The 57,671-nt window shown below is 66.3% G+C and carries 44 protein-coding genes (1 of these 44 running past the window's edge); 14 read left to right on the top strand and 30 right to left on the bottom strand.

The genetic code is table 11. The annotated features are described in order from the left end of the window. Window positions 1-1,825, top strand: the 3' portion of a protein-coding gene (locus tag G8760_RS27640) for a 2-oxoacid:acceptor oxidoreductase subunit alpha (protein WP_166356073.1). Its footprint begins 77 nt before the window's first position; the window shows 1,825 of its 1,902 coding nt (coding positions 78-1,902); the start codon falls outside the window, past its left edge; its stop codon occupies window positions 1,823-1,825. 17 nt (window positions 1,826-1,842) lie between these two features. Beyond that, window positions 1,843-2,877 carry a thiamine pyrophosphate-dependent enzyme gene (locus G8760_RS27635; RefSeq protein ID WP_166356098.1) on the top strand — a complete coding sequence of 345 codons (1,035 nt, stop codon included), beginning with the start codon at window positions 1,843-1,845 and terminating at the stop codon, window positions 2,875-2,877. A 38-nt stretch (window positions 2,878-2,915) separates the two neighbouring features. On the opposite strand, the gene G8760_RS27630 is transcribed toward G8760_RS27635, so the two are convergent. From G8760_RS27630 to G8760_RS27615, 4 genes are all read right to left on the bottom strand, one after another. Continuing rightward, on the bottom strand, window positions 2,916-3,113 hold the full coding sequence (locus G8760_RS27630) for a hypothetical protein (RefSeq protein WP_166356072.1): 198 nt from the start codon (window positions 3,111-3,113) through the stop codon (window positions 2,916-2,918). A gap of 209 nt (window positions 3,114-3,322) precedes the next feature. Continuing rightward, window positions 3,323-4,303 carry a hypothetical protein gene (locus G8760_RS27625; RefSeq protein WP_166356071.1) on the bottom strand — a complete coding sequence of 327 codons (981 nt, stop codon included), beginning with the start codon at window positions 4,301-4,303 and terminating at the stop codon, window positions 3,323-3,325. A 71-nt stretch (window positions 4,304-4,374) separates the two neighbouring features. Then, entirely contained in the window at window positions 4,375-8,022 is a 3,648-nt protein-coding gene (locus tag G8760_RS27620) for a hydantoinase B/oxoprolinase family protein (RefSeq protein ID WP_166356070.1), read from the bottom strand. 103 nt (window positions 8,023-8,125) lie between these two features. Further along, complete coding sequence (locus G8760_RS27615) at window positions 8,126-14,239, bottom strand: gamma-glutamyltransferase (RefSeq protein ID WP_166356069.1); 6,114 nt, start codon at window positions 14,237-14,239, stop codon at window positions 8,126-8,128. 319 nt (window positions 14,240-14,558) lie between these two features. On the opposite strand from G8760_RS27615, the gene rarD reads away from it, so the two are divergent. From rarD to G8760_RS27595, 4 genes are all read left to right on the top strand, one after another. Next, window positions 14,559-15,482 carry an EamA family transporter RarD gene (rarD, locus tag G8760_RS27610; protein WP_166356068.1) on the top strand — a complete coding sequence of 308 codons (924 nt, stop codon included), beginning with the start codon at window positions 14,559-14,561 and terminating at the stop codon, window positions 15,480-15,482. A 258-nt stretch (window positions 15,483-15,740) separates the two neighbouring features. Beyond that, window positions 15,741-16,541 (top strand): BtpA/SgcQ family protein, encoded by an 801-nt coding sequence (locus G8760_RS27605; protein WP_281355189.1) that lies wholly within the window; start codon window positions 15,741-15,743, stop codon window positions 16,539-16,541. Further along, window positions 16,538-18,070 carry an FGGY-family carbohydrate kinase gene (locus G8760_RS27600; RefSeq protein ID WP_166356066.1) on the top strand — a complete coding sequence of 511 codons (1,533 nt, stop codon included), beginning with the start codon at window positions 16,538-16,540 and terminating at the stop codon, window positions 18,068-18,070. Before G8760_RS27605 ends, G8760_RS27600 begins: the two co-directional genes overlap by 4 nt. A 5-nt stretch (window positions 18,071-18,075) precedes the next feature. Then, the gene (locus tag G8760_RS27595; protein ID WP_246222710.1) at window positions 18,076-19,170 is read left to right on the top strand and encodes an aminopeptidase; all 1,095 of its coding nucleotides are present in this window, start codon (window positions 18,076-18,078) and stop codon (window positions 19,168-19,170) included. 479 nt (window positions 19,171-19,649) lie between these two features. Here the strand turns inward: G8760_RS27595 and G8760_RS27590 are convergent, their stop codons facing one another. Beyond that, window positions 19,650-20,435: a DeoR/GlpR family DNA-binding transcription regulator gene (locus tag G8760_RS27590; RefSeq protein WP_207782806.1), complete on the bottom strand. Its 786-nt coding sequence runs from the start codon at window positions 20,433-20,435 to the stop codon at window positions 19,650-19,652. A 156-nt stretch (window positions 20,436-20,591) separates the two neighbouring features. Between G8760_RS27590 and G8760_RS27585 the strand changes: the two genes are divergently transcribed. From G8760_RS27585 to G8760_RS27570, 4 genes are read left to right on the top strand one after another with little or no spacing between them, the layout of a single operon-like run. Next, window positions 20,592-21,653 (top strand): autoinducer 2 ABC transporter substrate-binding protein, encoded by a 1,062-nt coding sequence (locus tag G8760_RS27585; RefSeq protein WP_166356064.1) that lies wholly within the window; start codon window positions 20,592-20,594, stop codon window positions 21,651-21,653. Window positions 21,654-21,661: 8 nt separating this feature from the next. Beyond that, window positions 21,662-23,170 (top strand): sugar ABC transporter ATP-binding protein, encoded by a 1,509-nt coding sequence (locus G8760_RS27580; RefSeq protein ID WP_166356063.1) that lies wholly within the window; start codon window positions 21,662-21,664, stop codon window positions 23,168-23,170. Then, a complete protein-coding gene (locus G8760_RS27575; protein WP_166356062.1) occupies window positions 23,158-24,171 on the top strand; it encodes an ABC transporter permease in 1,014 nt (337 codons plus the stop codon). Before G8760_RS27580 ends, G8760_RS27575 begins: the two co-directional genes overlap by 13 nt. Next, the gene (locus tag G8760_RS27570) at window positions 24,168-25,220 is read left to right on the top strand and encodes an ABC transporter permease (RefSeq protein WP_166356061.1); all 1,053 of its coding nucleotides are present in this window, start codon (window positions 24,168-24,170) and stop codon (window positions 25,218-25,220) included. The genes G8760_RS27575 and G8760_RS27570 overlap by 4 nt, the downstream gene beginning before the upstream one ends. 46 nt (window positions 25,221-25,266) lie before the next feature. On the opposite strand, the gene G8760_RS27565 is transcribed toward G8760_RS27570, so the two are convergent. From G8760_RS27565 to G8760_RS27475, 19 genes are all read right to left on the bottom strand, one after another. Continuing rightward, window positions 25,267-26,265: a polyprenyl synthetase family protein gene (locus G8760_RS27565; protein WP_425502408.1), complete on the bottom strand. Its 999-nt coding sequence runs from the start codon at window positions 26,263-26,265 to the stop codon at window positions 25,267-25,269. 81 nt (window positions 26,266-26,346) lie between these two features. Then, window positions 26,347-27,834, bottom strand: coding sequence for an NADH-quinone oxidoreductase subunit NuoN (gene nuoN, locus G8760_RS27560; protein WP_166356096.1), 1,488 nt, complete (start codon window positions 27,832-27,834; stop codon window positions 26,347-26,349). Window positions 27,835-27,869: 35 nt separating this feature from the next. Continuing rightward, complete coding sequence (locus G8760_RS27555) at window positions 27,870-29,408, bottom strand: NADH-quinone oxidoreductase subunit M (protein ID WP_166356059.1); 1,539 nt, start codon at window positions 29,406-29,408, stop codon at window positions 27,870-27,872. Further along, window positions 29,405-31,297 carry an NADH-quinone oxidoreductase subunit L gene (gene nuoL, locus G8760_RS27550; RefSeq protein ID WP_425502407.1) on the bottom strand — a complete coding sequence of 631 codons (1,893 nt, stop codon included), beginning with the start codon at window positions 31,295-31,297 and terminating at the stop codon, window positions 29,405-29,407. Before nuoL ends, G8760_RS27555 begins: the two co-directional genes overlap by 4 nt. 88 nt (window positions 31,298-31,385) lie before the next feature. Then, on the bottom strand, window positions 31,386-31,685 hold the full coding sequence (nuoK, locus tag G8760_RS27545) for an NADH-quinone oxidoreductase subunit NuoK (RefSeq protein ID WP_166356058.1): 300 nt from the start codon (window positions 31,683-31,685) through the stop codon (window positions 31,386-31,388). After that, complete coding sequence (locus G8760_RS27540; RefSeq protein ID WP_166356057.1) at window positions 31,682-32,650, bottom strand: NADH-quinone oxidoreductase subunit J; 969 nt, start codon at window positions 32,648-32,650, stop codon at window positions 31,682-31,684. Before G8760_RS27540 ends, nuoK begins: the two co-directional genes overlap by 4 nt. Next, complete coding sequence (gene nuoI / locus G8760_RS27535) at window positions 32,647-33,222, bottom strand: NADH-quinone oxidoreductase subunit NuoI (RefSeq protein ID WP_166356056.1); 576 nt, start codon at window positions 33,220-33,222, stop codon at window positions 32,647-32,649. The genes G8760_RS27540 and nuoI overlap by 4 nt, the downstream gene beginning before the upstream one ends. Beyond that, window positions 33,215-34,564 (bottom strand): NADH-quinone oxidoreductase subunit NuoH, encoded by a 1,350-nt coding sequence (gene nuoH / locus G8760_RS27530; protein ID WP_246222705.1) that lies wholly within the window; start codon window positions 34,562-34,564, stop codon window positions 33,215-33,217. Before nuoH ends, nuoI begins: the two co-directional genes overlap by 8 nt. Further along, window positions 34,561-37,020: an NADH-quinone oxidoreductase subunit G gene (locus tag G8760_RS27525; RefSeq protein ID WP_166356055.1), complete on the bottom strand. Its 2,460-nt coding sequence runs from the start codon at window positions 37,018-37,020 to the stop codon at window positions 34,561-34,563. Before G8760_RS27525 ends, nuoH begins: the two co-directional genes overlap by 4 nt. Next, entirely contained in the window at window positions 37,020-38,378 is a 1,359-nt protein-coding gene (gene nuoF / locus G8760_RS27520) for an NADH-quinone oxidoreductase subunit NuoF (RefSeq protein ID WP_166356054.1), read from the bottom strand. The genes G8760_RS27525 and nuoF overlap by 1 nt, the downstream gene beginning before the upstream one ends. After that, window positions 38,375-39,028 (bottom strand): NADH-quinone oxidoreductase subunit NuoE, encoded by a 654-nt coding sequence (gene nuoE / locus G8760_RS27515; RefSeq protein WP_343074467.1) that lies wholly within the window; start codon window positions 39,026-39,028, stop codon window positions 38,375-38,377. Before nuoE ends, nuoF begins: the two co-directional genes overlap by 4 nt. A 146-nt stretch (window positions 39,029-39,174) precedes the next feature. Beyond that, window positions 39,175-40,527, bottom strand: a complete 1,353-nt coding sequence (locus tag G8760_RS27510) for an NADH-quinone oxidoreductase subunit D (RefSeq protein ID WP_166356053.1) — start codon at window positions 40,525-40,527, stop codon at window positions 39,175-39,177. 27 nt (window positions 40,528-40,554) lie between these two features. Next, entirely contained in the window at window positions 40,555-41,265 is a 711-nt protein-coding gene (locus tag G8760_RS27505) for an NADH-quinone oxidoreductase subunit C (protein ID WP_166356092.1), read from the bottom strand. A gap of 38 nt (window positions 41,266-41,303) precedes the next feature. Beyond that, the gene (locus tag G8760_RS27500) at window positions 41,304-41,858 is read right to left on the bottom strand and encodes a NuoB/complex I 20 kDa subunit family protein (RefSeq protein WP_166356052.1); all 555 of its coding nucleotides are present in this window, start codon (window positions 41,856-41,858) and stop codon (window positions 41,304-41,306) included. Between the two features lie 63 nt (window positions 41,859-41,921). Beyond that, window positions 41,922-42,281 carry an NADH-quinone oxidoreductase subunit A gene (locus tag G8760_RS27495; RefSeq protein WP_166356051.1) on the bottom strand — a complete coding sequence of 120 codons (360 nt, stop codon included), beginning with the start codon at window positions 42,279-42,281 and terminating at the stop codon, window positions 41,922-41,924. Window positions 42,282-42,376: 95 nt separating this feature from the next. Continuing rightward, window positions 42,377-43,669, bottom strand: coding sequence for a geranylgeranyl reductase family protein (locus G8760_RS27490; protein ID WP_166356050.1), 1,293 nt, complete (start codon window positions 43,667-43,669; stop codon window positions 42,377-42,379). 289 nt (window positions 43,670-43,958) lie between these two features. Continuing rightward, window positions 43,959-44,651 carry a demethylmenaquinone methyltransferase gene (locus tag G8760_RS27485; protein ID WP_166356049.1) on the bottom strand — a complete coding sequence of 231 codons (693 nt, stop codon included), beginning with the start codon at window positions 44,649-44,651 and terminating at the stop codon, window positions 43,959-43,961. Window positions 44,652-44,766: 115 nt separating this feature from the next. After that, complete coding sequence (locus G8760_RS27480; RefSeq protein ID WP_166356048.1) at window positions 44,767-45,648, bottom strand: DUF1707 SHOCT-like domain-containing protein; 882 nt, start codon at window positions 45,646-45,648, stop codon at window positions 44,767-44,769. A 2-nt stretch (window positions 45,649-45,650) separates the two neighbouring features. After that, entirely contained in the window at window positions 45,651-46,295 is a 645-nt protein-coding gene (locus G8760_RS27475; protein ID WP_166356047.1) for a hypothetical protein, read from the bottom strand. A 107-nt stretch (window positions 46,296-46,402) separates the two neighbouring features. Here G8760_RS27475 and G8760_RS27470 point away from each other — a divergent pair, with 107 nt between their 5' ends. Beyond that, window positions 46,403-47,674 carry an isochorismate synthase gene (locus G8760_RS27470; protein ID WP_425502404.1) on the top strand — a complete coding sequence of 424 codons (1,272 nt, stop codon included), beginning with the start codon at window positions 46,403-46,405 and terminating at the stop codon, window positions 47,672-47,674. 38 nt (window positions 47,675-47,712) lie between these two features. Here the strand turns inward: G8760_RS27470 and menD are convergent, their stop codons facing one another. Both menD and G8760_RS27460 read right to left on the bottom strand, forming a co-directional pair. Beyond that, a complete protein-coding gene (gene menD, locus G8760_RS27465; RefSeq protein WP_166356045.1) occupies window positions 47,713-49,437 on the bottom strand; it encodes a 2-succinyl-5-enolpyruvyl-6-hydroxy-3-cyclohexene-1-carboxylic-acid synthase in 1,725 nt (574 codons plus the stop codon). Between the two features lie 45 nt (window positions 49,438-49,482). After that, the gene (locus tag G8760_RS27460) at window positions 49,483-50,619 is read right to left on the bottom strand and encodes a hypothetical protein (protein ID WP_166356044.1); all 1,137 of its coding nucleotides are present in this window, start codon (window positions 50,617-50,619) and stop codon (window positions 49,483-49,485) included. 211 nt (window positions 50,620-50,830) lie between these two features. On the opposite strand from G8760_RS27460, the gene G8760_RS27455 reads away from it, so the two are divergent. The 3 genes from G8760_RS27455 (at window position 50,831) to G8760_RS27445 (ending at window position 54,027) form a co-directional block, all read left to right on the top strand. Next, window positions 50,831-51,793, top strand: coding sequence for a 1,4-dihydroxy-2-naphthoyl-CoA synthase (locus tag G8760_RS27455; protein WP_166356043.1), 963 nt, complete (start codon window positions 50,831-50,833; stop codon window positions 51,791-51,793). A 141-nt stretch (window positions 51,794-51,934) separates the two neighbouring features. Next, window positions 51,935-53,152 (top strand): o-succinylbenzoate--CoA ligase, encoded by a 1,218-nt coding sequence (gene menE / locus G8760_RS27450; protein ID WP_207782804.1) that lies wholly within the window; start codon window positions 51,935-51,937, stop codon window positions 53,150-53,152. Next, window positions 53,152-54,027 (top strand): 1,4-dihydroxy-2-naphthoate polyprenyltransferase, encoded by an 876-nt coding sequence (locus G8760_RS27445; protein WP_166356042.1) that lies wholly within the window; start codon window positions 53,152-53,154, stop codon window positions 54,025-54,027. Before menE ends, G8760_RS27445 begins: the two co-directional genes overlap by 1 nt. A gap of 763 nt (window positions 54,028-54,790) precedes the next feature. Here G8760_RS27445 and G8760_RS27440 read toward each other — a convergent pair. The 4 genes from G8760_RS27440 to G8760_RS30060 all read right to left on the bottom strand — a co-directional run. Then, complete coding sequence (locus G8760_RS27440; RefSeq protein ID WP_166356041.1) at window positions 54,791-55,282, bottom strand: hypothetical protein; 492 nt, start codon at window positions 55,280-55,282, stop codon at window positions 54,791-54,793. 40 nt (window positions 55,283-55,322) lie between these two features. Beyond that, window positions 55,323-56,444 carry an HTTM domain-containing protein gene (locus G8760_RS27435; protein ID WP_166356040.1) on the bottom strand — a complete coding sequence of 374 codons (1,122 nt, stop codon included), beginning with the start codon at window positions 56,442-56,444 and terminating at the stop codon, window positions 55,323-55,325. Further along, window positions 56,441-57,169, bottom strand: coding sequence for a DUF5819 family protein (locus G8760_RS27430; RefSeq protein WP_166356039.1), 729 nt, complete (start codon window positions 57,167-57,169; stop codon window positions 56,441-56,443). Before G8760_RS27430 ends, G8760_RS27435 begins: the two co-directional genes overlap by 4 nt. Before the next feature lie 125 nt (window positions 57,170-57,294). Beyond that, on the bottom strand, window positions 57,295-57,671 hold a 377-nt coding region (locus tag G8760_RS30060), incomplete at its 5' end, for an LPXTG cell wall anchor domain-containing protein (RefSeq protein ID WP_207782803.1).

Here is a 57,671-nt window from a genome sequence, read left to right as displayed (position 1 = left end):
CCGGTTCGCCGGCGATTCCGGTGACGGCATGCAGCTCACTGGCGACAGATTCACGGCCGAAGCGGCAACGTTCGGCAATGATCTCTCCACTCTCCCCAACTTCCCAGCAGAGATCCGTGCTCCTGCGGGGACCTTGCCGGGTGTGTCGAGCTTCCAGCTGCATTTCGCCGACCATGACATCCTTACCCCGGGGGACGCGCCAGACGTCCTGGTGGCTATGAACCCGGCGGCACTCAAGGCCAATCTGGCCGATGTTCCCCACGGCGCGATCCTCATCATCGACTCTGGTGAGTTCACCGCCCGCGCTTTGAAGAAGATCGGCTACGCCACCAGCCCGCTGGACGACGGCTCGCTCACCGCGTACCAGGTGCACGCCGTCGACCTCACGGGTATGACGATGAAGGCGCTCGAGCCGTTCGGCTTGACCCGCAAAGAAGCGTCGCGGTCGAAGAACATGTTCGCGCTCGGGCTGCTGTCCTGGATGTACGGACGCCCCGTCGACGGTACGGTCCGTTTCTTGGAGAACAAGTTCGCCACCCGCGCGAACATCCGCGATGCCAACGTCACCGCGTTGAAGGCCGGCTGGAACTACGGCGAGACGACGGAAGACTTCGCGGTATCCTACGAGGTCCGCCCGGCTCCGATGCCAGCGGGACGGTACCGCAACATCACTGGCAACATCGCGTTGAGCTACGGGCTGATCGCTGCGGCGCGCCAGTCCAACCTGCCGTTGTTCCTCGGCTCCTACCCCATTACTCCGGCGTCCGACGTGCTCCACGAGATCTCCAAACACAAACGTTTCGGGGTCCGCACCTTCCAAGCCGAAGACGAGATCGCCGCCATAGGTGCCGCTCTGGGCGCGTCGTTTGGCGGCTCGTTGGGTATCACCACGACGTCCGGGCCGGGTGTGGCGTTGAAGTCGGAGACGATCGGCTTGGCGGTGGCGCTCGAGCTGCCACTCGTCATCGTGGACATCCAGCGTGGTGGGCCGTCGACGGGTCTGCCGACCAAAACCGAACAGTCCGATCTGCTGCAGGTGATGTTCGGCCGCAACGGCGAGTCGCCGGTGCCCGTCGTCGCCGCGGCGTCCCCGGCCGACTGCTTCGACGCTGCCGTCGAGGCGGTCCGGATAGCGGTCACCTATCGCACGCCGGTGTTCCTGCTCTCCGATGGCTACCTCGCCAACGGTTCCGAGCCCTGGCCCATCCCGGATCTGGGCACGCTGCCGCACATCGATCCTGACTTCGCCACCGAACCCAATCATCGAGGTGACGACCCCGAAGCCGCGGAGTTCTGGCCCTATCTACGCGACCCGCAGACCCTGGCCCGCCCGTGGGCGACCCCCGGCACCGCAGGGCTGGAACACCGCATCGGTGGGTTGGAGAAGGCCGACGGGTCCGGGGCCATCTCCTACGATCCCACCAACCATGACTACATGGTCCGCACCCGCCAAGCGAAGATCGACAATATCGCCGGCGTCGCCGATCTCGAGGTCGACGACCCCACCGGCCAGGCTCGACTACTGGTCCTGGGCTGGGGTTCCACTTACGGTCCCATCGGCGCCGCGATCCGCAGGGCCCGACGGGCCGGGCACCACGTCGCCCAGGCCCACCTGCGGCACCTGAACCCGTTCCCGGCGAACACCGGCGAGGTCTTACGCCGATACGACCGCGTGCTGCTGCCTGAGATGAACCTCGGTCAACTCGCGCTGCTGCTCCGCGCTCGGTATCTGGTGGATGTCGTGAGCTACAACCAGGTCCGCGGCCTGCCGTTCAAAGCCGAAGAGCTCGCCGAGGTCATCATGAAAGAGGTGGACCAGCTGTGACCGCCACCGAACTGGGGATGCCCGGGCTCACCGGCGTGCCCACCACGGACGCACCGCAGACGAAGAAGGACTACACCAGCGACCAAGAGGTGCGCTGGTGCCCCGGCTGCGGCGACTACGCCGTACTCGCTACCGTGCAGGGGTTCATGCCGGAGCTCGGCCTGGCTCGGGAGAACGTCGTCTTCGTCTCCGGCATTGGCTGCTCGTCGCGTTTCCCGTACTACATGAATACCTACGGGATGCACTCGATCCACGGGCGAGCACCGGCGATCGCCACCGGCCTTGCCACGTCGCGTCCTGACCTATCGGTCTGGGTGGTCACTGGTGACGGCGACGCGCTGTCTATCGGCGGCAACCACCTGATCCACGTACTGCGTCGCAACGTCAACGTGACCATTCTGCTGTTCAACAACCGCATCTACGGTCTGACGAAGGGCCAGTACTCTCCCACCAGTGAGCAGGGCAAAATCACCAAGTCGACGCCGATGGGCTCGCTGGACGCACCGTTCAACCCGGTCTCTCTGGCCCTGGGTTCCGAGGCAACGTTCGTCGCGCGCACCATCGACTCCGACCGCGCCCACCTGACGTCGGTGCTTCGGGCCGCCGCCGCTCACCGCGGCACGTCGCTCGTCGAGATCTACCAGAACTGCAATATCTTCAACGACGGCGCCTTCGAGATTCTCAAGAATCGCGAGACCCGCGACGAAGTGCTCATCCGCCTCGAACACGGCGAACCGGTACGGTTTGGCCCGAACGGCGAGCACGGTATCCGGCGCAACCCTGCCACCTCGGGGCTGGAGATCTGCTCCGGCGACGACCCCAACGTGATCGTCCACGACGCCAACGCCCCGGACCCGAGCCGAGCGTTCGCGTTGTCCCGGCTAGCCGACCCCGGCACCCTGGCGCGCACTCCGATCGGCATCTTCCGGCAGGTTGACCGGCCTACCTACGGTGACCTCATGAACGATCAAGTCGACCATGCGGTCGACACACAAGGTTCAGGTGACCTCAACGCACTGATTGCTGGCCGCGACACCTGGACCGTTGAGTGATCTAAACGGGCACGCTGGCGGATAAGCGTGTTGACGGGCTACGTGCCTTCAACAGTCGATGATCTTCGCCGAATTCTCCGTACGACGTAGAATTCAATAACTCCTACACCAATGACGATTCCTGCCAACTGCGGCGTGCCTACGCCGCCACCGAGGCCACCAATAACAAGCGCGACGAAATACGCCGCGGCAACGAAGGCGACAGCCGCCACCAGGCCAAACACCATCACCCTCATTGACTAGCTCTTTCTACGCTGCGGCACCCCGGTGGTTAGCCACCGGTGCCATAGACCGCCCTCTTGCTGCACGCTCGGCTATTCTGGCGAGCGCTGATCTGATCCTTGCGTCGGCTTCTTCGGCATCGGCAGGGGAAGCGCTCGCGGCGACGTGTGCCCCCGCCATCGCTAGAGCTAGCACAATATTCGTTCGCACATCACTTTACCCTTCACGCTCCCAGTGGGATACCCGCGGCACGGCGGACTCGCAGCACTAGCAACAGGGTCAGGCCAGCGAGCACCCCGGCGACCAATCCGGACAGGTTGACGGCGGCTAGCGCAAACGGGTGTTCGGGTGTCTCCGGTGGGACAAGGGCGGTGAAGATCCCTTTCCATGCGCCCCATGCACTCAACGATCCGGAGGCAACCCAGGCCGCCAGCATGGGGATCCAGATGGGCAACCGGCCACGCCGGCGCGTCAGCGTCCATACTCCCCATGCCGCGATGAGTGCCCAGAGCCCGGAGTTGGCGGTGAAGACATGCCACCGCGCATCGCGCAGCTGAAGCTCGGCGAACTCGAGGCCAGCGGTGCCGCCCAAAGCCCAATACAGCTGGCCCACCCCCAGCGCCACACATAGCGCCATCGCGGCCCGAGCCAGGACCACTGGACGGGGCCGGGCCGCCGCGGTGGCGGAGGTCTCCTGCTCGCCAGCCATACCGGCCATACCCGCCATACCAACAAATGCTTCCGGCCACCTGCGCCGCGCATACAGCGGAAATGCAATCGCCAACCCCAGACCAGTGCCGGCGAAGGAGATCGTTATCAGCACCATCTCCCACAATGGCAGCTCACCGGCGACCTCGGTAGTCGCCTCCTCCACCGACTCGGTGAACGGCACCGCCACCACGGCCAAGAGGGGCGTCAAGAAGCCCATACCGACCCAGGCGGGAAGGGCTATCACCCACGTAGGAACCCGCCGGCCCCAGTCCTGGGCCAGCATGAGCCCAAGGATGACAGCCACCGCCGCCATCGCCACCGTCAGGGCGTTTACCTGAGTCCAGTCGAGCTCTTCCCATACTCCGTCGTCGAGACCGCCACCACGCAGGCCGTCGACTGTCCAGACAATTTTGATCAAGAGATACGGCAGCATGGCCATGGCGGCGCCATAGCCGGCCAACTTCTGAATGCGCAGGTGACGAGGGTTGTCCACACGCCCGAAGGTATGCCGGGTCCGCGGTGTGTCACCTCCCTCTGGGGAGGGAGCCCGCTCCCCCGGACGGGTCAGCCGTAGCCGCCGCCACCCGGTGTTTCGACGACAAGCGCGTCGCCGGTGAGCACGTCCACCGAGTCGCTGCCGCCCATCGGGACAGTTGTGCCGTCGGCCCGCTCGACACGGTTGTGACCGAGGGCGCCCGGCTGGCCGCCGGCCATGCCGTACGGCGGCACCCGGCGGTGTCCGGACAACGTGCTGAGCGTCATCGGCTCGCGAAACACCAACCGCCGGATCACACCGTCGCCACCGGTCCATCTGCCTCCTCCGCCACTCCCCCGGCGGATCACGAAGCTGTCGACGAGCACCGGGTAGCGCCATTCGAGCACTTCCGGGTCGGTGAGGCGGGAGTTGGTCATATGGGTCTGCACGGCCGACGCGCCGTCGAAACCATTGCCCGCCCCGGAGCCGGAACCGATCGTTTCGTAGTACTGGTACCTGGTGTTGCCGAAGGTGACGTTGTTCATCGTGCCGGACCCTTCGGCCTGAACCCGCAGCGCCGCGTAGAGCGCGGCGGTGACGGCCTGCGACGTTTCGACGTTGCCGGCGACGACGGCCGCCGGGTACTCCGGCGAGAGCATGGTGTGGTCGGGGACGACGACGTGTAGCGGCCGCAGGCAGCCATCGTTCAACGGGATGTCGTCGGCCACCAGCGTGCGGAACACGTAGAGCACGGCCGCCGTCGCCACGGACGTCGGCGCATTGAAGTTGTTCTCCAGCTGAGCAGACGTGCCACTGAAATCGATCGTGGCCGAGCGAGCGACCCGGTCCACCGTCACCGCAACCTTGATGACCGCCCCTTGATCCATCTCATACGTGTGCTCACCGTCGTCGAGCGCGTCGATAACCCGTCGGACCGCTTCCTCCGCGTTGTCCTGGACGTGTCGCATGTAGGCCTGGACCACCTCGAGTCCGAAATGGTCGATCATCCGGTTGACCTCAGCCACACCCTTCTCATTCGCCGCGATCTGGGCTCGAAGATCGGCGATATTGGTATCCGGACTTCTGGACGGGTATAGCGCCTCTGTCAGCAGCCGGATCGTCTCCTCCTCGAGGAAACAGCCGTCTCGCACCAGCAGCCAATTGTCGAACAGCACACCTTCTTCGTGGATGTCGCGGCTGAATGCCGGCATCGACCCCGGTGTCAGGCCTCCAACCTCGGCGTGATGCCCACGGGACGCGACGTAGAACAACACGTCAGTTCCAGCCTCGTCGAATACCGGAGTGATCACCGTGATATCCGGCAGGTGAGTACCACCGTGATAGGGATCGTTCACCGCATAAACATCACCCTGACGCAACTCGCCAGTGCGGGTACGCCGCTCGATGACCTCCTGAACGCTGGAGCCCATCGATCCCAGATGCACCGGCATATGCGGCGCGTTGGCGATCAGGTTGCCGTCCGGGTCGAACAGTGCGCACGAGAAGTCCAGCCGTTCCTTGATGTTGACCGACTGCGCCGTCGACTCCAGCCGAGCACCCATCTGCTCGGCGATCGACATGAACAGGTTGTTGAAGATCTCCAGCATCACCGGGTCGGCGTCAGTGCTCACACCGCTGACCTCGCCGCGATCCCGGACCCGGTCGATCTGGATATGCCCGTACTCGGTGATCATCGCTCGCCAACCGTCCTCGACGACGGTTGTCGCGTTCGCCTCGGTGATGATCGCCGGCCCGTCGACCGTCGTCCCCGGCAGCAACTGCTCTCGCTGCACCAACGGCGCCTGCCGCCAGCTGCCCCCGGAGTAGATCCGTACGGAGCTGGTGGCCGGCGTTGGTGTGGTCTGGGGTTGGGGGACCCCCTCCTCGCCCGCGACTCGCTCGTTCCTCGCTCGCCGATGCCCGTCCGCACCCTGTCGGGGATCCCCCAACCCCAGGCCAGCCAGCGACGCCTCAGAGACCCCCACGGCTTCGACCGACACCGCTTCGACGACGAGCGGCCGGTCCATCAGGAACGAGTACAGCCGACGGTAGCTCCGCTCGAAGTCGGAGATCATCTCCTCCGGTTCGGCGAAGACGACGGGCACGGAAGTGTCGGTGCCGTCGTAGCGCAGGTGGACCTGGGCGGCGACGCGGACCCGCTCGTCGGGAACGTCTTCGGCAGTCAGCTCGGCCCGGGCGGACTCTTCGAGCGACGACGCGACAGTACGTAGCCGACTCATTACATCGTGGTCGAGTCGCATTTCGACGGACTGCTCGCGCATGGCTGTTGTGTCGGCCAGGCCAATCCCCAAGGCAGACAACACACCGGCCATCGGCGGTACGAGCACCGTGCGGATGCCGAGTGAATCGGCGACGGCGCACGCGTGCTGACCGCCCGCCCCGCCGAACGTGGTCAGCACATACTCGGTGACGTCTTTGCCTTTCTGCACGGAGATCTTCTTCACCGCGTTCGCCATGTTCGCTACGGCGATGGCCAGGTAACCTTCGGCAATGGCCTCGGGGCTCCGGTCGGTGTTGGTTGCGCCGCTGATCTCGGTGGCTAGCTGGGTGAACTTCGCCCAGACGACCTGCTGGTCGAGGGGTTCGTCGCCGTTGGGGCCGAAGACGGCTGGGAAGTAGTCCGGCTGGATCCGGCCGAGCATCACGTTGGCGTCGGTCACCGTGAGTGGACCGCCATTGCGGTAACACGCTGGACCGGGGTTGGCACCGGCAGATTCCGGGCCGACCCGCTGCCGGGAGCCGTCGAAGTGCAGGATCGATCCGCCACCTGCTGCCACCGTGGTGATGTCGAGCATCGGGGCGCGCAACCGAACCCCGGCGACCTGTGTGTCGAACGTTCGCTCATATTCGCCGGCGTAGTGTGAGACGTCGGTTGAGGTGCCCCCCATGTCGAACCCGATCACCTGGTCGAAGCCGGCCAGACTCGACATCCTCGCCATCCCGACGATGCCACCGGCCGGGCCGGAGAGGATCGCATCCTTGCCACGGAAATGCCCAGCCTCGACGAGACCGCCGTTCGACTGCATGAACATCAGCCGTACTCCCGGTAGTTCGTCGGCGACCTGCCGGACGTACCGACGGAGGATGGGCGAGAGGTAGCTGTCCACCACGGTGGTGTCGCCCCGCGGGATCAGCTTCATCAGCGGGCTGACCTGGCTGGACAACGACACCTGAGGGAATCCGATCCGATCGGCCAGCTCGCCGATGGCCTGCTCATGTGCTGGATACAGATGGCTGTGCAGGCACACGACGGCGACCGCCCGGTACCCGTCGTCGTATGCCGTTCTCAGTTCGGGTTCCAGTTGTGTCAGGTCTGGAGCGCGCCGCACCTGACCCTCAGCGGTGACGCGCTCGTCGACCTCGATGACGCGCTCGTGCAGGAACTCGGGGAGGACGATGTGCCGGTCGAAGATCCGTGGCCGGGCCTGGTAGCCGATCCGCAGCGCGTCGGCGAACCCACGGGTGATCACCAGTACGGTCGGCTCACCGCGCCGCTCCAGCAACGCGTTCGTCGCGACCGTCGTGCCCATCCGGACCGCCTCGATCTCGGCACCGGGCTCGAGCAACGCCTGGACTCCGGCCACCGCGGCATCGTGGTAGCTGCCGGGGTTCTCCGACAACAGCTTGTGCGTCATCAGGGAGCCATCCGGCCGACGGGCCACGATGTCGGTGAAGGTTCCGCCGCGATCGATCCAGAACTGCCAGCGTCCAGCCATAGTCAGACCCTAAAGCCCCTCCCCATGATCATTGGCTTTTGACTACCGGATCCGGTAGTCAAAAGCCAATGATCATGGGGAGGGGGTGGGAGTGGGGTGGGGGTTAGGGGAGGCGGGCGGCCTGGCCCTCCCTTCGGGGGTCGGCCACCCCGGTGAAGACACCGGTGTCGGCGTCGTAATGGAGTCCGTGTACCCGTCCGTAGTTCTGACCGCCCTCGAACACGAGCGAGTATCCGAGGTCGCCAAGGCCGTCCACCGTGGATTGCGGCCAGTACACGTCCGCACGGTCGTCCTGTTCGGGCCGGATGGTACCCATCGCGGTCGAGTGGAACCGGGGTGCGGCCATCGCCTCGGCAAACGACAGGTCCTGATCGAACGTCCGGGCCAGGGTCAGCAGGACGGCAGTCGGGATCCGGCCGCCGCCCGCCGCCCCGAGAACGTAGGCGAGTTCTCCGTCACGCTCGACGATCATCGGCGTCAGGTTGGTGCTATTCCGAGCACCGGGCGCCGCGGACGAGTAACCCATAGTCGAGGCGTAGAGGAATCCCAGCCCTTCAGTGGCGACCATCGATCCGTTTCCCGGCCCAATGGTCTGGGTCAGGGTCACCGCCATTCCGGCGGGGTCGGCCGTCGATAGATGCGTCGTGTCGGGCGACTCTTCGTCCGGGTCGAGGTCGTCGATGTACGGCCAGTCGCGCCAAGCGTCGTCCTGCTCGGACTGGCTGGCGTCACCTTCAGTGCTGTCGACACCACCGTCACCGGCACCCGGTTCGAACCCGAAGGGCGCGACGAGCGGACCGGCCCCGCTGTCCGGATCACAGTGATCAGAGATCGCCTGTGCCCGGTCAGCGGCGAACTCCTTCGAGGTCAGCCTCTCCGCTGACGCCTCCGGACTGCCGGCGTCCAGCCCGCGGTCGGACATGCTGATCCGGAACGCCTGGTGGATCATCGACAACCATCCGGCACCCGGGGCGCATTGGGCCATGTCGAAGTGCTCCAACATCTGCAGAGCCTGAATCGTCACGTGCCCACGGGCCGGGTCGTACACGCTGTAGAGGTCGTAGTCGTGGTAGCTACCGTCGACGACGATGCTCGGCAACGCCTCATAGCTGGCCAGCTCGTCACTGTTGACAAAGCCGCCGAACTCCTCCATATCAGCCGCGATCGCGTCCGCGATCCATCCGTCGTAGAACACTCCGGCGCCCTCGTTGGCGATCGCCTCCAACACACTTGCCAGGTCCTCCTGGACCAAGGTGTCCCCGGCCTGGTACGGGGTACCGTCCGGCCGCAAGAAATACCTCTGCGCGGCCGCGTACTGCTCGTCGTTGACGTTGGCAAACGGCACGAGGTTGGTAGCCTGCCGTGGCGGCAACACGAACCCTTCGGCGGCAAGCTCGATAGCCGGTGCCATGACCTCGGCCAACGGCATGCTGCCATGTTCCTCATGGGCCTGCATCAGGGCAGCGACCATACCCGGGGTCGCGATCGCACCGTAGCCGCGGCCGGCCTCATGCGACGGTGGTGCCAGCGCCGGGTCATAGTCGATCGGAACCTGGGTTCCGCCGTCGATGCCCACATACTCACCGTCTTCCAGCCGGATCAACATCTGTGCCCGGCCCCCCAGGTGCGACATGCTGGGCTCGACGACGGCCAGCGCGAACGCCGTCGCGGTTGCGGCATCCACCGCGTTGCCCCCGTCCGCCAGCATCCGCGCCCCCGCCTCGGAGGCGAGCCCGTCCGCCGACGAGACCATGCCCCCCTCGGAGGTGGTGACCTGCCCGGCACCGAAGGTGTGGCTGCCGTCGCCGGTATGGACATACTCCTCGTCGACGGTGAACGGGACCGTTCCCGACACACCCTCGTAGACGGCGCTGATCTCGGCGGTGCCCTCGTCGACCGCGGTCACCTCTCCAGCACCGGTCACCGTCGCGACATCCTCATCGGCCGACGACCAGTCGGCAGCCGTGGTGACGTCATACCCGTTGCCGTCGTCCCACACGGCGGTGGCGGTCAGCTCGACGGTGTCACCGGGTTTGCCGATGGGAGCCAAAGGTGCCAGCTCGACCCGGTCGAGTTCGGCGTCGGCACCCGGTTCCAGCACGCCGTCCGGTGCCCGCTCGGCCTCCAGACCGCCTGTGGCCACCGCGAACCACGCCCACTCGTTCACCGTTCCGTTGAACAGAGTGTTCACTCCCACTTGACCGCTGTTGTGGGAGGTGTCAGCCGTGGTCACCTGCCAGTCATCCGGCTCGTCCTCGCCGAACGGCCACATCTTGGCCGCCAGTTCGTCGCCTTCACGCCGGAAGACCACCTGGTACCACACACCGTTGTCGACCTCGAATCCGGACGGCTCCGATTGGAGCACGCTGAAGCTGTTGTCCCGGAATCGGTTGATCCGGATCGTGTGAGTGGTCGTCCGGGCGTCGACGTAGTAGTAGTCCGTGCCGTCGCCGGACGCCTGCAGCGTCAGCTGGAACGCCGCCGCGCCGGAGTTCGGGGCACGTACCAGCCCCGACACCTCGACATCACCCTCGACGACACCGCCGGGGCCGGGCGCGTCCCACATCAGCCCCTGGCGGGAGCCGGTGTTCTGGCCCACGAGCCGCCGCGGCAGATCGTCGATCGCCCACTCGCTGGCCGCGCGGTACTCGCTCCACCCGTGTGGAGGCAGACCGACCGTGTGCTCCGGCTCAGTGAAGCTTGTGGCGAACTGTGCTGGTTCCGCCGGTCCCGGGATGTCGTCGCAGTCGTCGACAGCGGTCCCGACCGCGACGTTGTAGGTCGCGCGCGGGTCGACGAGGAACGGGATGATCGTCATCATCGGCTGGTTCATCCCGATGAACACCCGACCATCATCAAGAGTATCGATCTCGATACCGAACAAACCCACGTGCCGGTCGATCGACTCAGCTTGTTCGGCAGAGACCACATAGCCACACACGCCCGGATCGATGATCCCGCCCGCTGGCGGCGGCGAAACATCATCGCGGCCTTCGAGGTAGAACGCTCCCTGCCCGGCCCCATGAGCCCGACGCCGTTCGGGTGCATCCGACGTCTGCTCGACGACGTCGCCGAGGCGGTCATGGAAGAACGCCAGCGTCTCAGCCACCGTCACCGTCTGCGACTCGACCCGGTACATCGGCGGATCCTGCCCAGCGGTCTCGGTCAACAACGCGATCTTGTGCCGCAGCCCGAACACGTTACGGGAGATCCGCTCATCTCCTCCGCCGGTACCGCCGGGCGAGCCATACAGCCCTACCGTGAACCCCTCGTCCTCCAACGCCGGGAAGAGATGGTCCTCGACCAGCTCGATGTTGAGCTCCCGCAACTGCTCGTCCACGTTGAGGTTACGCGGCCACAACAGCTCCATATCCGGCTCACTGCCACTGGGCCGCTCATGCAGATCCAGCACGATCTCCGGGTCGAACCGCATCACCAGTTCGGCAACCGTGGCCGCTTCCGGTGTCTCCAACAGGTGGTGATCCCGATTCGTGTCGATCCCGTCGGCGTTGGTACGCACGTTGGCCGCACGCGCATCGGGGTTCGCCGTCGGGATATACAGCATCGTGATGTCTTCAAGCTGAGCCACCACCTCGGGATCCTCACTAAATGCCACGTCCCGAAGATGGCGCAACGCACCTTCCCGGCCGGCGGGCTCGTTCCCATGCTGCGAAGCCACCACCAACGCACTCTGACCGTCAGCGATCTCCTCGTCACTGGGTGCCACGGGATACCCGACCCGGACCAGATGCAACGGCCGACCTTCAACCGTCTCACCGACCTGCTCGAAACTCATCCGCTCCGAACGATCGGCCACTTCCTGGAGGAACTCCAGCTCCTCCTCCAGCGTGGTCCAGCCTGCACCGTCGCGGTCCTCGAACCCGGTCGTCGGGGCCAGAAAGTCGACAACACTAACGTCGGCGGTGTCAGTCATGCCGGCATAGGTGGCGCTGACCTGCGTGTCACCCGGTACATGAGCCGTCACCACGCCGTCCGAATCCACGGTGGCGATCGCTTCGTCGTCGGAGGCCCAGTCCGCGGTAGCCGTGACATCCACACCGGCGCCATCGTCATACATCGCGGTGGCCTGCAACGCCCGCGTATCACCCGCCTCGATGGCGATCGTGGACGGCGTGATCTCCACCTCGGACAGCTGAGCATCCGGGGCGGGGTCGAATACGTCCTCAGGTGCCCGCTCCGCCTCCAAACCACCACTCGCTGCCGAGAACCACGCCCAATCGGTCGTAGCTCCGGTGTTGAGGTGTGCGACACCTACCTGGCCACTCTGATGTGTGGTGTCAACGGCGCTCACCTGCCACTCGTCCGGCTCGTCCTCGCCGAACGGCCACATCTTGGCCGCCAACCCGTTGCCTTCACGTCGGAAGACCACCTGGTACCACACGTCGCTGTCGACCTGGACCCCCGAAGGGGCGGACCGCAGCACGTTGAAGGACCCCGCGAGGAATCGGTTGATGCGGATGGCATTGGAGCCCAGCCGGGCATCGACGTAGTAGTAGTCGTCCGTGCCGTGCTCAGCCCCGTGCAACACGATCTGGAACAGCGCGTTGCCTGCGGGCAGGTTGGTACGCACCAAGCCGGCGACCTCAACGTCGCCCTCGATAACGCCGTCGTCACCAGGGGTTTCCCACCTGACCCCCTGCCGGCCACCGGAGATCTCGCCGACCAGGCGCCGGGGCGCATTCTGCACCGACCAGTCGCCAGTGACCCGGAACTCACTCCAGCCGTCCGGCCACTCCCCGGCAATGTGGGTGTCTTCCTTGAAGTTGGTGGTGTACACATGCGCATCAGCGTCGACGGTGACCGTCGCGGCCCCCGTGACGTCCTCGAAGGTAGCTGTGACCTCTACGGTTCCGCCGGAGACACCGGTCACCACACCACCGGCCGGCACCGTCGCGACGTCGTCGTCGGCACTCGCCCAGTCCGCGCTCTGCGTGACGTCGACAGCGGCGCCATCGTCGTATACGGCGGTCGCCGTCAGCTCGGCGCTGACGCCGACCCCCAGCGAGATCGACTCCGGCTCCACCTGTACCGCGGTGACCTCGGCGCCCGGCTCCGGCTCGAACAGTCCTTCCGGTGCCCGCTCGGCGACCACCAGGTCGGCGTCGGTGCCGACGGCGACGGAGAACCACGCCCACTCTTGGACGGCGCCCGCCGCGAAGTGCCCGATCCCTGGTTGCCCAGCCGGCACCTCACCGTCGAGAGAGGTGCGGTTGGTTTCGACCATCCAGTCGGCCGGTTCGGCAGTGCCGTACGGCCACATCTTGGTGCGCCATACGTCGTCGTGGCGCTGCATCACCACGTGGTGCCACGCGTCTGCCGGGACCTCGTACTGGTAGGCCGTGCCCCGGTTGGTGTAGCTGCCATCACGGTAGCGACCGAGGCGTACCGTTGTGGCGGTGGTGTCGGTGTAGAACGAGCTGTGACTCCCCGGCTCGCCGCTGGCCTGCATGTGCATCTGGAACCGGGTGCTCGTTCCCGCCGGATTGGCCTCCGCTGGCAGCCGGACGAGGCCGGCCACCTCGGCGTCCAGGTCGAAATCGATCATCCCCGGCGCGTCGAGAACGATCGACTCCTGTCCACCGGAGGTGTTCGTGTGCACCACACGCCGCGGAGCGTCGGCGATCTCGAATCCAGCGCCGTCGCCCCACAACACCGACCATCCGGCCGGCATTTCGCCGACCACCTGGCCGTCCTCCTTGAAGTCGGTGGTGAAGACCTCCGCCGCATCGGACGTCACGCGCAGCCCGGCTTCGACGTCCGCCTCAGCCATCGGCCGATGACGATCCGGGTTCGCGTTCGGAGTGAACAGCCGCACCCGAAGGTCGTAATCACCATCGGCCAGTTCGGGCAGCCGGAGTTCAACGTCGTTGTGTCCGTCGTGCGCGGTTCCACGCCCGGTGTTGTCCGCGAACGGCTGCCAGTCCCCGTCCGTCGACGACGCCCGGACATCCACCACAAAAGGCCATGCCCGGTTGGTGCTGAACGAGACCGTCACCGATTCACCGGCCGCCGCTTCTGCCGGCTCATCCGGAACCGGCGCGGTGATCTCGACGCCGGGGTGTCCAGCCGATGGGGACGACCCCGGCGAGGCAGTGGCCCCCGCCGTCGACATCAACCCAGCGATCACGGCAACCGCCGTGACCACCACACCTATGCGCCTGATAAACACGTGACCCGTACGCTGAATGATGCTCACCGATCCTCCTTGTTGCTCTACACCGCAACTGCCTGGACGGGTGTTATGTGGCTGGGCCTCCATCCCGTCGACGACACCACCGCTCACAACGTCGTCGCTGCCACCACTCCGGCCGGGGGTATCGATCAAGGTCCGGCGCCGGCCGGGTTCGTGTTATTGGACACAGCAACAATGTCGACTTGTGACGATTGCGCCTCATCGAACCATTTCGCCGCGGGGGGCATCAGGGGTCTTGAGGGCATATTGAGGTGTTCAGCCAGACCCTTCGGCTGGGACGTCAGCACCATGAGGATCGATAGCTCCTTGCAGACCCGGTACCATGTCGCGAGTGCCAGGTCCCCGTTCCGGACTCGTCTTCGGTTTCGCCGCGTACGGACTCTGGGGACTGCTACCGCTGTACTGGGCGCTACTCGATCACGTCGACGCCCTGGAGGTTCTGGCCAACCGGATCGTATGGTCGCTGGTCACAGTTGCGTTGATTGTCGCGTTCACCCGGCGACTTACACATCTGCGCGGCCTCGGCGTCCGCACGTATGCACTGCTTGGCCTGGCCGGCGTCATCGTGACCGTGAACTGGGCCACTTTCATCTGGGCGGTCAGCCAAGGACGAGTCATCGAGACTTCGCTCGGCTACTTCATCAACCCGCTGGTCACGGTCCTCGTCGCGGTGATCGTATTGCGCGAGCGGCTACGCCGGGTGCAGTGGCTGGCGGTGGGCATCGCCGGCATCGCCGTGGTTGTCCTCACCGTCAACTACGGCCAGCTGCCCTGGATCGGGCTGACGCTGGCCTTGACCTTCAGCTTCTACAGTCTGATCAAGAAGAAGATCCAGGTGCCCGCTGTCGGGAGCGTCGCCTTGGAGACGGCCGCCGTCTTTCCCTTCGCACTCGGCCTGCTGATCTTCTGGCAGTTCAACGGTGACGCCGCGCTGGGCCGGTTCAATCTAGGCACCGATCTGCTGCTGATCGGCACCGGCGTGGTCACCGCCCTACCGCTGCTGCTCTTCGCAGGGGCAGCGCGCCGGGCTAGCCTGACCACCCTCGGCCTGATGCAGTACCTGGGGCCGAGCATCGCGTTCGTCCTTGGTATCACCGTGTTCAACGAGGAGGTCCCGGCCGTGCGGTTCGTCGGCTTCGGGCTGGTCTGGACTGCCCTCGCGATCTTGACTACGGACGCGCTGCATCACCGCCGTCAACGACACGGCTCACTCGAACTCGATCACGCGCGCACCACCGCGGGCTGACCTCCACAAGCGTCACGACCACGGGCAGCCGCGCCCGCCCCACGTCCTTACTCGCTGCCGCCGCACCCTGCCGCCGCACCCTGCCGCCGCACCCTGCCGCCGCACCCTGCCGCCGCACCCTGCCGCCGCACCCTGCCGCCGCACCCTGCCGCCAACCAGCTCACCCTTCGCTCGCACATCTGTGATGTAATATTCAAACATCATTGAACACGTTCCACTGGAGGTAGCAGGGTGAGTTGGCTCGAGGAAACGTTTGGCGTGTCCAAGCCGGTGATCGGCATGTGTCATCTGCCTGCCCTGCCCGGTGACCCCGGCTACGACGCTGGCAGCGGCCTGGACGGAGTCCTGAACCACGCCCGGGACGAGTTGGCGGCGCTCCAGGCAGGTGGTGTCGACGCGGTGATGATCTCCAATGAGTTCAGCCTGCCGTATCTCACCCAGACCGAGCCGATCACCGCCATCACCATGGCCCGCGTGATCGGAGAGTTGTCCCGGGAGATCCACGTACCCTTCGGCGTCAACGTTCTCTGGGACGCGCGCGCCTCGATCGATCTGGCCGTCGCCACCGGTGCGTCGTTCGTTCGGGAGATCTTCACCGGCGTCTACGCAAGCGACTTCGGCCTGTGGAACACCGACGCGGGTGCCACAGCCAGACACCGCAAGGCAGTCGGAGGCGACCACGTGCGCCTACTCTTCAACATCGTCCCCGAGGCCGCTGCCTATCTGGCCCACCGTGACCTCGCCGACATCACCCGGTCGACGGTCTTCAACAACCGGCCAGACGCCATCTGCGTTTCTGGTCTCACAGCGGGTGCGGCCACCGACGTCGCCACACTCGAATCGGTCAAGGCCGCGGCCGGCACCACCCCCGTCGTCGTCAACACCGGTGTACGGGCGGACAATGTCCGGCAGACCCTGTCCATCGCCGACGCCGCCGTCGTCGGAACGTTCTTCAAACGCGACGGCGTCTTCGAGAACTCCGTCGACCCGGCCCGAGTGGAGACGCTGATGTCCGAGGTACGGCAGCTGCGCACCAGCGAAGCGGTCGTTCACACGTGAGCCGCGACGTCGTCATCGGCGTCGACGTCGGCACCTACGAGACCAAAGGTGTCGCGGTCGACGCGGCCGGCCAGGTCGTGGCGCAGGCAGCTCGGCCCCATCGGCTGAGTGTGCCGCGCCCCGGCTGGGCGGAACACGATGCCGACGAGGTGTGGTGGTCCGGGCTCGTCAACGTAGTCCGCGACCTCCTCTCCGACGACGCCGTCGAGCCCGGCGCGGTGGCAGCGGTTGGTTGTAGCGCCATCGGACCCTGCGTACTCCCGCTGGGCGCCGACGGTTCACCGCTCCGGCCGGCGATCCTGTACGGCGTCGACACCCGCTCCACCGAACAGATCGCCGCCCTGGAAACCCGCCTGGGCCGCGAGGCAATCATGGAACGCAGCGGGAACACGTTGTCGACGCAGTCAGCCGGACCGAAGATCGCATGGCTGCGAGACCACGAACCCGACGTGTATCAACGGGCCGCCCGGTTCGTCACCTCGCAGACGTACCTGGTCGGCAAGTTGACCGGTCGATGGGTCATCGACCACGGAACCGCCGGGTACTTCCATCCGCTCTACAACCTGCACGACGCCCAGTGGGACACGTCGGGGTGTGAAGACGTCGTCACCGCTGAACGTCTGCCGGAGCTCGGCTGGGCCTCGGACATCGCGGGGGTCGTCACGCCGCGCGCCGCCGAGGTCACCGGCCTGCCGGCCGGCACCCCGGTCATCGTCGGCACCACCGACGCACCCGCCGAGGCCGTGAGCGCGGGCATCACCCAGGCCGGTCGGCTGATGCTCATGTACGGCTCCACCATCTTCATGATCGAGATGTTGGACCGGCCAACCCCCTACCCGGACCTTTGGTCGGCGCCATACGTCTTCCCGGGCAGCTATGTCCTGGCGGCCGGCACCGCCACGGCCGGCAGCCTGACTCAATGGTTCCTCGACGTCGTCACTCCCGGCGCCGACGTCCACACCCGGCCCGAGTGGTTCGCCCGGCTGGCCGACGAGGCGGCGACGTCGCCACCCGGTGCTCGTGGGCTGATCGCGTTGCCGTACTTCAGCGGCGAGCGGACCCCGATCAACGACCCCGCCGCGCGAGGAACCATCTTTGGGCTGACGTTGTCGCACACCCGCGGTGACATCTATCGCGCGCTGCTCGAAGGAGTCGCCTGCGGGGTCCGGGCCAACCTCGATGCCTATGCCGACGCGGCGGCGGCGCCCGAGCTGATCCGTGCCGTGGGCGGCGGCACCCGCAACGAGGTCTGGCTCCGGGCGGTCTCCGATTCCACCCAGCGCACACAGGAGGTGGCGGCCCATTCGGGCGCGTCGTTCGGGGACGCGGCCCTCGCGGCCCTCGGGGTAGGTGTGCTCGCCGACCGCGCCGCGGTCGACACCTGGGTGAGGGTCAGCCGCACCGTCGAACCCGACCCCACCCGGGCCGAGGTGTATGACCACCTGTACCAGCAGACCACCGGCCTCTATCGGGCCACCCGGCACCTGATGCACGACGTCAACGTCACACCGGATGGAGCTAACCCGTGAACCGCATGGACCAATGGCGCGACCTCGCCCGGGTCGCTGCCGATGGAACCGGTGTCACCGAAGGTGACAACGTCAGCATCTTCCTGACCGACGCGTCGTCGGTCGCGGCCGCCGAAGCATTCGTCGCCGAGTGCTACCGGCGCGGCGCCTTCCCGCAAACCTTGCTGACCGACGAACGGTTCGACCGGGCGGCGTTGGAACACGCCCCAGTAGAGTTGCTGGGTCGGGTACCCGACGTGGAAGCTGATGCGCTGCGCTGGTCCGACGTGCACGTCTCGTTCCGCGGCATGCAGCCGCCGGCGCCAACCCGCGAGGACGACACCCGCCTCGCTATCCAACGAGCCGCCAAAGGCGCGATCTCCGCTCTTCGCTGGTCCGAGACCCGCTGGGCAGTGGTCCGTGTACCCACCCAGGAGTGGGCCGAGTTCGTGGGTATCGACGCGGGAAAGCTGTTCGACGAGTTCTTCGCCGGCTGTATCGCGGACTGGCCGGCTCTGCGGGCGGGATGGCAGCACCTGGGCCACCGCCTGGAGCTGGCCGATCGAGTCCACATCACGGCCCCGGACACCGACCTCCGCCTCGACATCGGCGGCCGGCGCTGGGTGACCTTCGCCGGCGAGGCGAACCTGCCCGACGGCGAACTCGCCACGGCACCACATGACCACGGTGTCGAAGGATTCATCACCTTTCCCCAACGCTTCTACTTCGCTGGTCGCGCGATCGAAGGTCTACGGCTGACCTTCGAGCGGGGAACGGTCACCGACGTTCAGGCCGAGGAGGGCGCCGGCCTGGCGCAGGCGTTGATCGACACCGACGACGGCGCCCGGCACGTGGGTGAGCTGGGCATCGGACTGAACCCTGCGTTGACGACGCTCACCGGCGACCTGTTCTTCGACGAGAAGGTCCTAGGCACCGTTCACATCGCACTCGGGCGGGCATATCCGGAATGCGGCGGCACGAACCAGTCGACGCTGCACTGGGACATCGTCAAGGATCTGCGCGACGGTCCACACGGTGCCGGTGACCTCCTGGTGGACGGCGAACCGTTGATCCGTGCCGGCCAAGTTACCTCACCCCTGGCTGGGGCCCACACGCGGTAGCGATCCCTTGTGCACCTGATCTCCGTTTTGACGCCTGATCGTTTTCACCGGGGTGATCAGATGCGCGAACGACGTGTTGGCGGCGTGTGGCGGCCCGGCGTGTGCATCTGATCGCATCCCGAGATGTGGACGCCTAGCGATCAGATGCACCAATAGCCGCTTCAGGGCGGGTAGTGCATCTGATCGGCAACCGGTCGGCGGCTGCCCTCGTTGTCTGGCGCGGGTATGCCCCGGTTGTGTTATCGCACCTTTGCTCAGCATTCGCCTCCCAGCGGCAGTCCAAATCGACGCCAGGCGCTAACGATCAGGTGCACCAACCCACCGATAGGCGCCGTTCATGCATCTGATCGCTACGCATCCACACTGTAAGACCCGATCAGATGCACCTACCGTTCCGTCACCTGCCGTCAACACGTCGTTCGCGCATCTGATCACCCCGGTGAAAACGATCAGGCGTCAAAACGGAGATCAGGTGCACACTAGTCTGCGACGGGTGGCGCGGTGATGACGTCGACGCCGGCGTCCCGGAGCTGGGTGAGCACGGCCGGTTCGGCGGTCTGGTCGGTGATCACGGTATCGATGTCGGACACGTGCGCGAAGTGGGCAAAGCTCTCCCGTCCGAGCTTCGTCGCGTCCGCGAGCACGATCACCTTGCGGGCGGACCGGATCATCGTCCGTTTGACCTCGGCGTCTTCCAGATTGAACTCCGTGGCACCAACCGTCGGCGACAGCCCACCAACACCCACGAACGCCTTGTCCAGGCGCATTGACCGGTACGTGTCCGAGGCAGCCTGGCCGGTGAGCGAGAACTCTTCGGCCCGGACCACTCCGCCGGTGAGGATCAAGCGCGCGGTCTGCTCCAGTGCGTGCGTCGATGCCACCGACCACGCAACCCGCAGACTCGCGGTGACGATGGTCAGCTGACGCACCGACGTGAGGGCGTCGGCCATCATGAGCACGGTCGAGCCGACGTCGAGAGCGATGGCGTCGCCATGCTCGACGAGACCGGCCGCCGCCACGGCGATGCCGCGCTTGTGTGCGGTTTTCTGTCCTTCCCGCACCCGAAAGGGAGGTTCGTAGGCACGCCCGCCCACACTGGTAGCGCCGCCGTGGACCCGGCGCAGCACGCCCGTCCGCTCCAGTTCAAGCAGATCTCTGCGGATCGTCATCTCCGACACGTCGAGTGTCTGCCCGAGCTCTGCCACGCTCACGGTGCCTCGCTCGTCGAGCAGATCGATGATCACACGGTGCCGCTCAGATTTCATGCGCCCTCCTCGGTGCCTCACCTTAACGTCTGCCTCCTGCTTGGCCACGTTTCGACTTGGACACGGTCCGGTGTCGACCCATTGAACAAACATTGTGATCTGCTCATTCTTACTGTTAGATTCAAACAACTACGAACACTACCGAAGGAGACTGACATGCGACGTGCACGACTGACGATCGCGGCAGCAGCTGGTATCGCTCTGGCCTTGACCGCCGCATGCAGCACCGCGGATGACACCTCGTCGGCGGCCGATCCGGAAGCACCACCGGGTGACACCGACACCGACGACGAACCACCTGCCGCAGAAGGCGGCGAGACCTTCGCCACCGTGGTCAAACTCGACGGTGTGGCCTGGTTCGACCGCATGGCCACGGGCGTCCAGCAGTTCGGCGAAGACCACGGGGTCAACGCATTCCAACAGGGCCCGGCCCAGGCTGACTCTGCCCAGCAAGTGCAGGTGATCGAGGACCTCATCGCCCAGGGCGTCGACGTTCTCGCGGTGGTGCCGTTCCAGCCCGACTCCGTCGAGTCGGTTCTCGGCCGCGCCCAGGAGGCCGGTATCACCGTCGTCACCCACGAAGCTCCCGAGCTCTCCAATACCGAGTGGGACATCGAGGCGTTCCGCAACGAGGACTACGGGGTACATCTCATGGACTCAATGGCCGAGCGGATGGGCGAAGAAGGGGACTACGCCCTCATGGTCGGCTCGTTGACGTCGGCTACCCACATGGCCTGGGTTGAGGCCGCCCGCGAACACCAAGAGGCCACCTACCCGGACATGAACTTCGTCGGCGACTACGTCGAAACCAACGACGACACCCAGACCGCCTACGAGCGAACCCGCGAATTGCTCACCGCCTACCCAGACCTGAAAGGTGTCCAGGGATCGTCGGCGGTGGACATCGTTGGCGCCGGGCAAGCCATCGAAGAAGCAGGGCTGGCCGAGCGGATCGTCGTTGTCGGTACCAGCGTTCCGTCCAACGTCAGGGACCTGCTCGAAGCCAGCGCCGTGGACATGATGAGCGGCTGGGACCCCGCGGCGGCCGGCTACGCCATGAACGTGGTGGCTATGAAGATCCGCGCCGGTGAGGAGATCACTGACGGAATGGACCTCGGTGTCGAGGGTTATGAATCGGTCACCGTTGACGGATCGGTCATCTACGGGAACGCCTGGCTCGACGTCGACATCAACAACATCGACGAGTTCGACTTCTAGGCGCACCTGTGACCACAAGTGATGTGGTTCTCGCCGCCCAGAAGATCTCCAAACGCTACGGGAACGTCCAGGCGCTGGATCGGGTCGATCTCGCCGTACCCGCCGGAACCGTGCACTGCCTGGTTGGCGAGAACGGCTCCGGGAAATCGACCCTGACCAAGATCTTCGCGGGTGTCGAGCAGCCGGACAGCGGCACTCTGGTACTGGGCGGTTCTCCGCCCGTACCAGGCGTCAGCACCCGGACCAGTGTCGACGCCGGCATCCGGGTGATCTATCAGGATCTGGCGCTGTTCCCCAATCTGTCGGTGGCGGAGAACCTCCTCCCACCGTCCGGATCAGGGCTGCTCCGGTGGCGGCGACCACGAGCGGGTTTGGACACCGTGCACGCCGCGCTCGACCGGGTCGGACTGGCGGTGGACCCGAGCCGCCTGGTCGAGGAGTTGTCGGTCGCCGAACGGCAGCTGGTCGCGATTGCCAGGTCGATCTCGTCCGAGAGCCGGATCATCCTCATGGATGAACCCACCGCGGCGTTGACTCAGGACGAAATCGACCGGCTGCTTGAGTTGATCAGTGATCTGCGCTCGACCGGCCTGGCGTTCATGTTCATCACGCACAAAATGCGCGAGATCGCCGAGGTCGCCGACGAGGTCACTATCCTGCGAAATGGCCTCGTGGCCGCGAGCGGGCCGGCACCTGACTTCGACGCTGACCGGATCACCACCCTCATGACCGGAGGCATCGTGGAACGGGGCCGACGTTCTCCGGCCCCGGCGCCATCCACTACCCCGGTGCTCGAATTGCGGGCGGGTTCGCTGGCCGGACGATTCACCGACGTCGACCTATCCGTCCATGCCGGACGTGTGGTCGGCCTGGCCGGCATCCTCGGGTCTGGCCGCGCCGAGATCGGGCTGGCGTTGGCTGGCCTGCTGCCTTTGGACGCGGGCCAGATCCTGGTCCGCGGGGTTCCGGTCCGACATCCCCGCCAGCTGCGCCGCCTGCAATACGTCCCCGAAGACCGGCTCAGTGAGGGCCTCCTCCTGGATTGGTCGGTTGGGCACAACATCGTGCTCAACGACCTACCAGAGGCGACCAACCGGTTCGGACTGCTTCGGCCGTCGCTGATCCGGGCCATTGCCCGACGCTGGCGGGCAACGTTGAACATCAAGGTTGACGACGTCGACGACGCCGTGTCGACGTTGTCCGGCGGGAATCAGCAACGTGTGCTGCTCGCCAGAGCCCTCGCTCCCGAGCCTGAAGCCATCATCCTGAGCAATCCGACCGTTGGTGTCGACGTCGGATCCCGGGCCGAGTTGCACGAGCTGATCCGGTCCACCGCCGACCGCGGAATGGCGGTCCTCGCCATCTCCGACGAGCCGGCCGAACTGCTGGACATCTGCGACGAGATCGTTGTCGTCCGACGAGGTCGAGTCGCCGGGCGCTGGCCCGTGACGGCCTTGGACGAAGAGACCATCTGGTCGACGATCACAGACGAGGACGTACCCACGTGGGCGAACTGACAAAACGGATCGCGAGCCGGCATGAATCCGTGCTCGCCATCGCCATCTGTGTGCTGGCGGTTACCTTCGCGTTCGCGGCTCCGTCGTTCTTCAGCGCCGGGCACATGTTCAGCATCATGCGCAGCATGATCGTTATCGGCATCATGGCTCTCGGCCTGCTGGTGGTCCTGATCTCGGGCGGGATCGACGTCTCGGTGTCGGCCAGCGCCGTCGCGTCGATGTACGTGACAGTGGTGACCCTGACCGAGATCGGCTACGAGGGGCCCGTCATCATCGCCTTCCTGATGTCAGCGACCATCGGTGCCGCGCTGGGGTTGGTCAACGGCGTCCTCGTGTCGTTGTTCAAGCTGCCCGCGCTGATCGTCACGCTGGGCACGCTGACGCTCTACCGCGGTGCATTGCTAGCGTTTGTGGGAACCGACCGCATCATGACGCTCCCCGCACAAATGAGCGACTTCGGCCGCTCGTCCGTTGTCACCGTCTCGTCCGCCAATGGCGCCCAGGCCCCCTTGCACACCGGTGTGGTGGTGCTCGCGGGACTCGCCGTGGCCCTGACCTTGGCCTTGCGCTACACCAACTGGGGACGCGCGGTTTACGCACTAGGCGGGAACCCGGAGGCGGCGCGGCGGCTCGGTATCCCGATCACCTCCGTGCGGCTGTCCGTATTCGCTGTCTCCGGAGCGTTGGCCGGAGTAGCGGGGCTGATGTCCGCGACGATGATCCGGGCCGCTGATCCGTTCACTATTGTCGGCTCCGAGCTGATGGTGTTGGCAGCCGTTGTGCTCGGTGGCGCGTCGATCGCCGGTGGACGAGGTACGGTGCTCGGCACCATTCTCGGCGTTCTCCTCATCACGCTGGTCGACTCCAGCTTGGTGCTGGTCGGCATCCCAAGCGCATGGAAACAGGTGTTTGTCGGCGCATTTGTTCTCTTAGGCGTTGCGCTGCCAGCAATTCGACGACGACGGGCCGAGCGGCGACGAGGAGTGGTGGCGTCGGTATGAAGGTAGACATTCGCCAACGATTGGCACTGCGTCATCGCGATGCCAACCTCACGCGCGACCGGCAGCATATGACCCTGCTGGTGGTCCTGCTGGTGGTGGAGTTCGTCGTGCTGAGTGCGCTCCAGCCTCAGAACTACCCCACCGGCCGCAATCTCACGTCGATGCTGTTTCAGATGTCGGAAATCGGCATCCTCGCCCTCGCGGTGGCCTGTGCGATGCTCGCGGGTGGAATCGATCTGTCCATCGTGGCCGTAGCTAACCTCGCCGGGATCGTGGCGGCAAAGGTCAGCGTTGCTTTAGCGCCAGACCTTGGCAGCTTTGCCGTTGTGGTAGCCCTGCTGGCCGCGGTGGCGGTCGGTTTGGCAGCCGGCGCGCTGAACGGTGTACTCGTGTCATCGCTGCGGGTATCACCCATCGTCGTCACCCTAGGCACCATGACGTTGTTCCTCGGTTTGGCCACCGGCATCACGGGTGGTTCCACCGTTTACGCCGCCGAAGAGATCGGCTCCCTCGGCTCGTTGCTCATAGCCGGCGTACCACTGGTGTTGCTGATATTTGTCGCGTTGACCGTCCTTCTGGCCCTCATGACCAGGTCTACCCGTTGGGGCTACCGGGTCTACACCGTCGGCGCCTCGGAGAAGGTCAGCCGGTACGCCCGGCTACCGGTGGCGCAAACACAGATCTCGGTCTATCTGGTGAGCGGCTCCCTGGCGGCTATCGCCGGAGTTGTGGCGTTGTCTCGGACCACCTCGATCTCGGTCGGATTCGGATCTTCGTATCTGTTGCTGGCCATCCTGGTGGCCGTGCTGGCCGGGGTCAGCCCGTACGGCGGCGCCGGACGTCTCCTTGCGGTACCACTCGCCATGGCGGTGATGCAGCAGGTGTCGACGGGACTCAACATGGCGATGGCGGGGAGTAGCGGCGCCAACTTCGTGAAGGAGTTCGCGTGGGGCGTGTTGCTCATCACGGTGCTGGCGGTGGGTGAACCGCGCACCCGGACCTGGATGCGTGGCCTACTCGGTTCGTCCCGGCATCGAAGTCCAGGCTAGCTGCGGTAGCAGCCCGGTTTCAGCCCCTGACGCTGGACGGCGGTAGTTACGACGTACGGGTGACGACCATGTGGCACAACGCCTCTAGTGCGTGCCGCGCCGGCACATCCGGTACCGAGCCCAACGCCGCGTGGGCATCGTCAGCCCAGCGACGGACGTCGTGCCGGGCCTCGTCCAGTGCTGGATGATCCCGCAATAGTGCCAGCGCCTCGGCGTGATCGGCATCGTCGGCGATCGGCCCGGAGATGAGCTCCAGCAGCCGCTCGTCACCTGGCCGTGCGGCCCGACGAGCGTACAAAACCGGCAGGGTGGGCACTCCCTCGCGTAGATCGGTACCCGGTGTCTTGCCGGACAAGGCGGACTCGCCGGCGATGTCCAGGAGGTCGTCGGCGAGTTGAAACGCCATGCCGATGCGCTCACCGAAGGAGCCGAGGATCTCCACGACGTCGTCGGAAACACCCGAATGGAGTGCGCCGAACCGCGCCGAAGCGGCGATGAGGGACGCGGTTTTGTCCGCCAACACCGATAGATAATGCTCCACCGGGTCTTCGTCGGCCTGAGGCCCGACGGTCTCGCGTAGCTGGCCCTGGACCAGGCGGCGGAACGTGCGGGCCTGGATCCGCACGGACTCCGGACCTAGGTCGGCCAGGAGGTCTGAGGCGCAGGCGAACAGGAAGTCGCCGGTGAGGATGGCCACGGTGTTGTCCCACCGCGCGTTCGCGCTTGGTGCGCCCCGCCGCAACTCGGCCTCGTCCATGACGTCGTCGTGATACAGCGTGGCGACGTGGGTCAACTCCACCACGACCGCGGCCGGCACCACACCAGGGGCGTCGATGTCGCCGAAGCCAGCGGCGACCAACGTCAGTAGGGGGCGAAATCGCTTGCCTCCCGCCCGCATCAGATGCCGGGACGCCTCCGAGAGGATGGTGTCGTCGGACTTCACAGCCTCGAGCAAGCGCTGCTCGACTTGGTCGAGGGCAGCGCTGATCGACGTTTCGAGACCTGCGTCAACCGACGGGATGCCGAGACTCTGCACGCTCACCAACCCTTCCAACCGGACCGAACACACCGACGCCTACCTCCACACGGTACCCGCCGTCCCCGACAGCTCCGGCACAGGAGGTCGTCAGCGGACGAAGACCGCCGCCTGCTCGGCGAGTTCCAGCAGCGGGCCAGGCAGGATACCCAGCACGATCGTCGCCACCACGGCCGCACCGATGCCGACCACCGTCCACGCGCTCGGGACCGCTACCGTGGGCCCTTCGGGCGCCGGGTCGGAGAAGAACATCAGCACGATCACGCGCACGTAGAAGAACGCCGCCACCGCACTCGTGACCACACCGACGATCACCAAAGGCATCGCTCCACCCTGGAAGGCCGCCGCGAAGACCGTCAGTTTGCCGACGAAACCACTGGTCAGCGGGATGCCCGCCAGCGCCAGCAGAAACAGCCCGAACGTCGCGGCCAGCAGCGGCGACCGTTTACCGAGACCAGCCCACTTGGACAGGTGAGTAGCTTCGCCGCCCGCGTCCCGTACCAGCGTGACGACGGCGAACGCACCCAGCGTGGTGAGTCCATAGGCGGCTAGGTAGAACAGGATCGCGGCGATAGCCACCTCGTCGACGGCCACCAACGCGGTGAGAATGAAACCCGCGTGGGCGATAGACGAGTACGCGAGCATCCGCTTCACGTCGGTCTGGGTGAGCGCGACGACGATGCCGACCACCATGGTGATGATCGCCACGGCCCAGAGCATGGGTTGCCAGTCGGTGCGGATACCGCCGAACGCAACGTAGAACAGCCGGAGCATGGCGCCGAAGGCAGCGATCTTCGTGCACGCCGCCATGAAGGCGGTGACCTGCGAGGGTGCGCCCTGATAGACGTCGGGCGTCCAGGCGTGGAACGGCACCGCGCCGATCTTGAACAGCAACCCGACCGCCATCAGACCGACACCGGCCAGCAGCAGGCCCTCCTGGCCCACCCGCGCCGCCAGCGCCGCGTCGATCGCGGCGAACTCCAGCGAGCCGGCGTACCCGTAGACGAACGCGGCACCGAAGAGGAAGAACCCCGAAGCGAAGGCGCCGAGCAAGAAGTACTTCATCGCCGCTTCCTGCGAGAGCAGTCGGCGCCGCCGGGCCATGCCACAGAGCAGGTAGAGCGGGAGCGACAGCACCTCAAGGGCGATGAACATCACCAGGAGGTCGTTGGCCGCGGGGAAGAGCATCATGCCGCCGACCGAGAACATCGTCAGCGGGTAGATCTCGGTCTGCAGGACCCGATCACGGACCAGGACCCGTTCGTCCTCGCTGCCCGGCAACGACGAAGCCGCCGGCGCGAAGGCGTTCCCGCCGCTCTCGATCCGCCGCTCGGCGAAGAACATGACGCTGATGATCGCCATGACAAGCAGGGTGCCCTGCAGGAACAGGGCTGGCCCGTCAATGGCGACGGAACCAACGGCTCCGATGATCTCGGTGTCGCGCAGCCGCACGACCTGCACGAGCGCCGCGACCAACGCGAGCAGGGCAATCCCTACCTGGACGGCGTGGCGGGGACGTCGCGGCACGAACGCCTCGACCAGCACCCCGACGACACCCGCGCCGAGCACGATGATCATCGGCAGCAGGGCGGCGTATTCGATAGACGGCGCGGTCACTGATCGTTCCCTTCGACGAGATCGTTCACAGTCACCAGTGGCGGCGGCACATCGACCTCGACCTCGGCGAGGGTCGGGCCGACGCCGTCGTCGATGACGTCGACGACGGTCCGCGGGAAGATGCCGATGGCCAGGATCAAGGCGATCAGCGGTGCCACCACGGCGATCTCCCGGCGACCCAGGTCACGGGTTCCAGCTGCGTCGTCGCGCACCGGTCCGGTCATGGTCCGCTGGTAGAGCCACAAGATGTACAGGGCAGCGAGGACGATCCCGCCGGTGGCGATGACGGCGGCCGCGCGGTATCGCTCGAAGGTGCCGGCGATGACGAGGAACTCGGACAAGAAGGTCGCCAGCGGCGGCAACGCCAACCCCGACAGGCCGGCGAACAAGAAGACCCCGGCCAGTTTCGGCGCCGGCTTCTGGAGGCCACCGTAGTCGGCCACCAGCCGCGAGTTGCGCCGGGAGATCAGGAAACCAACGACGACGAACAGCGCGATAGTGGATAGACCATGGTTGACCATGTAGAACGTCGCCCCGGTTGCGCCACGGTCGGTCAACGCGAAGATACCCAGGACGATGAAGCCGAAGTGAGAGATCGACGTATAGCCGATCAATCGCTTCATATCCGTCTGCCCGATCGCCAGCAATGCGCCGTACACGATGCTGATCACCGCGAGCACCACGATCACCGGGGCGAAGTCGCGCGCAGCGACCGGGAACAGCGGTACCGCGAGCGCGATCATGCCGAAGGTACCGACCTTGTCGGCCACTCCGGACAGGAACGCCGCATTCGACGGCGTGGCCTCGGCGGCGGCGTCGGGCAACCACGTATGGAATGGCCATAGTGGTGCCTTGATGGCGAACGCCAGCATGAAGCCGAGGAACATCCACCGTTGGGCGTCAGCGCCGATGTCCAGGGCCATCAGGTCGGTCAGCAGGAACGACGGGTTGCCGGCGTCAACCGACTGCACGTAGATGCCGATCACGGCGGCCAGCATCACCAAGCCACCGAACAGGTTGTACAGCAGGAACTTCAGCGCCGCGTACCGCCGCTGCGGCCCCCCGTACATACCGATCATGAAGTACAGCGGAATCAGCATCGCCTCGAAGACGATGTAGAACAGCAGCAGGTCCTTGGCCAGAAACGCGGCGAGGATCATCCCCTCGACGAGCAGCAGCAACGCGAAGAACGGCTTGGGGTCGCGGCGTTCGGCTTCGGCCTCCGGCCACATCGCCAGTGCGACGATCGGTGTGGCCACGGCGGTCAGCGCGATCAGGGCTACCCCGATGCCGTCGACGCCGAGCGCCCAGTGGATACCCAGCGGCTCGATCCAGACGTGCTGTTCGGCCAGCTGATAACGATCGCCGCCCAGCTCGAACTGTGCGATCACGGCGATCGCCACAGCCAACGTGACCAGCGAGAAGGCGATGGCGACCTGCTTGGCCAGCCGGCCCCGGCCGGCCGGGACCAGGGCCGTCAGGGCGGCGCCGAGCGCCGGCACCGCGATGAGTGTGGTCAACCAGGGAAAGGTCACGGCAGCCTCACCAACAGCATGGCAATGACGACCAAGCCGGCACCGGCCAGCATGGTCAGCGCGTACGAGCGGACAAAACCGGTCTGCCAACGGCGCCAGCGGGACGACAACCCGCCGACCGCGTTGGCGGCCCCGAGCACGGCGCCGTCGACGCCACGGCTCTCCACGTACACCAGCGACCGGGTCAGGTACTGGCCGGGCCGCATGAGCACGGCCTCGTTGACGGCATCGCCGTAGAGATCACGACGGGCAGCGGTCACCAGCGGGTTGCCGGCCGGCGCAACCGCCGGCACCGGGCGTCGCTGGTACATGAACCAGGCCAACGCCACCCCGGCCACCACTGTGGTGAGGGTAAGAGCGATCAGCAGCGCCAGCGGTAGCGGCAGATCGTGGTGTTCTTCGCCGGTGACGGGTTCGAGCCAGTCGACGATGCCGCCACCGATGTACAACAGCCCCGCGCCTCCGGCGACGGACAGGGCTCCGAGCCCGATCAGCGGCCAGGTCATCACCCGCGGCGACTCGTGGGGGTGTGCGTCGTCGGCCCAACGCTTGCTCGTGAAGAAGGTCAGCAGCATGACGCGGGTCATGTAGAAGGCGGTGATCCCCGCCCCGAGCAGCGCACAGATGCCGATCAAGATGTTCTCGGCGAACGCCGCCTCAATGATCTTGTCCTTGGAGAAGAACCCGGCGAATGGTGGCAGCCCGATGATCGCCAGATACCCGAGCGCGAACGTCGCGAACGTGACGGGCATCGCCGCTCGCAACGCACCGAAGCGGCGCATGTCGACCTCGTCGTTCATGCCGTGCATAACCGAGCCGGCACCGAGGAAGAGGTTGGCCTTGAAGAACCCGTGAGTGATCAGATGGAAGATCGCGAAGGCATACCCGGCCGGTCCGAGCCCGGCGGCCAGCATCATGTAACCGATCTGGCTCATCGTGGAGCCGGCGAGCGCCTTCTTGATGTCGTCCTTGGCGCATCCGATGATGGCACCCATCAGCAGCGTGATCGCTCCGATCACGACGACGGCGGTGCGCGCTTCCGGAGCGAGATCGTAGATCGCCGCGGACCGCACCACGAGGTAGACGCCGGCGGTGACCATCGTCGCCGCGTGGATCAGCGCCGACACCGGGGTGGGGCCTTCCATCGCATCCAGCAGCCAGGACTGTAGCGGGAACTGCGCCGACTTTCCGCACGCGGCCAGAAGCAGCAGCAGACCGATCGCGTTCAGCCAGCCGGTGGTGACTCCCGATCCGGCGCCGGCGAAGACCACCTCGAACGACGACGATCCGAACACAACCAGCATGGACGCGATCGCCAGGACCATACCCATGTCGCCGACCCGGTTGACGACGAATGCCTTCTTCGCCGCGACCGCCGCCGATGGCTTGTGTTGCCAGAAGCCGATCAGCAGGTACGACGCGAGGCCGACTCCCTCCCAGCCAATGAACAGGATGAGGTAGTCCGCGGCCAGGACCAGCAGAAGCATCGAGGCCACGAACAGGTTCAGGTAGCCGAAGAATCGGCGCCGGCGCTCGTCATGCTCCATGTAGCCGATCGAATAGATGTGGATCAACGAACCCACACCGGTGATCAGCAGCACGAACGCCATGGAGAGCTGGTCGAGCAAGAGGTCGACGCGGACCTCGTAGCCACCGGCGTTGAACCACTCCCATAACGGGACCAGGTACGAGCGCTCCCCGCCGCTCTCCCCGAGCAGCGCGATGAACAGCGCTACCGCGACGACGAACGACCCGATCGCCGCGGCGGAGCCGATCAGGTGACCAGTGCGGTCCAGTCGCCGGCCACCGAGCAGCAGCACTGCCGCGCCGACCAGGGGAAGCGCGATGAGCAGCCAGGTCCACGAGAACAGGCCGCTGGCTTCCTGCACCACCTGGACGGTGTCGGCTCGCACCACATCCGCTTGGACCGCGAAGCCCTGGGACAACGAGTTGATCGAATTCACCTGTCCTCACCCGTCACAACTTCAGCAGGCTCGCGTCGTCGACCGACGCTGACCTGCGAGTCCGGAAGATCATCACGATGATGGCCAGGCCGACGACGACCTCGGCGGCGGCGATGACCATAACGAAGAACGCCACGATCTGGCCGTCGAGGTTGCCGTGCATCCGTGCGAACGTCACGAAGGCGAGGTTGGCCGCGTTGAGCATCAACTCGACACTCATGAAGGCCACCAGGGCATTCCGGCGCAGGAGCACGCCGGCCGCGCCGATGGTGAACAGGAGGGTGGCCAGCACCAGGTACGACGTCGGGTTCATCGAGCTGCACCTCCGTCACCGGAGCCGGGCTGGTCGTTATCGCCGGCATCCTCGTCGGTCCCGGCCGACGCTGGTCCGGACGGTCCGGCGACACCTCGTGCGTCGCTACCCGGTGGCTCCCCTCCAGGTGGGGCGTCGTCGCTGGTTGGTCCGGCCTCGTCGATCCCTGCGTCGCCACCGATCTGGTCGATGTCGGCCGCGAACTCTTCGGGTGGCCGGGTGGCACCGCGCGCCACCAGTACCTGGGAGACCGACGATTCCGCCGGGGTCCCGTCGGGCAGCAGCGCCGGTGTGTCGACGGCGTTGTGCCGGGCGTAGACACCGGGTGGTGGAAGACCGGCCGCTTGGCGCGGATCACCTTCGCGGAACCGCTTCTCGGCGAGCTCGCGCTGGCTGAGGCGTCGCGAGATGCGCTCGCGGTGGGTCAACACCATGGCACCGACCGCAGCGGTGATAAGCACTGCGGCGACCACCTCGAAGGCCCAGACATAGCGGCCGAACAGGAGGTCGGCGATGCCGTACACGTTGCCTTCCGGCGCGGCGTCCGCGGTTCCGGCCGGGTCCGGCAGCGCCGCCCGGCCGGCCACCGAGGCCAGCAGGATGACGACGCCGACGACCGCGACGGCCGCGGCTGCGCGCTGGCCACGGATCGTCTCGACCCGGGAGTCGGATGCGTCGACGCCGACCAGCATGATCACGAACAGGAAGAGCATCATGATCGCGCCGGTGTACACGACGATCTGCACCACACCGAGGAACGGCGCCTCGAGTGCGATGTAGAGGATCGCCAGCCCCACCATGGTGACGGCGAGGAAGAGCGCACCATGGACGGCCTTCCGCGACGTCACCAGGCCGAGTGCACCAATGACGGCCAGGGGCGCGATGATCCAGAACAGCACCTGCTCACCGGTGGATCCGCTGGAGGTCTCGGCGACCTGCGCCGCGACGGTGGCGAGGAGGCTCACCGGTCCCCCTCTCCGGCTGCGCCGCCGGTGTGCGCGCCCCCAGTGGGGGGCGTACCGGCACCAGTGGGGGGCGTACCGGCACCGAGGTAGTAGTCACGCTCGGTGTCGCCGAGCCGCATCGGGTGCGGCGGCTCTTCCATGCCGGGCAGCAACGGAGCGAGCAGATCCTGCTTTTCGTAGATCAGGCTCTCCCGCGAGTGGTCGGCGAGTTCGTACTCGTTGGTCATCGTCAGAGCACGGGTGGGACACGCTTCGATACACAACCCGCACAGGATGCAGCGCAGGTAGTTGATCTGGTAAACGCGGCCGTAGCGCTCTCCGGGAGAGTAGCGGACCTCGTCGGTGTTCGGCGCACCCTCGACGTAGATGGCATCGGCCGGGCACGCCCATGCGCACAGTTCACACCCGACACACTTCTCCAGCCCATCGGGATGCCGGTTCAGCTGGTGCCGGCCGTGGAAACGTGGAGCCACCGGATGTGGCTTCTCGGGATACTCAGCGGTGACCGTCTTGCGGAACATGGTCCGGAAGGTGACACCGAACCCCGCGATCGGATCGAGGAACTCAGGCACTGGGGCCCTCCTCACGAGCTTCGCTCTCGGTGGTTTCGTCTGCCGTTCCGCCCGCGGTCACCGGCACCGCGGGGACCTGCTGGTCGGGTAGCGGTGGAACGGGATGTCCCCCGGCAAATGGGTCGAACTCCGGCTCGGCGGATGGCTCGTCCTCGTCGACGTCCGCTCGGCGTTCGGTGAACAGTGGGATGACGAACGATGCCACAAGGATGGCGGCCAGGGCGCCCCCACCCCACATCATCAGTTCCTCACGCTGCACACCCTCGTTGAGCGCCAGGCGCATACCCGCCACCAGCACGATCCAGCCGAGGGAGACGGGGATCAGTACCTTCCAGCCGAACTTCATGAACTGGTCGTACCGCAGCCGCGGCAGCGTTCCCCGCAACCAGATGAACAGGAAGAGCAGTGCGATGACCTTGCCGAAGAACCACAGCAGCGGCCACCAGCCCTCGTTGAACATGCCGTCGTTGATCGCCGAGAGCGGCCATGGGGCTCGCCAGCCACCCAGGAACAGGGTGGTCGCCAACGCCGAGACGTTGACCATGTTGATGTACTCGGCGAGGAAGAACAGCGCGTACTTGATCGACGAGTATTCGGTACCCCAGCCCGCGACGAGCTCGCCTTCGGCCTCGGGAAGGTCGAACGGGGCTCGGTTGACCTCGCCCACCATAGAGATCAGGTAGACGACGAACGACGGCACCAGGATGAGCCCGTACCAGAGCCGTTCCTGCCCCTCGACGATGCCCGAGGTGGACATGGTGCCGGCGAACAAGAACACACCGACGAACGACAGCCCCATCGCCAGCTCGTACGAGATGACCTGAGCGGACGACCGCAAGCCACCGAGCAGGGGGTAGGTCGATCCGCTGGACCAGCCGGCCAGCATCAGTCCGTAGACTCCGACGGACGCGATGGCGAGCACCAGCAAGACGGCCACCGGGGTATCGGTGAGCTGCAGCCGCGTGGTCTGGCCGAACATCGAGACCTCGGGCCCGAGCGGGATGACCGCGAAGATCAGGAACGCCGGAACAACCGCGACGATCGGCGCGAGCACATAGACGATCTTGTCGGCGGCCTTCGGAATGATGTCTTCCTTGAGCATGAGCTTGACGCCGTCGGCGAGGCTCTGTAGCCAACCCTTCGGGCCGACCCGGTTGGGTCCGACCCGATGCTGCATCTTGGCGACCACTTTGCGCTCGAAGACGATCGTGAAGAGCGTCATGAGCACGAGGATCACGAAGATGGCCAGGCACTTGATCGCGATGATCCACCACGGGTCGTCGCCGAATCCCTCGACCTGATCCACGGCCCGGATCTCCGCGAGCGCCGGATAAGCGATCACGCTTCACCTCCCGAGAGCGTCACGATCGCACCGGACTCGACTCCAAGGTCGGCATGAACCCGGGAGCCGGTGGAATTCTGTGGCACCCACACCACCCGGTCCGGCATCTCGGTCACCGCCAGTGGCAGCGTGATCGATCCGGCTGAGGTCCGCAGGGTCACAAGCTCGCCATCCGCGATACCGATCTCCGCGGCGGTCGCCGTCGAGAGCCGCGCACACGGGGTGCGGGCAGTGCGAGCCAGGTGTGGTTCACCGTCCTGAGCTCGTCCGAGGTCGAGCATCATCCGCCAGGTGGCGAGGACGGCCTGCCCCGATCCCGCCGCGGGCGGCTCAGCCGCGTGACCACCGGGCATCGGCGCCTCACCGTCCCAAGTGCCGAGCTCGGCGAGTTCGGCCCGCACACCATCGGTGTCCCGAATGTCCAGCTCCAGGCCCAGCTCACGCGCCACGGCGTCCAGCGCGGCGGCGTCCGACCACGCGGCGCTCTGGGTCAAGACCTTGGGGAACGGACGGTGCCGGCCCTCCCAGTTGACGAACGTGCCGGCCTTCTCGGCGGGCGGCGCCACCGGGAGGACAACGTCGGCCAGCTCGGTCACCTCGCTGCTGCGCACTTCGAGGCTCAGAACGAACGTGTCCGGGCTGGCGGCAGCACGTTCTAGAGCGGCCCGAGCGGCGGCGGGGTCGGGTAGGTCGGCGAGTTCGACGCCACCAACAACCAACCCAGACAGCGAGCCGTCGGCCACGGCGGAGATGATGCCGGCTGTGTCCCGGCCGGGCAGCGCCGGCAGGTGTGGGACACCCCACACCGTCGCCATATCTACCCTGGCTTCCGCGTTGTCGATGGGACGCCCCCCTGGCAACAGCGTCGGGAGGGCACCTGCTTCGATAGCGCCGCGTTCGCCGGCCCGGCGCGGCACCCACGCCAGCCGCGCGCCCGTGGCGCCGGCCAGGCGGACGGCCGAGCTGATCGCACCGGGCACCACGGCCAGGCGTTCACCGATCATGATCACCGCACCACTCTCGGCCAACGCGTCGTGCAGGTCCGCCACGCTGGAATCACGGGCCGCGATCGCATCCAGGATCTCGGCCTCGGTGCCGGGGGCGGCTGGGATGAGCCGCCCGGACACCTTGTTCAGACCACGGGTGGCGAACGGAGCGATCGAATGAACCGTGGTGCCCTTGCGGGCTGCCTTGCGTAGCCGCAGGAACACCGTGCCGGCTTCTTCTTCCGGCTCGAAGCCGGCGAGTAGCACCGTCGAGGCGGATTCGAGATCACCGTAGGTGACCCCGAGTCCGGCGGTGGCCAGCCGGTGCAGGAACATCGCCTCTTCGGCGGAGTGGCTGCGGGCGCGGAAGTCGATGTCGTTGGTCCGCAGCGCTACCCGGGTGAACTTCGAGTAGGCGTAGGCATCCTCCAACGTCAACCGGCCCCCGGTGAGCACGCCGACGCCACCGCCGTCGCGGGCCGCGGCCAGGCCGCGGGCGGCCAGCGTCAGCGCCTCGGGCCAGGAGGCCGGCACCAGCTCGCCGGTGTCTTCGTCCCGCACCATCGGGTGGGTCAGTCGGTCGTCGAGAGAGTGCGAGCGGAACGCGAAACGATCCTTGTCGGTGATCCACTCTTCGTTGACGTCGGCGTCGTCGCCGGCGAGGCGGCGCATGACGGTGTCGCGCCGGTGGTCGACCCGGATAGCGCTGCCACCGGCGTCGTGTTCGGCGATCGACGGCACGGATACCAGGTCGAACGGCCGCGACCGGAACCGATAGGCCGCCGACGTCAACGCACCAACGGGGCAGATCTGGATGGTGTTGCCGGAGAAGTAGCTCTCGAACGGCTCTTTCTCGTAAATGCCTACCTGCTGCAGGGCACCCCGCTCGAGCAGCTCGATGAACGGATCACCGGCGACCTCCTGCGAGAACCGGGTACAGCGTGCGCACAGCACACAACGCTCCCGGTCGAGGAGCACCTGCGCCGAGATGTTGATCGGTTTCGGGTAGGTCCGCTTCTTGCCTTCGTAGCGCGACTCGCCCCGCCCGTTGCTCATCGCCTGGTTCTGCAACGGACATTCGCCGCCCTTGTCGCAGACGGGGCAGTCGAGCGGGTGGTTGATCAGCAGGAACTCCATGATGCCCTGCTGCGCCTTGTCCGCCACGGGCGAGGTGAGTTGCGTCTTGACCACCATGCCCGGCATCACCGTCAACGTGCACGACGCCTGCGGCTTCGGCATGCCACGCCCGTTGCCCATGTCCGGTACTTCGACGAGGCATTGCCGGCACGCACCGGCCGGCTCCAGCAGCGGATGGTCGCAGAACCGCGGGATCTGGATCCCGATCATCTCGGCCGCGCGGATGACCAGGGTGCCCTCCGGCACACTCACCTCGAAGCCGTCGATGGTGAGGGTGACCAGGTTCTCCTTCTGCTCGACGTCGTCCGGCGTCGAGTTCGTGGTGACGGTCATTAAGCGTTGACCCCCGCTTCTTCCTGACGTTCGACGGTGAACAGCGCTGAGTCCGCCGGGTCGAATGGGCAGCCGCCGTGCTCGAAGTGGGCGATGTACTCGTCGCGGAAGTACTGGATCGACGACATCACGGGTGCGACACCGCCATCGGCCAGCGCGCAGAACGAACGCCCGGCGATGTTGTCCGACATGTCGAGCAGCTTCTCTAGATCGGCTTCGGTGCCTTGCCCCTGTTCGAGGCGGTCGAAGATCTGCACCATCCACCAGAAACCTTCACGACACGGGGTGCACTTGCCGCAAGACTCGTGTTTGTAGAACTCGACCCAACGTCCGGTCGCCCGCACGACGCAGGTGGTGTCGTCGAAGATCTGTAGTGCCCGGGTGCCGAGCATGGATCCAACCCCGGCCATCCCCTCGAAGTCCAGTGGTACGTCCGCGTGCTCCGCGGTGAGCATCGGGGTGGACGATCCGCCCGGTGTCCAGAACTTCAGCTCGTGCCCGGCCCGGATACCACCGGCCATATCGAGTAGTTCGTTGAGCGTGACACCCAGCGGCGCCTCGTATTGTCCGGGCCGGGTGACGTGCCCGGACAACGAGAAGATCCCGTACCCCGGAGACTTCTCGCTGCCCATCGAACGGAACCAGCCGGAGCCGTTGCTGACGATGGACGGCACCGAGGCGATGGTTTCCACGTTGTTGATCACCGTGGGCGAAGCGTACAGCCCGGCCACCGCGGGGAACGGTGGCTTGAGCCGCGGCTGCCCGCGCCGTCCCTCCAACGAGTCCAGTAGCGCGGTCTCCTCGCCACAGATGTAGGCGCCCGCACCCGCATGGACGGTGATCTCGAGATCGAAACCGGAACCGAGGATGTTGGCGCCGATGAAGCCGGCCTCATATGCCTCCACCACCGCGTGTTGTAGCCGGCGGATCACGGTCAGCACCTCGCCGCGTACATAGATGAACGCGTGTGTGGCGCCGATCGCGTACGAGGAGATGATCACCCCCTCCACCAGTAGGTGGGGGTCGGCCATCATCAACGGGATGTCCTTGCACGTACCCGGCTCGGACTCGTCGGCGTTCACCACCAGGTAGGTGGGCTTCGGCGAATCCTTCGGTACAAAACTCCATTTCATGCCGGTGGGAAAGCCGGCGCCACCGCGGCCGCGCAGGCCGGAGTCTTTGACCGCTTCGACGATCGACTCCGGGGAACGCTGCAACGCCTGCCGCAGTGCCTTGTATCCGCCGTTGCGCTCGTAGACCCGACGGGTGAAGGAGTCCTCCAGGTCCCAGCGCTCGGTCAACACCGGCGTCAGAGACGAGGCGCGGGCCTCGCCCGGAGCCCCAGGTGTCGCAGTCACTTCTGGTCCTCCCCGCTCGTCGCATCCAGCTCAGGCTGACCGCCCGTGGGAGCGGTCCACCCTTTCTCCTTGGCGAGCCGGAGTCCGGCCAACGAGGCCGGGCCGGCCGACACACCCTGGGTCTCCGCGCCGTCGGGGAATCCGGCCAGGACCCGCTCCGCCTGTTTCCACGTGCACACCCGGGGGCCGCGGCTGGAGTTCACCGCACCACCGGAGCGCAAGGTGTCCACCAATTCGCGAGCCGACTGCGGCGTTTGGTTGTCGACGAACTCCCAGTTGACCATTAACACCGGGGCGTAGTCGCAGGCGGCGTTGCACTCCACCCGCTCGAGTGACACCGTGCCGTCGTCGGTGGTTTCGTCATGCCCCACACCGAGGTGCTCGGAGAGCTCGGACCAGATGGCGTCGCCGCCCATGATCGCGCATAACGTGTTGGTGCACACGCCGACGTGGTAGTCACCCACCGGGCGGCGCTTGTACATCGTGTAGAACGTGGCCACCGCCGCGACTTCGGCCTCGGTCAGCCCGAGCACCTCGGCGCACATCTCGATGCCGGCCGGCGTGACATATCCGTCGTACGACTGCACGAGATGCAGCATCGGCAGCAACGCCGAGCGTGGTTCCGGGTAACGTGCCACGATCTCCAGCATCTCGGCACGGGCCTTCGCGTCGAGCTTCGTCGCTGCGCTGTCGGCCACCCCAGGACGGGTCGCGGCAGCATCTTCTGGTGGCACTCCGCTCCTCATTCGTTCCTCGGGCCGGCCGCTCTGCTCATTCGTCACGTCGTCGCTGGGGCTCACCGGTCGCACCCACCCATCACCGGATCGATACTCGCGACGGCGACGATGACGTCGGCGACCATACTCCCCTCACACGTAGCGGAGACCGCCTGGAGGTTGTTGAACGACGGATCGCGGAAGTGCACCCGCCACGGGCGAGTGCCACCTTCGGACACGACGTGGGCGCCGAGTTCACCACGTGGACTCTCGACGGGCGAATACACCTCGCCCGGCGGCACCCGGAATCCCTCCGTCACCAGTTTGAAGTGGTGGATCAGGGCCTCCATCGACTCACCCATGATGTGCCGGATGTGGTCGAGCGAGTTCCCCATGCCGTCGCTGCCGATCGCCAACTGGGCCGGCCAGGCGATCTTCTTGTCCTCGACCATCACCGGCCCCGGCTCCAGCCGGTCCAGGCACTGCTCGACGATCTTCAGAGACTCTTTCATCTCATCGACCCGGATCCGGAACCGCCCGTAGGCGTCACAGGTGTCACGGGTCGGTACGTCGAACTCGTAGTTCTCGTACCCGCAGTACGGTTGCGACTTACGCAGGTCCCACGGCAGGCCGGTGGCCCGCAGCATCGGCCCGGTGATACCCAGCGCCATACAGCCGGCCAGGTCCAGGTAACCGATACCGACGGTGCGGCCCTTGAAGATCGCGTTCTCATTACAGAACGCCTCGTACTCGCCGATGTGGTCCCACATCCACCGCAGGTACTCGCGGACACTCTCCACCGCTCCGGGCGGGAGATCCTGAGCGACGCCACCGGGCCGGACGTACGCACTGTTCATCCGCAGGCCACTGATCAGCTCGAAGAGGTCGAGGGTCCGTTCCCGCTCACGGAACCCGATAGTCATGACCGTCAGCGCGCCGATCTCCATACCACCGGTAGCGATACACAGCAGATGCGACGAGATCCGGTTGAGCTCCATCATCATCACGCGGATGACATTGGCCCGCTCCGGGATGTCGTCGGTGATGCCGAGCAGCTTCTCCACCCCGAGCACGTAGGCGGTCTCGTTGTGGAACGGCATCGCGTAGTCCATGCGGGTGACGAACGTGACACCTTGGGTCCACGTCCGGTACTCCATGTTCTTCTCGATACCGGTGTGCAGGTAGCCGATACCGGCGCGGGCGTCGGTGACCACCTCACCATCGAGTTCGAGGATCAACCGCAGCACACCGTGGGTGGACGGGTGCTGTGGTCCCATGTTGACCACAACCCGTTCCTCGCCGGCCGCGGCCGCTCCGACGACGTCCTCCCAGTCCTGCCCGGTGACCGTATAGACCGGGCCTTCCGTCGTCTCCCGGACGCCGGCATAGGGGTCGTCGGTGCTCTCGGCCGACGAGAACGTGACGTCAGACATTGGTCTCGCTCGCTTTCGACTCGGAGATCATTGGTACGCCCTCCGCTCGTCGGGCGGCGGGATCGTCGCACCCTTGTACTCCACCGGGATGCCGCCCAACGGGTAGTCCTTCCGCTGCGGATGCCCCGGCCAGTCGTCGGGCATCTCGATCCGGGTAAGCGCGGGGTGCTCGTCGAAGATGATCCCGAAGAAGTCGTAGGTCTCGCGCTCGTGCCAGTTGGCCGACGGGTACGTGGCCGTGATCGACGGGATGTGGGGGTCGTCGTCCGGGCACACCACTTCGAGATTGACTCGGCGATTGTGTGTGATCGACAACAACTGGTAGACCGCGTGTAGCTCGCGCCCCGTCTCGTCGGGATAGTGCACGCCGTTGACACCCATACACATCTCGAACCGCAGAGCAGCGTCGTCCCGCAGCACCTTGACCAACTCCGCCAGGTGCTCCCGGTTGACGAACAACGTCATCTGGCCGCGGTGCACGACAACCTTCTCTACCGCGTCGTCCCGCGTGAGCCCGGCCCGCTCCAGCGCGGAGCCGACCTCGTCGTGCAGCCGCTCGAACTCCTCGGCCCAGGGCTGTGGGGTGGATTCGCCGCGGACCGGGCTAGTGTCCCGGACCACCAGGCCGCCGTATCCGGACGTGTCACCAGAGCCGTCGGCACCGAACATGCCCCGTCGGCTCGGATGCTCTGGGGGCAGCGCCGGCCCTTCCGGGCCAGACGGGAGGCCTGGCTGCATCCCCTCCGGGTCCGGGTGTCCCTTGTCGGGCGTCTCACTCACCGCAGCAGACCTTTCATCTCATGCGTCGGAGTGGCCGTCAGTGCCGCCTGTTCGGCCTCGGCCTCGGCCGCCTTGCGGTGGGCACCAAGCTTGCTGTGCTGGATCTGATCGTGCAGCTTCAGCACCGCGTCGATGAGCATCTCCGGCCGTGGTGGACACCCCGGCAAGTACACGTCCACCGGGACGATGTGGTCGACACCCTGAACGATGGCGTAGTTGTTGAACATGCCTCCAGAGCTGGCGCACACGCCCATGGAGAGCACCCACTTGGGGTTGGCCATCTGGTCGTAGATCTGCCGGACCACCGGGGCCATCTTCTGACTCACCCGGCCGGCGACGATCATCAGGTCGGCCTGCCGAGGAGACGCCCGGAACACCTCCATACCAAAGCGCGACGAGTCGTGCCGTGGCGCACCGAACGACATCATCTCGATCGCGCAGCACGCCAAACCGAAGGTGGCCGGCCAGACCGAACCCTTACGCATCCACCCGGCGAGGTTCTCTACCGAGCTGAGCAGGACACCCGAGGGAAGCTTCTCCTCAATTCCCATAGTCCGCGCTCACCTTCTCCCTCCGTCGTGCTCCGCAAGGCGCCACCTGTACACACTCATTGGCTAGTCCCATTCGAGCCCTCCGCGACGCCATTCGTAGATGAACGGGACAGTGATCAGGAACAGGAACGTCACCATCGCGACGAAGCCGAACAAGCCGAGGTGGTCGAACCGAACCGCCCACGGGTACAGGAAGATGATCTCGATATCGAAGATGATGAACGTCATCGCGGTCAGGTAGTACTTGATCGGGATTCGTCCGCCGCCCACCGGTTGTGGCGTGGGCTCGATGCCACATTCATAGGAGTCGAGACGGACCCGGTTGAAGCGCTTCGGGCCAAGCATCGACGAGGCGAACACCGAACCCACCGCGAAGACGGCGGCCACCACAATTAGGCCGATCATCGGCGCGTACAGCTCCACGCGCGTTCAGCTCCCCTCACGGGCACTCGTGGCGGTGCCCTGGTCACGTCCGCCGTTTTCACCGGCTGGCACAGGTGCCATATTCTGCCTCCGCCTCATGCTGCCGGCGCCAGGCGGGTCAGCGCGTTGATGACGCGGTCATAGGCGTCGCCGTCGCGGTGGTCGGTCAGGTTGGCGAGCAGCTTCAGGGTGAACCGCATCAACCAGGGGCGCGGCAGCCCATGATTGGTGGCGATCTTCATGATGCGCGGGTCTCCGATCAGCCGGACGAATATCCGGCCGAGGGTGAAGTATCCACCATGCTCGCTCTTCAACGCGGCGGGGTACCCCTGTAGGACACGTTCCCGGCTGTCGGCGTTGACGCGGGAACGGGCATCGGCGATGACCGACGCGGCGAGGCTGGCCGCCTCCATCGCGTAGTCGATGCCCTCACCGTTGAATGGGTTGACCATGCCGCCGGCGTCGCCCACCAGCAGCAGTCCCTTCCTGTAGTGCGGCTGGCGGTTGAACGCCATGGGCAGGGCCGCACTGCGGACGTCGCCCACGCGGTTCTCGTCGGCGAACTCCCACTCCTCCGGCATCTGCGCCACCCATCGGCGCAGCAGATCCTTGTAGTCGACCTGGCCGAACGCCTTGGAGGTGTTGATGATGCCGAGACCGACATTGCTGGTGCCGTTGCCGGCGCCGAAGATCCAGCCGTACCCGGGCAGCAGGTCACGTCCGCCGCGGTCGTTCGCTGCCCACAACTCGAGCCACGACTCCATCCACTCGTCGTCATGGCGCGGCGTCTTGAAGTAGGTGCGCACGGCCACCCCCATGGGGCGGTCGTCGCGTTTGTGCAGGTCCATTGCCGTCGCCAGCCGGGACGAGACACCATCGGCGGCGACGACCAGCGGCGCCCGATACGTAACCGGTCCACCTTCGGCGCGGCCGCGTTCGTTGACCGGCTTGGCGTGCACGCCGGCTACCCGGCCGGTGCGCTCGTCGATCACGGGACCGACGACGCTGGTGCGCTCGTGTAGGCGTACACCGGCGCCTTCGGCATGGGCGGCCAGCAGGTGATCGAAGTCCATCCTGGTGCGTACGAGCCCGTAGTCCGGATAGCTGGCCAGCTCGGGCCATGGCAAGTGCAACCGCATGCCGCCGCCGATGATGCGCAGACCGCGGTTGCGGATCCACCCCGGGCCGGAGGTGTCTACACCCATCCGGACGAGCTGACGCACCGCGCGCGGAGTGAGGCCGTCCCCACAGACCTTGTCTCGGGGGAACGACGACTTCTCGAGGAGGAGTACGTCGAGCCCGGCCCGGGCCAGGTAGTAGGCCGTCGTGGAACCAGCTGGCCCGGCACCGACGACGATGACGTCGGCGTCGTCAGCCTGCGCGTTCATCCGGTCCTCACCAGTGGTCGTGACGGTTCTGTAGCGTCATCGCGGAGTTAGTGAATGAATTCACTAACTAGCTTCCGGACCAAGTCTAGGGGTTCACCCCTAGGGCTTTCGACCGCCCCCACTATGTCTGACCTGCGAATTTACGCATCATAGATGTTGCGAAAATAGTTCCCCACCCTGATGCGCATGTCAGGCCGGACAACTCGGTGCGCAGCGGAACCACCAGCACAGCGCCTGACAACAAAAAGTCGGGGCGGTGGGCAGCGGCCTTGGCAACCAGAACGAGACTTTACGGGCGCAGCGCGTGATGGAGAGCGACGATCCCGCCGGAAAGATTGCGCCACCGCACCTCCGACCAGCCGGCCCGCTGGATCCGCCCGGCCATCTCGGCCTGATCCGACCAAGCCGGAATCGACTCGGCCAGATAGACGTAGGCATCTGGATTACTCGACACCCGCCTGGCCACCGTGGGCAGGGCGCGCATCAGGTACTCGAGGTACACCGTGCGAAATGGTGCCCACGTCGGGTGGCTGAACTCACACAACACGAGGCGCCCACCCGGCCTGGTCACCCGCAGCATTTCGCGCAGCGCCAGGTCGGGGTCGTGCACATTACGCAGGCCAAACGAGATGGTCACCACGTCGAACGACGCGGCAGCGAACGGCAACCGGGTAGCGTCGCCGGCCACGAACGGCAGCTCAGCCCGCCGCCGTTTCCCGGCCCGCAGCATGCCGAGGGAGAAGTCGCAGGGCACAACATCCGCGCCCGCGGCACGGAACGGCTCACTGGACGTGCCCGTACCCGCGGCGAGGTCGAGAACACGCTCCCCGGGCAGCGGACGCACCGCTTGGTTGACGGCGTGCCGCCAGTAGCGGTCCTGCCCGAAGGAGAGCACGTCATTGGTGAGGTCGTAACGCTCGGCGACATCGTCGAACATCGTCGCGACCTCATGTGGTTGTTTGTCGAGGGAAGCTCGGCTCACACCGCCCAGCCTAGGGCCAGGCCTACGGATCTTGCGGATGTGGGCCGGTGCGCGACACCACCGGGTTCGCGGGCCGGGCATCCTCACTCGAATCCAGCCCCGGCCGGCGCCGGGGTCACTGGCTGCTGAGCTCCGTCGTTCCGGTGGCGTCCCAGGTGGCGGAGAACGTCTGGCCCTCGTCCTCCACGACGACGTGGATCGTCACCTCATTGCCGTGCCATCGGCCGCGGGCTACCGAGGCGTGCAGTGTGTCGGCGCCAGGGCGCCCCACCGCGTCGGCCGTACCTGTGATGGCTGTCGCGACCGCTTCGGGGGTGACGTCGTCCCATCCGATCGACGATCCTTCGCTCTCGCTGTAGGACCGCTCCCATTCCGGCTCGGTCGCCAGGCCGGCCTCGTATCTGATCGACGCCAAGCCGGGCCGATCGGTCTCGGCCAGCACCCGCACCTCGGCCCATTCCGGCCTGATGGTCATCGACTGGATCCCGTCGGGTGCGTGTTCGAGCATGACGTCCCACATGTGCACCAGCCCGGCCTCGGTATGGAGATCGGGCTTCTCCGTGGCGATCTCCGGGAGCTCGACGTCGGCCGGCCGCAGGTTCTCCGCCGGCGCCACCTCCATGTCGGCGTCCCTCGTGCCCGTCTCGACACTCGTGGGTGCTACCAGGCCGATCCCGGCCGCGGCCACACCAACCGCGACAAGGGTGCCCACCAGCACCATCCACACAATCTCCCGCCTCGCTCGCGCCGGCCTGACGGACGGTACGGGCATGACGGGAGACGGTGGCGCCTCGACACCCGGGATGTCGGCGACCAGCTCGTCGAGCGCGGCGATCGATCCCGCGTCATGCACTGCCGCGGTCCGTTCCTGCATGTCGTCGAGAGTCAGCCTGCCCTCTCCGTACGCGGCGGCGATCGCCGCGGAGTATCGGTCGCGGTCGGCATCGGATGGCCGCCACCGTCGCTCCGGTCGGCGTCCGGTTCCTCGTATCGGCACCGTCAGGACCCATCCCTGAGCAGGTGCCGGCCCGAGCCGTCCCACACGACATGAGCGGCGGAGCCATAGGAGTCGGATTCGAGCTGGACCGAGACCGTCAAGATCCCCCGCCACCAGCCCTGCCGGTCGATGCGGATGTAACTGACCGGCCGGTCCGGCAACCCTGCCACCTCGGCGGCCCGGGCGGCGGCCGCGCCGACCACCCCTGGCGCGAGGGCCGACGCCTCGAAGTACGTGGCGTCGGGGTCGGTGTCGATCTCTCCTGCGGGCTCTCGTTCGCCAAACCCGCCGTCGCGATACGTAATGGTGTCGTACTGAATGGCACCGGGCGCTACCTCGACCTCGAAGGTCGCCCAGTCGGGACGGATGCTGACGGCGTGGTACCGGGTCACGCCCCGTGCCTCCAACTCGCCGAACAACGCCTCGACCATGCCGGGTTCGAGCAAGCCCATGTGGTCCGCGGCGACGGCTCCTTCCATGGCCGGGGCAGTCTCGGATGTGGTCGTCGACCCGTCGTTGCCGGCGGCGATCAGCACACCGGCAGCGAGGACACCCACCATGACGCCGGTCGCGATCGTGACACCCCACGCACGCTGGGTGGCGCGCGCCGCCCGATCCGGAGCTGGGTGGATCACCTCGCCGGCCATTCACACACGACGGTCATGTCTCGGATGATAACCAGCGTGGGTAGCGGGCCGCTGTGACCAAATCGTCAGCCCGCTGTCGGCGGGTGTGCAGTGGAGACGTCGTAGGCTTGACGCCCGTGACAACTGCGCCGCTGAAGGCAGCCGAAACCGCGCTCGTGGCCCGCACGGTGGAGATCCCCGATCCCGGACCACTGTTGTCGCTGCTGCCCAGTGAGGCGCCGCTGGTCTGGCTGCGCCGCGGAGAGGGCCTGGCCGCCTGGGGTGAGGCGGCGCGCTTCGACACCACGGGACCCGGCCGGTTCACCGAGGCCGAGCAGTGGTGGCGCGGTTTGGTCCGCACCGCCGTGATCCGCGACGAGGTGCAGCTTCCGGGCTCCGGGCCGGTGGCCTTCGGGTCGTTCACGTTCGACGACGGCCCTACGTCGTCGTCGCTGGTCCTGCCCGAAACCGTTGTGGGACACCGGGAGGGGCGCTGGTGGGTGACCACCGTCAGCCTCAACGGTCACCTGCCGCCCTGGCCCAACCTCCCCTTAGCCAAGCCGACCCGCCGGCCCGGGCCGGTCACCTTCACCGACGGCACTCTCGGTAGCGCCGCGTGGGAGCGGATCGTCGCCGGCGCCGTCGACCGCATCAACGCCGGCGAACTGGAGAAAGTGGTCCTCGCCCGCGAGCTGATCGCAGAATGCTCGCGCCCGGTCGACCTTCGCTGGCCGCTGCGCCGGCTCAGTGATCGCTATCCGCGTTGCTGGACGTTCAGCGTGGACGGCATCCTCGGGGCCACACCCGAACTACTCGTCCGGCGCGAGCGCGGGCTGGTCACGTCCCGTGTCCTGGCTGGCACCATCCGCCGGACCCGCGACGACGTCCACGACCTCGCACTCGCCGCCTCGCTCGCCAGGTCCAGCAAAGACCTGGAGGAGCACGAGTTCGCGGTGCGTTCGGTGGCCGACGCGCTGGCGCCATTCTGCTCCAGCATGAACATCCCCGAGACGCCGTTCGTGCTGCATCTGCCGAATGTCATGCACTTGGCCACGGATATCGCCGGTGTCGCCTCGGACCAGTCGTCCGCGCTGCTCATGGCGGGTGCACTACATCCGTCGGCAGCCGTTGGCGGCACCCCGACCGACCGGGCACGAACGGTGATCCGCGAGATCGAGGGGCTCGACCGTGGCCGCTACGCGGCCCCCGTGGGCTGGATCGACAGCTCCGGCGACGGCGAATGGGGCATCGCGCTGCGCTGCGCCCACGTCGATCCGATCGACCGGACTCGGCTGCGGCTGTTCGCCGGTTGCGGCATCGTGGCCGGCTCGGACCCCACGGCTGAGCTCGCCGAGAGTGTGGCGAAGCTCGTGCCGATGCGAGACGCCCTCACCACCTGACCCCTCTTCCCCATGATCATGAACACTTTGCCGTGTTATCACCCGGCAAAGTGTTCATGATCATGGGAGAGGGTGGCGTCGACGACGGCCCGTAGGCGAGCGTGCAGATCGCGCAGGCCATGCCGTTCGGTCCGTATCTCGATGACGGAACGGCCGGGCGGCGGCGCCATCAGCAGCTCCCGCAGCCGGGAAAGGTCCGTGACGTGCTCGTGGGTCACCCCGTAACCGGCACACAACGCAGCGATATCGGCACCATGTGGTGTGCCGAACACCCGCTCGAAATCCGCTGAATACTCCGGCGCGCCCTGCTCCAACAGCGAGAAGATGCCACCTCCGTCGTCGTTGACGACCACCACCTGAAGCTCCGGCGGCTGCTCCAGCGGCCCCACCAACAACCCGCCGAGGTCGTGGAGGAAGGCGAGGTCACCGATCAGGACCCGGGTAAAGCCGCCGGAGCCCAACGCCACCCCGGAGGCAGTGGACAACGTGCCGTCGATGCCCGCCAGCCCCCGATTGGCCACTACCCGCGGACCGATGGCGGCGCTATCCCCGAACCACGGTGGCGCGGTCAGGTCGAGATCGCGGATTGGATTCGACGACGCGACGACCACCACCTGGCCGGGGCCGGTCGCAGACCACAACTCCCTGGCTACCTGCGGTCCAGTCAACCCGCTGGCATCGAGCACACCGCTGACCGCTTGTCGCGCCGCCGCGTCGGCAGCGATCCAACGGGCGAGCCAATCGGCGCCCGCCGGGTCCGGTTCGGCGCGCACCGCGGTGGTGACCACCGCGGCGTTGCGGGCGGGGTCGGGCCAATCACTACTAGGCGCCACCACCACGACCTCGACGTCCCGGCGGGCCAGCAGTGCACTCACCGGGCGCGACAAGGTGGGACGGCCGAACACCACCACCCGCTCCACCCGCCCGCCGAGTTCCGGCCGGCCCAGCAGCAACCGGTAGAGCATGATCGCGTTAGGCCCCCCACGAGCGCCCGACGACGGTTCGGCGAGCAACGGAAAGCCGCCCTGCTCGGCCAGTTCGCGAGCGTCGTCGCCGGCGCCGTCGCCGGCCACCACAACGGTGTGCCGGCCGCGCCCCAGAGACCGAGCAGGCGCGCCGCCGTGACCCGAGTGGTCCACCGCCGCGGAGTCGACCTGGACCCGCCCGGGGACCTGGCCTGCGACGACGGACGTTGCACTCGGCCAGTCCGCCGCATCGGGGACCAGTGGTTCCCGAAACGCAAGATTGAGGTGGATCGGTCCGGGTCGCCGGGTGCGTGCCCCCGTGGCGGCAGCGACGGCCCGTCCCAGCAGGTTGCGGAGGTCCGAGTGCTCGCCAGCGCGCCCGGAAGGTGCCGGCACGTCGGCTACGAACCGGACCGCCGACCCGAAGATGTCGACTTGATCGGTTGTCTGGTTAGCCCCAGTGCCACGCAGCTCGTGCGGCCGGTCGGCACTCAGCACGATCAGCGGCACCCCGGCGTGGGCGGCTTCGAGCACGGCGGGATGCAGATTCGCCACCGCGGTTCCCGACGTGGTGACCACAGCCACCGGCCCGGCAACACGGGCGAGGCCGAGCGCGGTGAAACCAGCCGCCCGTTCGTCTATTCGCACATGCAACCGCATCTGCCCACGGCCGACCGCCGCTTGCAGCGAGAACGCCAACGGCGCGCTTCTGGAACCGGGGGCGAGGACGACATGCTGCACACCGAGGACGGCCAGCTCGGCGACGATCACGTCGGCGGCGGTGACGGAATGGTTCACCCGACGATTCTGCCTCGCCGGGGCGTGCGCACTGCTAGTGCGTCGCTAATCGACCTTGCGTAGCCAGGTGAACCCGGTGTTCGCCCCCTGGCAAGTCTGCAGGATCACGTCGCATTCGTCACCACAGGCCCAATTGGAAGCACTGCCCAGGGCAGAACCGCGGCCGGGCGCGATGACCCGGTGTGCCACCTCGTAAATCCCGGCTTGTTCACCCTTCAGCTCCACGATGGTGCCCATCGGCATCGCGTTCCACCAGGCGTTGCCGAGGTAGTCGTGGGCGGCGACGAACGTGTCCACGGTGACCGGCGCGTAGTGGCAGGCCACTCCGTACGGAAGGTTGTCGATGTCGGTGCTGTTGTTGCACACCCGGACGTCGATGCTGCGGACGTCATCACCCAGCACGATGCCGACGTCGCTGCGGACTTCCTCGAACCGTTCGCCGCCGGCATACGTGAAGCGGAACTCGGTTCCGGTGGCAGCGTCGACCTCGATGGTGGCCGTGCTGTCGGCACTGGTGGCGACCGTCTCCACGGTCTCCCACTCGTCGCCGTCCTTCATCTCCAGATCGAGATCTCCGATCACCGCAACCCCGGCCTCCGTCGTCCAGGTTGCGGTGACCTCCGCGGTGTCGTCACCGGTAGGCGAGGCCGTGACGGTCACCCTGGACGGCAGGAGGTCCGAGGCGACCACGCTGACGTGGTTCGACGCGGCGGCGTCGACGTCGTCGGAACCGCCGTACGCCGCGCGATAGATACTCGTCTCGGCGACATCCAGTTCGGTGCTACCACCCTCGGGCCCAATGTCGATCTCGGCGACGGTCTCCCACGTGCCGCCGTCAACCCGCTGGAGGTCGACGACGCCCTGCACGGGGGTGCCGTCGACGGTGCGCCATTCAGCCGTGAACATCACGTCGTCCCAGCCATTGGGGTCCTCCGGCACGGACAGGATCAGCTCGGCGGCATCTAGATCTTCGGCGTCGGGATCGGCATGTAGCGCCTCGACCGGCTCGGAGTCCCGCGGCGACGGCTCGGCGACCACTGGCTTGGGCGTACTGGCCAGCACCTTCGCCACAACCCGGATGTCGTCATCCGCAGATCCGCCGCTGGCACTGCCGATCAGCGCGAACGCCGCCGCCCCAGCGATCGTAACCGCTCCGGCGCTGGCCAGCAGACGAGACCCCATACACACCATCTTCCTTGATCATCCGCGTTCTTTCCACAGATTGCGGGCGACGTCATAACGTAAGACGAACCGCGGGCGGCGGAGGTTCCGCCCTCCACCGAATTCGATCACATCGGTTCCCCGCTCACCCGCGGGCGTCTCCGCAGGCACGAAGCGCCGCTGCCGCGGCCGGTGAGCCCCTAGGCGCGCCCCCGCCCGTACAGTGGCACGCGTGACCACCGCACCCTTTCAGCCTGATCGTTGGCGTGTCGTCGAAGGATTCGACTTCACCGACATCACCTACCACCGGCACGTCGTCGACGGTCATGACCACGGCACCGTCCGGATCGCGTTCAACCGTCCCGAAGTGCGCAACGCCTTCCGACCACACACCGTCGACGAGCTCTACCGGGCGCTCGACCACGCTCGGATGACACCCGATGTCGGCTGCGTGCTACTCACCGGCAACGGACCGTCACCCAAGGACGGCGGCTGGGCTTTCTGCTCCGGCGGAGACCAACGGGTTCGTGGCCGTGACGGGTACCGCTACACCGTCGCCGACAGCCAGCCGGACGACGCCGGCCGGTCCGGTGATGACGAGCGCGGCACCGGCCACCACGAGCGGATCGATCCCGCACGAGCCGGGCGTCTGCACATCCTCGAGGTGCAGCGCCTGATCCGCATCATGCCGAAGGTGGTCATCGCCGTGGTCCCGGGCTGGGCCGCTGGTGGCGGACACAGCCTGCACGTCGTCTGCGACCTCACCTTGGCCAGTGCCGAGCACGCCCGGTTCAAGCAGACCGACGCCGACGTCGGATCCTTCGATGCCGGGTACGGCTCGGCATACTTGGCCCGCCAGGTTGGCCAGAAGTTCGCCCGCGAGATCTTCTTCCTGGGCGACGAGTACTCGGCCGACGAAGCGTTCCGGATGGGTATGGTCAACGCCGCCGTGCCGCACGCCGACCTCGAGAACGTCGCGTTGAAATGGGCCACCAAGATCAACGGCAAGAGCCCTACCGCTCAACGCATGTTGAAGTTCGCCTTCAACGCCGTCGACGACGGCTTGGTAGGGCAGCAGGTGTTCGCCGGAGAGGCCACCCGACTGGCCTACATGACCGACGAAGCCGCCGAAGGCAGGGACGCATTCCTCGACAAACGCGATCCCGACTGGTCGCGCTTTCCCTGGTACTACTGACGGCCTGGGCGGCTGACACTCGTGTCGGCCGCCGAGCCGCTCAGCCAGAGAATACCCGGCCGGTTGAAATCGCGACGGATCACACCTTTGTGATGATCACCGCGTGACGGATCCACTGAACCTCCGTAAGCTGGGAGTGCGATGGACAGGCCACCTCCGACGCCGATGTCGGCGGCTACCCGCTCGCTCCAGGCGATCGAGGTGCCGCTGACACCTGCTGTGTTGCCTCGTGTGTATCCAGCCGTGGTGGCCGCCCTCGACGGGGGCCCCGCGCTGCTGCCCGTACCCACCCACCCCGAGCCGCTCCGGGACGAACTCCTGGCCAGTCTCCGGCCCGAGGCCCCGTTGGAAGACACCGACATCGCCTTCGTCATCCCCACCTCGGGCTCCACGGGCGAACCCAAAGGGGTCATGCTCAGCGCCAAGGCGATCCAGACGTCGGCCACCGCGACGCTACGCCGACTCGGTGGTCCCGGACAATGGCTGCTTGCCCTGCCCGCCACCCACGTGGCTGGTCTGATGGTGCTGGCTCGGTCATTCGTCGCCGGAACCGAGCCGGTGGCGATGGACCTGTCCAGCGGGTTCGACCCCGAGATGTTCGCCGCTGCGAGCGTGCGACTGTTCGGCTCCGGGCCCCACCGCCGGTACACGGCGCTCGTCCCCCGACAGCTCGCCGCGCTGTTGGATGGCGGCGAGGCGTCCGTGGCCGCGCTGTCGGGTTACCACGCCGTCCTCGTCGGAGGCTCGGCGATCTCCGCCGAACTGCTGGAGCGGGCTCGAGCCGCCGGAGTCTCCGTCGTCACCACCTACGGCTCGACCGAGACCTGCGGCGGCTGCGTCTACGACGGACTCCCGCTCGACGACGTCGAGGTCCGCATCGACGACGCCGGCCGAATCTGCCTTCGCGGCCCCATGCTCGCCAGTGGCTATCGCCTACGGCCGGAGCTGAGCGTCGATGCGTTCGGGGACGGCTGGTTCACCACGGCCGACATCGGCCACCTCGGCCCGGACGACCGGCTCGACGTCGTGGGCCGCTTGGACGACGTCGCCGTCTCCGGCGGGGTGAACGTCCCATTGGCCGCCGTCGACCATCTCGTCGCCGCACACCCGGGCGTCCGTGAAGCGCTGGCCGTAGCCCTTCCCGACCCGGAGTGGGGCCAACGGGTGGTCGCCGCCGTGGTCGCCCACGATCCCGCCCAGCCGCCCCGGTTGGAGTCGGTGCGGGCCCACGTCATGCGCCGGGCGCCGGCGGCCTACGCACCGAAGGAGCTGATCACCGTCGAGTCGCTGCCCACCCTGCCGAACGGCAAGACGGACCGCCGCGGGCTGGCCGAGCAGCTCAGCCGTACCATCCACTGATGGCCACATCCTCCACCTGGGTGCAGGGCGCCCGCCCACGAACCCTGCCCGCGGCACTCTCACCGGTCATCGTCGGTACCGGTGCGGCCGCCGCCGCGGGAGCGGCACACCTCGGCCGAGCAGTGCTGGCGCTGGTGGTCGCCCTCGCGTTGCAGGTGGGGGTCAACTACGCCAACGACTACTCGGACGGCGTGCGCGGCACCGACGACAACCGCGTCGGGCCACTGCGGCTGGTCGCGTCGGGGGTGGCCAGCGCCCGCGCAGTGAAGCTCGCGGCCTGGCTCAGCTTCGGAGTCGCCGCCGTGACGGGTCTCGTCCTAGTGGTGCTCATCCAACAATGGTGGCTGCTGGCAGTGGGCGCCGCCGCGGTGGGCGCGGCCTGGTACTACACCGGTGGCTCCCGTCCGTACGGATACCGCGGCATGGGCGAGCTGTCGGTGTTCGTGTTCTTCGGGTTGGTCGCCGTCATGGGCACCACCTACGTACAAGCCGAACGGCTCACCGCGGTGTCATTCGTCGCCGCCGTCGCGGTGGGCAGCATGGCCTGTGCCCTCCTGCTGGTCAACAACCTTCGTGATGCACCCCAAGACGCCGTAGCCGGCAAACGTACACTCGCGGTGTTCCTTGGCGAGCAACGCACCCGGCTGCTGTACGCCGGGCTGATGGTGCTGCCCTACCTGCTGGTGGTGCCGCTGGCGCTGGACGCCGGTCCGTGGGCGTTGTTGGCTGGGCTCGCGGCACCGGTCACCTGGATGGCAGCACGGCCGGTGCTACGCGGCGCGCAGGGATCCGCACTCATCCCGGCTCTGCAGACCACCGGCCTCACCAGTCTGGTGTTCGCCGCCTTGCTGACCGCCGGACTAGCTATAGGCTGAGTCACCACGTGCGTGCTGTGACGCGGATCACTACCGCAATGACGTCATCGGCGGCTCGTCAAACGGGTCTTCTACAAAGGGTGGCGCGGTCTTGTGTGGCCACCATGGGGGGAAGATCGGGTGCACAGACCCACATCGGACGCGGCCCTGCTGGATTGGACCCGTCACGGGAACACAGCAGCCTAAGCCGAGCTCTGGAGCGGACGTGCCGAGCCGGCACGCGCGGCGCTTGATGCGTCCTGCCATGACACACTGACCAAGTTGGGCCGGTACACCCTCGGTGCGTTTATCGGACCCCACCCAGACCCGCGTAGCTGAGCGCCCTGCGCCATTGTTCCCACTGTCGCATGGACACCATTGGTGCTCCTGCGGGTGAACAGGTGGAACTCATTCTGAACACCACCTCTGGAGCCTTGGCTTCGATTCCGCGCGCCACGCCGCTCTGAATTGCGCCACCCGACCACGGATGTGACCCCTCTCACAGAGGTAATTCGTCATCAACTGTTGCTGGCAACGGTCTATTGGATTAGAGCGGCATGACGAAATCCTAGCCGCTCGACTGCGGCCGACATTTCTCAAGAGACTCGAGAACCATCGGCAACAGAGTAGAGCGAGGGCGGCCAGCTCGTGCCTGTGCTGGCCGCCCTCTACGCGAGTCGGGGTCTGCTTGGGGGGCGATACAACCCCGACTCGCTATGCGGTCCTGCGACACCAGCGAACCGCACGATTCACTTTTCCTTGCATCACCGAAAGTACCGGTAGCCTACCCTTGGATATCTAGGCCACATTCCTGCTCCGCGTAAACACTTAACTCCACGCCGGCCTCCTCGACCTGATGCTCTTCGACAATAGCTGCCAACTGAGCAACGAGCTCAACCGCTTCCTCCTCAGTGACCTGCTTCCTCCCACCAACAGACTCGTACAGCGGGAGATAGTCCTCGAAGAATTCATAATAAGATTCGAGCGCGCTTTCCAGGCCAAACGGAGCTTCTTCACGAAGTAACCCAACGACGTCCCTGGCATCTGCGAGCGACTCTAGATCATTCACCTCGGTCGCGCTAAATACGTCGACGGCTGCCTCTAGTTGCGCACAGAAGCCACCCTCTACGGCCTGCAGTTCCTCGAGGACCGTCCTATTCACCTCTACCCCGCGCTCGCCGGCCACATCCCCAGCCTGGCCGTCCGAGCCACAAGCAGAGAGCACAAGGGCCGCAACAGAACCGAACGTGGCAGCAAGTAGCTTGTTTCTTACCATGTCTGAGCCAACCACCTAAATGAGTACAAACAGCACACAGTTATGCTGTTATCCGATCTTTCTGACGATGTCGTTCTGGAACGTCGCCCCAACCCGCATCAATGCCGTCAACTTCTCCAGGATTGCGCTTAACGGCTATCGCGTCAAAAAATCGGATAGCAGCTCGATCCCAAGTCCGCAGAACTCTTTCACCAATCTTCCTCCATGTGACATCGCGAATGAAGATCATGTCGCCGGCGAGGATGAACAGAGAAAAGAAGGGCAGCCCCATGACGACGGCAATGCCGAGGTGCATGGCTGTCACTCCAACTAGTGCGACTATTCGGCTGGTGCGGCGGAGCAGCATGAGTGGGAAGAAGATCTGAATGAAGACGGAGAAGTAGGTGACGACCATGACACCGAGAGCGCTGGAACTCAGAAGCTCGTTGAGTGCCGGCCACGGTGCGTATTGGCCAACCTGCATCGGGTAGTAGACGGCGGTGCCGTCTTGCCACAACTCCCCCTGGACCTTGTACAGGCCGGAGGCCAAGTAGATGATGCAAACCTGCACGGCGATCGCAACAACAGCGAAGTTGTGGAAGACGACGGCGGCCAAGGTGGTGTTGGTGCGCAGTTGTGGCGAGATCTGGACCCGGATGGGGCCGTCAGTCTGCCCAACAACTCGTCGGGCTCGCCGGCGCGCATCTAGTGACCAGCGCCCGGAGGTGTCGGCGAAGCACATGTAGAAGAAGAGGATCCGGAAGATGTTGTCGCTCTGGTCGCCGTAGATCGGCTGCGCCTCGATCAGACTGACCCACAAGATCAGGATGATCGGCGCGAGAATCCGGGTGCGCCAGCCAAGCACCAGCAACACCAGCAGGACCGCCACCAGGCCGAGCTTGAGGTCCAGCTCAAGCTGGCTGCTGCCGCCCCGGAAGAAGGTGAACGGCCAGCTGAAGCCCCCGTTGTCGTCGATCGGTTCTAACCAGCGGGCGGCGTCGCCCCAGAGGTAGTGCCGGTTGAGCCAGTTGGCGGCGAGGAAGCCCAACGCGGTCAGGCCGAACAGGATCCGCATCATCGCGAGACCGTAAGTGGCACGTTTGGCCCCAAGCAGCCAGTCCTCACCGAACCGCAGCTTGGGTGCGACGTGATCGTTCCACAACACGGGAGTTCGTGCGCTCATCGGGCGAACCTCTCGATCGCGGCGGCGAACGCCTCCCGGTCCTGACCGTCGTGCTCGATCAACGGCCGGCGGCCGAACTCCCGGGTGACCACCGTTGGTTGACGATCCCGGTTCGCGAACGACGGCGCCCGGCTCTCTTCCGTCTTGAACTGCACATACTTGACGCCGGCGTCTTCACCCCACCACGCATACGCGAACTGCGTCGCATACGCCGTGATTGCCTGGTCATAGCGGAGCACATAGGAGATCCGGCTCGCCGGAGATCGATCGTCTTCACGCATCATCCGGGCCCGCAGCCGGTCCCACGCGTCATGGTGGTAGTGGCTGGCCAGCGCAAACCGTTCCTCGCTGGTCATCCTGGCGTGTTGCTGGCCGATGCGGGTCGCGGCACGGCGGGTGACGATACCGACCCTGGACGGTGTGAGGTTGTGCAGCACCGCGGCGTCGATCTCCAGATCGGTGACGTTGACCCACTCGGTGTGCCGTTGGTCGTTGTACCACCCACGGACGAACAAGGTCCGCTCGGTACCGATGGGCCGCGGTGCGAACAGGCTCCAGTTCTGTTGGAACATGGGAAGCATGTAGGCGTTCATCGGTTCCTTCAGCGAGTCTTTCGCTGCGTTGTTCGGACCGACGAACAGCGCCGTCACCGCGAGGTGCGCGCCAACCGCCAGGCCCAGCACACCCGCCAGGAACTTAAGCCAGGCCGGCCTTGTCTGCTGCATCCGATGCCCCCAATCCCCCTCGCAGACACGTCTGCCAGTCGTCGTTTCTGACGGACAGCGGTGGGCCCGCACAGGTATTGCGTGCGGACCCACCGTCGTTGTCTCTTTCGTGCCGAGAGAACTAACTACTCGACGATGGCGCGCCGTCGGTTGCTGGCGGCGAACACAACAACGCCAACACCAAGCAGCAAGGCTCCAAGCATGGCTACCAGCAGCGGGCCTCCACTACCGGTGTCAGGCAGGTCGTCGCCGTCCTTGTCGGCGTCAGCATCCGCGTCCACGTCAGCATCAACATCCGCGTCCACGTCAGCATCAACATCCGCGTCCACGTCAGCATCAACATCCGCATCGACGTCAGCATCAACATCCGCATCGACGTCAGCATCAACATCCGCGTCCACGTCAGCATCAACATCCGCGTCCACGTCAGCATCAACATCCGCGTCCACGTCAGCATCAACATCCGCGTCCACGTCAGCATCAACATCCGCGTCCACGTCAG

Origin of the sequence: Phytoactinopolyspora limicola (genome assembly GCF_011320225.1) — a bacterium.
Taxonomy (GTDB): domain Bacteria; phylum Actinomycetota; class Actinomycetes; order Jiangellales; family Jiangellaceae; genus Phytoactinopolyspora; species Phytoactinopolyspora limicola.
Note: the sequence above shows the minus strand (reverse complement) of the source record. Positions and strands in the feature narration are given on the sequence as shown.

Coding starts and splice junctions, on each gene's coding strand:
- G8760_RS27635 (WP_166356098.1), top strand. CDS start 1,843: ATGCCCGGGCTCACCGGCGTGCCCACCACGGACGCACCGCAGACGAAG.
- G8760_RS27630 (WP_166356072.1), bottom strand. CDS start 3,113: ATGAGGGTGATGGTGTTTGGCCTGGTGGCGGCTGTCGCCTTCGTTGCC.
- G8760_RS27620 (WP_166356070.1), bottom strand. CDS start 8,022: ATGGCTGGACGCTGGCAGTTCTGGATCGATCGCGGCGGAACCTTCACC.
- rarD (WP_166356068.1), top strand. CDS start 14,559: ATGTCGCGAGTGCCAGGTCCCCGTTCCGGACTCGTCTTCGGTTTCGCC.
- G8760_RS27595 (WP_246222710.1), top strand. CDS start 18,076: ATGGACCAATGGCGCGACCTCGCCCGGGTCGCTGCCGATGGAACCGGT.
- G8760_RS27590 (WP_207782806.1), bottom strand. CDS start 20,435: ATGAAATCTGAGCGGCACCGTGTGATCATCGATCTGCTCGACGAGCGA.
- G8760_RS27585 (WP_166356064.1), top strand. CDS start 20,592: ATGCGACGTGCACGACTGACGATCGCGGCAGCAGCTGGTATCGCTCTG.
- G8760_RS27570 (WP_166356061.1), top strand. CDS start 24,168: ATGAAGGTAGACATTCGCCAACGATTGGCACTGCGTCATCGCGATGCC.
- nuoN (WP_166356096.1), bottom strand. CDS start 27,834: ATGATCATCGTGCTCGGCGCGGGTGTCGTCGGGGTGCTGGTCGAGGCG.
- nuoK (WP_166356058.1), bottom strand. CDS start 31,685: ATGAACCCGACGTCGTACCTGGTGCTGGCCACCCTCCTGTTCACCATC.
- G8760_RS27525 (WP_166356055.1), bottom strand. CDS start 37,020: ATGACCGTCACCACGAACTCGACGCCGGACGACGTCGAGCAGAAGGAG.
- nuoE (WP_343074467.1), bottom strand. CDS start 39,028: ATGCTGGAGATCGTGGCACGTTACCCGGAACCACGCTCGGCGTTGCTG.
- G8760_RS27510 (WP_166356053.1), bottom strand. CDS start 40,527: ATGTCTGACGTCACGTTCTCGTCGGCCGAGAGCACCGACGACCCCTAT.
- G8760_RS27505 (WP_166356092.1), bottom strand. CDS start 41,265: ATGCAGCCAGGCCTCCCGTCTGGCCCGGAAGGGCCGGCGCTGCCCCCA.
- G8760_RS27500 (WP_166356052.1), bottom strand. CDS start 41,858: ATGGGAATTGAGGAGAAGCTTCCCTCGGGTGTCCTGCTCAGCTCGGTA.
- G8760_RS27490 (WP_166356050.1), bottom strand. CDS start 43,669: ATGAACGCGCAGGCTGACGACGCCGACGTCATCGTCGTCGGTGCCGGG.
- G8760_RS27475 (WP_166356047.1), bottom strand. CDS start 46,295: ATGGCCGGCGAGGTGATCCACCCAGCTCCGGATCGGGCGGCGCGCGCC.
- G8760_RS27460 (WP_166356044.1), bottom strand. CDS start 50,619: ATGGGGTCTCGTCTGCTGGCCAGCGCCGGAGCGGTTACGATCGCTGGG.
- menE (WP_207782804.1), top strand. CDS start 51,935: ATGGACAGGCCACCTCCGACGCCGATGTCGGCGGCTACCCGCTCGCTC.
- G8760_RS27445 (WP_166356042.1), top strand. CDS start 53,152: ATGGCCACATCCTCCACCTGGGTGCAGGGCGCCCGCCCACGAACCCTG.
- G8760_RS27440 (WP_166356041.1), bottom strand. CDS start 55,282: ATGGTAAGAAACAAGCTACTTGCTGCCACGTTCGGTTCTGTTGCGGCC.
- G8760_RS27435 (WP_166356040.1), bottom strand. CDS start 56,444: ATGAGCGCACGAACTCCCGTGTTGTGGAACGATCACGTCGCACCCAAG.
- G8760_RS27430 (WP_166356039.1), bottom strand. CDS start 57,169: ATGCAGCAGACAAGGCCGGCCTGGCTTAAGTTCCTGGCGGGTGTGCTG.